This is a genomic window from Alcanivorax sp. S6407, from assembly GCF_023016115.1.
GTDB lineage: Bacteria > Pseudomonadota > Gammaproteobacteria > Pseudomonadales > Alcanivoracaceae > Alcanivorax.
Map to the genome: position 1 here is coordinate 1 of NZ_JALKBH010000003.1, position 57,671 is coordinate 57,671.

The following is a 57,671-nucleotide window of genomic DNA, read 5'->3' on the forward strand; positions in this document are numbered from 1 at the left end:
GTTCTTCTGGTTGTGAAAGCGCTCTCAGGGTAGACTGGGTCATGGCGTATCATTCTCTGTTGGTTGTGATTCTTGCCGGAATCAATCAACAGGATACGCCATCCTTCTATCTCCCCGTACACCAGAAATGACCATAACTCAAAAATTTGCCCTCTAATTTCATCCCTTCTTTTAGCCTCGTCACCTCTATTTAAAACCTTCCATTTGAGTGTGTAGGGGATGGGAACATCACATGATGTGATGCTAAATTTTAATTGCTTCGAAGGCGATAGACGTATTCCACGACGAAGCATTTCTCTTAATGCTCCGTCTCTGAAACCGTTTTGTGATACTTCACAGTCCATGTGCAGGCTATATCGGATGTCAATGGGGTGCATGTCCTCAATGAATTGCTCGGTATCCCGCCATGTGGTGGCTGCATTCTCTGTAATTGCCTGCGTTGCAGAAGGGAACGGTCTTCCGAACACCCTTTTCCATTTTTTGTTTGCTGAGTTGTTGGTGCCGGATTCTATGGCCCTGAGTGTCAGTTCATGAGCTTTCTTTGCCTTGTGTTGGAATTTCTTCTTAACTTTGACGTCCTGCCCACTTCCAAGGGCCTGGTAATGATCCTGATCCAGCTGATTCATCAGAAATTCGAAGAAATCACGGCACATCTCTCCGTAGGAGGCAGCACCTTTGTTATCGTAGGCATTCGTAGATTTCAGGAAGTTATGTGCAAGGGTGTCAATCAAAAGCCCCCCCATACAAACGCCATGTTTGTTCTTCCATGCCCTGGCCATTTTGCAAAGTTTTCGAAGGTTCTTATTCTTTTGATCTATAAAATCCTTCATGGCAGAAATTTCCTGCTTAGGCTTCGTGATTCTCCATCTTCCGCCCTTGCTAGTATCTGGAAATTTGTACTGTATATTTCCGTTTTCGTCTTCTTCCTCAAACACCGGCTGAACTTCAACGTGGAAGTTAGTATACGTGACGGTTACTACTGGGCTATCAACTTTTATTTCTGTTTTTGGGTAGCGAGCCTTGATGGCATCTTTTGTATCGGTTAGGAGTTTGCCCTGCCCACCATCTTTGTAAGTATCCCATTCCCCTTTTGGCATGATGTAAAGCATGTCTAGATCTGAAATACCCTTGATACCGGTATACCTTCCATAGGATCCTACTTGCAGGCTGTTCGCAGTCTTGGATTCCGTATCTCTGAATCGCTTATTTAGGCTGGCTGTAATTTCCCCATAGCGGTCGCTAATTTGTTCTGAGTTGTCAATTTTCAAGTTTTCCAGGAATGCGGTAAACATATCAGAGGTAGTCATTTAGCATGATCTCCCTATTGCGCTCTCGTCGGAGGGGGAAGTAGTCGTTTGATTGCTCGCTCTGCTTGATCATCCTGCTGCCTGGAAAGAAAATCTTCGGCTCGGGCTATTAGGTCGTGCGCACGGTCAATCGCATCAATCTTGTATTGGGCGTCTCTATCGCAGTATTCGAGAGATCTCATTGCGTCGAAAAAGTAGTCCTTAAGCTGGATCTGTCCACGAAATCTGATTCCAAAGTAAGATTTATCGGCAAGCATCCTTTCAAGTTCAAAAGATTGGAAAGGATACCTATTTCTGGCATTCCAATACTTAACAAGCCGTATCATTGGTTTTATGAGGTTGCCATTCGACTTGTTGGCTCCGACGAGTATTTCATTGACGTCATTGGGGTTGGTTGAAATCCAGTCGTTGTAGTCGCTTCGTCTCGCGGGTATTCGCAAGCCGTGCCACCAGTGATATGTGGCCGGGACGAGCTCAAATTTAATATGATTAAGCGATAGGGCAATAGTTGGACTTGACTGTGCTATTTCTGATCTGGAGTAATAGACTTTAACGAATCGGCGCAGCCGATCAAGGTAGGTTTGGGGGCGGCTTGAGGAATCCCTGAACACGATCATGTAATCTATGTCAGAGCGCTTGTCCATGCTGCGGGGCAGGATTGTTCCTCTCGTGTAGGAGCCGAAGATGAAGTCTTCTCTGATTTCGTCGCCAAAGGCTTGATCAAGGCGGCTTTGCAACCCTGAGATAGACCTCTGGATTCCTTCTTTTTCTCTATCACGTATAACCGCTGCCGATGACAGAGCCATGAGGTAGCCGTTGACTGTCACCGAGTGGTCTCCACGTTAACGCTGACCCTGCATTTTCCTGTTAGAAGCTGTTGCATAAAAAACTTTCTTTTCTACCTTTAAGGCTTTCGGCTTGATTTGCAAAACGACTATTTCTTGATCGGGCAACCGTGGAACATTGGGGTCAGGTCTTGCATCGTGCATATAATCCACTACCCACTAAACCTTCCCACAAACCAATTCCCCCCACTCCCCGTCAACAACAACTGCTGCCGTGCCCGTGTCATTCCCACATACAACAGCCGCACCTCACTCTCCAGATTCCCCTCGTCATCCTTCAAGCCACCCAACCCCGCCAGCACCACGGTATCGAACTCCAGTCCCTTGCTGCTTTGCCGGGTGAGTAGCGCGATACGATCTGCATTCGCGTCGTAGGCTTTCTTGCTGGCGTTATCTTTCAGCCAAGCGTGAGGAAGGTTTTCCCGCTTGAGGGCACGTTGCAGCGTTTCTGCCTGCCAGTTGTAGCCGTAGATCACCGCGATGTTGTTCAGCGGCTGGCCGTTCTGCTGCCATTTACGGATGCAGCGGGCGATGTAGTGGGCTTCGTCGTTGAAGGTGTCGAACTTACGGAATGCCGGGGCCGGGCCGCTGGCACCAGCCATTTCCGGGGCGATCAGGGGAATGTGGTCGTCGTCGGCGTCCTGGGCTTGCAGGAAGTCCTTGGCGAACTCGTAGGCATAGCTGAGGATCTCACGGGTGTTTCGGTAATTCAGTTTCAGAATGGTGGTACGGCCACGAGCCTGTATGCCAGCGCTGGACAGGGGGAATTTGAGGCTGCGCTTCTTGTAGATGGACTGGGCATCGTCATATAGCAGCAGCAGGGAGTTGGTGTCCGGGTCGACCATCTGCACGATCAGGGCCAGCCAGTCCTGCTCGAAGTCGTGGCCTTCGTCGATCATGACCGCGCTGTATTGGGCACGGGGTATCTGCCCCTTGTCCACGGCCTGGATCACCGTCTCCACTTGCCGTTCCCATGGCTGTAGCTCTGGCGTGGCCGGGATCAGATCCACATTGTAGGTTTGCAGTTGCCGGCCACACCATTCATGGAAGTGGTGCACCTGTACCTTTTCTTCGATGCCCTTTTCGGCAATAAAGCTACGCAGCCGGGCGGCCAGGGTGATGTTGAAGCACAACACCAGTATCGGTTTGGTCACGGCCTGGGCCAGGTGCAGGCAGCGGTAGCCGAGGATCAGCGTCTTGCCGGACCCGGCCACCCCATGGATGACCCGGTGGCCCTCGCCCATGCTACGGGCCAGTTGTTCCTGCTGCAGATCCATGACGCGGACGATATCCGGGATGGCGTTGTAGCCGGGTTGGCTCTCTGCCACAGCTCCGGTGTCTGTGTTATTGCCCTCCCCTTGCACGCTGCCCTGCTCGCTTTCTTTATCAGCCTCACCGTCTTCATCAAACAAGCCCTGCTGAGGCGCATTGATGCGGATTTCCGGAAACAGGTTCCAACGGATGCGATCAATCTGCGGCAGGCTGAGCTTGTCGCCGAAGGTGTAATCGAACATGGCCCACAGCTGTTCCTGGAAGACTTCCGGGTCGGCGGTGGCGGTCATTTCATCCCGGCAGATCAGCAGGTGTGGCGGCAGCACCAGTTCCTGATGCTCTTCACTGATTGCCTCGTTCCATTGCTTGCGGGTGATATTGGGGAACACCACGCCATAGCCCCACGGGAAGCAAAGCTTGCCTTTGTGCTGTATGGAGGTTTGCTGCAGGTGTTCATCGCGCTGCAGTTTCTTGATGGCGGTGAGCGCACACTGGCGGGCTTGCTGAAGGGGATTAGTGACGGTCTTCAAACCATCGGGGGTGAAGATTTCCACATCACGGGGCGTGATCTGTTTGAGTGTATCCAGCTTCCAGTCCTTCACCTCCAGGAACAGCAGACCACGGCCGGGGTGAAGAATGATGTAATCAGGATAGCGCCGGTTGCGCCCCACCGGGGTGTCGTACCAGACGGTGTAGTCATCCTCCAGCAGCGTTTCCAGCCGCTGCCCCAAGCGCCGCTCGCCCGCGGTCATACCGCGCAAGGTGCTGAGGTTAGGGATGACGGTGGCCATGACGGCTAGCTCCTTGCCCTTATCAAAAAGGCAAAGACAGTTTCGCCACTGCTATCGCCACAATCGGCAGCAATAAAATGTCGATACTGACAGACTGGCATCCGTTCCCCTTATTGGAATTTCACCCCCACCATCCTGGCAGGGCTGATTGTTATTCGTTATCAGTCCCGAATGTACACAATCTCCGAGCGCAAATAAATGAATAGGCTTCATGGTTTTGTTTAAGCGGAGAATTGCCCAGGGCTGCACAATATTTACGGCGCCCACTTCATGACCCTCGGATGCCATCAAAACAATATCAACCGCAGCCACATTCGACGGATCGTCGTCACCCTATTCATTTTCAGGCATAGTAAATGCCTTGCTTGCGATACAGAACAATGACAACCGAAAGGACTCGCCATGCATTTGTTAATTGGGATCATCCTCGTTGCGGCGGTGGTCACTCTCTTCCTGATGCAATCTCCCGGTGCTCCCCGCGCCTCCATCAATGCCCGCTTTGTGCAACGGCCACTGAATCGTTCGTTTGCGTATCTGTCCAATGGCCTGATGTTCCGTCGGGATGCCAACGGCACGGTGCAACAGCTGCACAGCCCCTTTGTGGACGAGGCGATTCGCCGCCAGGAGAAAGCGGCTTCCCGCCATGGCTGGAAGGCCGGCACCACCTTTGGGGTACGCGCTGGCGGCGGCATGCGCAATTTTGATCCGGCCACTGACAAGCCCTTCCTGAGCAGTTCCCTGGCCTATGATCGCAATGGCGACCTGCTCTATTTTCTCAAGGACGATACAGTGGGCGGCCTGTTCCGGCTGGAACAGGAAAGCGGCAAGGAACTGCGCCTGGTTCTCAAGCAGCAGTTTGATCTGACGGACATCACCCCCTCCCCGGACGGCGACAAGATCGCGGCAGCCTCCGCGCAACCCAATGGCACCCGCAATATTGCCCTGCTGGACAGCGACGGCGACAACTATCGCGAGCTGACCGGGGGCGACACCCTGGATTCCAACCCCGCCTGGGTGCCGGATGATCCGAATGCCCTGTTGTTCCAGTCCATCGGGCTGGCACGGAATCAGGAGGGCTATATCATCGCCCAGGGGAACGCGAGCATTCAGATGCTGGACATGGCTTCGCGTAATGTGACGCCAATTCTGGAGGACCGCGACACTGACTACCTCAACCCCCGAGTGGCTCCCAACGGGGATCTGCTGTTTATCCGCCGCCCGTTTGACCAGCCCAACTACGGCTATGCGGATTCCGCCGTGGATACCGTGCTGCTGCCGTTCCGGCTGCTACGGGCGCTGTTTCATTTCCTCAATTTCTTTTCGCTGATGTACAGCCGCAAACCCCTCACCAGCGCGGACAATCCCGGCCAGCAGGCAGATGTGAAAGAGATTCTGCTGCAGGGCAAACGGGTGGATGCGGAAAAGGCGCTGCGCGAAGGCGGCAAGGTGCAGGGTATCCCTTCACTGGTTCCGGCCAACTGGGAGCTGGTAGCCAAGACCCGCCACGGCGATGTGCAGGTGCTGGCCAACCACGTGTGCGATTTCGATGTGTTCGAGGACGGCACCATCATCTATTCCAATGGCCAGGGGGTGTTCTCGGTTCACCATGATGGCACCCAGGGGCTGGTGTTTTCCGGTGAGCTGGTGGCGCAGGTGGTGGCGAGCTGACCCTTACGGTGCCGCCCCTCCTGTAGGAGCCCATGCTTGCATGGCGATACCGAGCCCTGGCGAGGAATGGCTTTGCCGTTGGCAACAGCCCCCCGCTGCGCGGGGATCGTCATGCGAGCATGGACTCCTACGGGGAGGAGGGAAGCACTGCGCTGTGGGAGCCTGCCTCTATAGATGCCTGGAGGGTAGCATGCGATCGTGCAATACCCTCACCACTTCGATGCCATACCCGGCTTGGCGGTAATAAACGACATGGCGAATCACTGGATACTTACGGTATCCCGCTCGAATGGCTTCGCATTGTGCACCCGCCCCGGGGCTACCCGCTAAAAAAGCAAAGGCTTCAACCAGTTCATCCAGATACCGATCGGCTTGTTCCCTGCCCCACTCATGCAAGGATTAGAGCCATACCGCCTCCATATCCTTTCTGGCGGCGGGTGAAAGCCTGAACTCAGCGGATTTTGTCGGCATGCCGGGAAGCCAGTTCGCGCTTGAACTTTTCGACGTCAAAAGGCTCCGCTACACCGCTTTCCTCGCCCTCGATCAAGGCGGCACGAATCGCGTCGATATTCGCCTGGCTTGCCTGATCACGGCGTATCAGGTCTCGAATATACTCACTGTCGTTGGTGTAGTGCCCGGCCTCAATCTGTGACTTGATCCAGTGATCCTGCTGGTCGGTGACGGTAATGGTTTTGCGGGTGGTGCTCATAGCTGCGGCCCTGGTGAGAGAACAACACAATCATCATACTATTGGTGCGATTTTGATCAAGCTAGCGGCCTACCCGTATCCCTGAGCAGGTAATGCCGGCCGCCGGGTGGCCGCTAGCTGACCCGGGCGACGGAAGGCTTTGCCCTGGCAACGGCCCCGCTGCGCGGGGATCGTCATGCAAGCATGGACTCCTACGGGGGGATGCCGCCGCAGTGTTGGGGCGGCGGAGTTTATAGAGGAGCAAACCGCCAGCGATCAGCTGGCGGTGGGATATTGATAGGCTTCCGGATGCCGGCGGGCATCCTTGATGGCGCGCCAGGCCAGCGGGATATAGCGCTGCTTCTCGGGCACTTTGGGGTAGGCCTTGCGCACGGCCCAGCAGAACGCCTTGAAAGCCGCCTTGTCCGCCAGGTTGTAGCGCAGTCCCGCCTTGCGGCGGTAGTTGTCTGGCAGGGTGGCCACCGTCAGGCGATAGGCGAAGAGGCTGAATGGCAGGATCATCAGCTTCCACAGCCAGCCGGGCAGCTGCTCTTCAAGCTTCGGCGGCACTGGATAATTGCTGTAGTACCGCGGCGCCAGGATATCGTTCAGGGCTTCGTTGTGGGTATCCAGCCGCTCTTCAATGATGTGGTTGAAGTGCTCCCAGTACGCTTCTTCCGTCTGTGGGATGAAGCGATCAGCGATACCCAGCATCCCCGCCATCTGCTTCCACTCGGTGAAGTGGGCAGCGCGCTGTTCCGGGGTCAGCGGCTCACCGAACCACTCGTGCATTTTTACTACCGAGTAGAACCCGGTTACATGCACCCAGCTGTAGGCTTCCGGATCGAGTGCGTAGAACTTGTTGCCGTACTTGTCGGCACCCTTGATGGTGCGGTGCAGCTCACGCAGGTTGCGGCCCATTTCGATGGCCTTTTCCGGGCGCGCATAGACCACCGGCCAGAGCAGCTTGGTGGAGCCTCTGGCACGGCCCCAGGGATCATGCAGGTATTTCTTGTCCACCGTGACCGCGGCGTTGATCACCGGGTGGGCGGTTTGCAGGATGAATGCCTGGGGCAACATCAGGTGAAACAGGTAGGAACCGAAGTCCTGCCACATCAGTGACCCTGGCAACAGTGGCACCGGATCCTTCTCGACTGACTGGCTGGCACGGGGTGTTTTGGTTTTTTTCTTTTCTGTATCGACGACGTCCGTCATGGCCCACTCTCCCTGTCAGGGCTCGCTTAAAGTGCGGGTCTTGTGCCGGGGCAACCCGGGAAGACATCACTTCATTCTGTGTGGCCCTGTGGGGGGGTTCAACAAGATAGGCGTGAACTAAACGAATACTTCACCTGTGTTGCGCGACTGGAAAAACAGCAAAGGAAACCATTTAAGAAGTAATATATACCCACCTGGAAAGGGCCTGATTTTTGTCTCTCCGGGCAAACCCGAAGGGCACAGAGAGCCGCTTTCTGAAAGATTGTTTCCCGTAGGAGTTCATGCTCGCATGACGATACCGAGCCCAGGCGACAACAGATCTTTGCCGCTGGCAAAGACCCCGCTGCGCGGGGATCGTCATGCGAGCATGAACTCCTACAGGGATAGGCCGGTATAGCTATAACAGATGCGGCAAGTCGCGGCTGGCATGGAGGACACGCACTATGCGGATACGGTCTTTAAGGATTCTGTAGAAAACCACATGGAAACCACAGGGAATGCTCGACAGCCCTTTGCGAATTTCGGGCCTGGCTCTGCCGCTTTGCGGGTTTTGCAGCAGACCATTGAAACAATGATCCAGCTTCAGCAAATATCCCGTCGCCTGTTGCTTGCCAAACTCTGACGCGGTGAAGTCATAAATGTCAGCGAGATCACGATCCGCTTGCACGGATAATTCATAACGGCACGGCGTATCAGGCATTCGGTTTACTTGTTTCCGCGCTTGGCGTTGATGATGGCCTGCACATCCCGCTCACTGGCTTCCCCTTCCCAACCCAGGGTTATCTCGGCACGAAGCTCTTCTAGCACACGCTGGCGATATAGTTGATGCAGGCGCAATGCATCGCGCACCACCTCACTGGCATTCTGGTAATCGCCACCTTGCACCTGGGACGCGATATAGGCTTCCTGCTTGTCGGTAAAGCTGATGTTCACGGCAAACTCCTCAGGGTGTCTGGAAAGCCCAAACTAGGCCTACATGTCCATATTTGTCAAATATGGACATGACCAACCCAGCCCAAAGACATCGATTGCCAGATATCTGATATCTATTGCTCGCCTACTGACGACCCAAGGGTACAGGGCTTGCGCGCGACGCAATGTAGGTAAAGAACGCCCCCTGATGTAGGAAAGACGACCTTGATAGACCCCCATCCCAAAGGACACCCAGAGGCAGAGCGTAATCCCCGTAGGAGTCCATGCTTGCATGACGATACCGAGCCCAGGCGAGGCTGGATCTTTGCCATTGGCAAAGGCCCCGCTGCGCGGGGATCGTCATGCGAGCATGGACTCCTACGGGGAGAATTTTTCTTTCAAATCGGCAGGTTACAAAGGCTGCGAAATCGTTTGGCACGGTTCCCGCTTGTCTAAAATCACTGGCCTTGAGTCGTGGTTTCAAGGAGGAAGCATGTTACCGCTGATTGTGCCCATTGGTGCCGTGCTGCTGGGGGTGGCGTTGCTGCTGCTGGGCAGTGGCTTGCTCAATACCCTGCTGGCAGTGCGCGGGAGCCTGGAGGGCTACAGCGACAGTTCGCTGGGCCTGATCATGTCCGGCTATTTTCTCGGTTACTTCTCCGGCACCTTTGCCGCCCTGCCCCTGATCCGCCGTGTTGGCCATATCCGTGCCTTTGCCATGTGTGCTGCGTTGGCCTCCTGTTCTGCCCTGCTGCATGTGATGTTTGTGGAACCGTGGGTGTGGATGGCACTGCGGGTGATGAATGGCTTTGTGCTGGTGATTCTCTACACCGTGGTGGAAAGCTGGCTGAACGGGCAGACGCCGGCAGAACAGCGCGGGCGGGTGTTTGCGGTGTACATGGCAGTTAACCTGGGCGCGCTGGCGGCGGCGCAGCAGTTGTTGCGGCTGGAGTCTGCCATGTCGTTCATGCTGTTTGCCGTAGCAGCCATGCTGATCAGTGTGAGCCTGGTGCCGGTGACCTGGACGCGCTTTGCCCAGCCGCCCGTGGAAACCGTCACCCGCTTGCGCTTCAAGGCACTCTACAAAGCAGCACCTGTGTCGGTGGCCGGCGCCCTCCTTTCGGGCCTGGCCATGGGCGCCTTCTGGGGCCTGGGGCCGGTGTATGCCAGCCGCGTGGGGCTGGATAGCGCCAGCGTGGCGACCTTCATGAGTATGGCCATTCTTGGTGGCGCCTTGTTCCAGTATCCGTTGGGGCGCTATTCCGACACCCATGACCGGCGCAGTGTGCTGATGGTGATCTGCCTGGCCGCGGCGGGGGCGGCGGTACTGGTGTGGCTCTCCAGCAGTGTGCCCCTGTTGCTGTATCTGGCCATTGGTGTGTACGGCGGGCTGGCCTTCTGTGCCTACCCGGTGGCACTGGCCCATTTGATCGACCGGCTTGATTCGGACCAGATTCTTTCCGGCGGCAGCAGCGCGCTGTTCCTGCATGGCGTAGGCGCAGCCATTGGTCCGGCCCTGGCGGGCCAATTGATGGAAGTACTGGGCGCCCGGTCGTTACCGTTCTATTTCGTGATCATGCAGGTGGCCCTGGCGCTCTATACCTTGATGCGGCTGCATGTGGTGCGCGAAGACCTGTCCGATCATTCCACCCAGTTTGTGCCCATGGTGCGTACTTCACAGGTGGCTCTGGAAATGATGCCGGAGGAAGAAGTGGAGGTAGAAAGCGAGGACGTCCCTGACTCCGATACCAACCAAAGCGAACCACCACCGGACGACCCCAAATTGTAGGAGCTTGCCTGCAAGCGATCCGAGCCTCGGCGAGGTAATTAATACCGAGTTGCGAAAATCAAAAGTCTGGAAACCTTGCACATTCAGAGGGGCGGGGTTTTGCTCTTCGAAACTCGCTTCTCGAAACTTTATTACCTCGCTTTGGCTCGGATCGCCTGCGGGCAGGCTCCTACGGAAAATGCTGCAGGCATTTCGCCACAAAACCTTTCGCATTGTCTCCCCCGCCAGACTTGGCACGCTTTACGCAGTATCTGGGGTAACCAACGGCACAAATGCCGTTATCACGATTCTGAATAACCTGAGAACAATGCGAGGGATATCCCCATGGATTCTGCATCTATCAAAGATCTGATGAGCACCCGTTTTGCCAAGATCACCCCGGACATGCCGGTGGTGGAGGCCTCCAGCAACCTGATCAAACTGGACATGCTGGGCAGCCCGGTGACCGACGAAACCGGCACCCTGGTGGGCTGGTTCAGCGAGCGGGAATGCCTGCAGGCCGCATTACAGGTGGTGTACCACAACCAGCGGGTGGCCACGGTAAAGGACCTGATGCAGACCGGGGTGCTGACGGTATCCGTCGATGACGATGTGCTGTCCCTGGCCCAGCAGATGCTCAATGCCAAGCCCAAGATCTACCCGGTGGTGGATGCCGATAACAAGGTGCTCGGCGTTATCAGCCGCCGCCACATCCTCAACATGCTGGATCAGAAGCTGGCCGAGCTGAGCAAGAAAGCCAGCTGAGCGGAGAAAATGCACCATAATGGATCCGCACTGGCGCACCATTAATGACCTTATTTGGTGGACAGAGGCAAGACGGAAGAGGCCGCCACGACGGAATTGACCCGTCAGGTGCTAGCTCTCTTCCGCGTGAACCAGTGCAGCCAGCTCCTCAAAGCTGTGACGAAACTGGCTCACCAGCGCCTGGGGATCGGTCATCAGGTTGTGGTCGGCGACCACGCCGAACTGGACCGTGCCCGCGTAACTGAGAATGCTCAGCCCCATCCCCACTCCGCCGGACTGGGGTACCCAGACCATGGGCTGCAGGATGCGGGCCCCCGCCAGGTAGAGCGACTGTTGCGGGCCGGGCACATTGGTCATCACCAGGGACGCCTTGCTACTCAGAAACTCCAGTGCCGCCTGCTCCAGCGCGTCGGGCCCCTGGCCCAGCCCGGCCAGCATGCCATAGAACACCCAGGGCTGTGGTGACGCCTTGAGGTCACGCATTTGTTGCTGGACCTCCTGCAGGCGCTCTCTCGGCCCTGACAAATGTATCGGCAGCCTCGCCAGCACCAGTCCGAACTGATTGCCGAGGGTCTCGATGGGTTTATCCAGCGGGCGCAGGTTGAAGGGCACAGCCACATTGATGTCCCGGGTGACATCATCGCCCTCCTCCAGCAACCAGGCCCGCAGGGCGCCGGTGGCGCAGGTCAGCAGCACATCGTTGACGGTGCCGTCCAGCGCATGGGCCACCCGCTTGACCTCATCCAGATCCAGAGGCTCGGCCCAGCCCACCACCTTGCGTCCTGTCAGCGGCCGCTTCAGTCGGGTGGGAGGGTCACCGGGCTGCAGGCTGACCCGGGCCAGCTCGGCCCCGGCGGACCACCCGGCGCGAGCCAGCTCAACAATCTGATCCGGATGGCGAACCAGCTCTGCCGCTTCGTCGATCAACTGGTGACCTAGCTGGCGGCCCCGCTGCAGCCAGGACACATGATGGTAACGGCGCTCGCTCGCTGGAGGTTCCAGATCCCCCTCTGGCGATTCATCGGCCACCGACAGCAACACCCTCACCAGGGCCAGCCCATCGGCAATGCAGTGATGAATACGGCAGACCAGCGCACTGCGGTCGTCGTCGACACGGTCAATCACATGGATTTGCCACAGGGGATGGCGGAAGTTGAGCGGCGTGCTGACCAGGTCGGCACAGAAGGCCTGCAGCTCTGCCATGTCCGCCTTGCCGGGCAACCCCACACGATGAATATGGTTGTCGAGATCGAAACCCGGATCGTCTTCCCAGAAGGCATGTTCCTTTTCCATCACCACTCGCTGGCGAAAGCGCGAGAAGGCGAGCAGTCGCCGTTCGAGTACGGCCCGCAAGCGATCCATTTCCGGCGGTTCATCCAATAACAGCACCGCCTCTATCATCATCAGATTGCTGTCGCTCTCCATCCGCAACCAGGCGGTGTCGACGGCAGACATGGGCTCGCGATCCGGCTTCATGGCGCCCGCTCCCTGCTGTGTTCCCTGCTTTGTCGTTCCGGGGCCGTCAGGGCCCGGATAGCCACTTTCAGCCTACGCCCATGGCCCAGTGAAGAAGTTGATATGGATCAAACCCGACACCGCGCCAACGGTTACGGGAAAACGCCATAACAGGCTAAACTCCCCGTAACACTTTCACTGATCCAGGCCTTCATGGACGACGTTGCCGTACAGTTCCTCAACAACAACCAGACTACCCTGCGGCTGGCCGTGGCGCTGCTGCTGGGTGCCATCATTGGTCTGGAACGAGGCTGGGAGGCCCGCGAGCAGAAATCCGGTGAGCGCATTGCTGGCATCCGCACCTTTGCCCTGGTCGGGCTACTGGGTGGTGTCGCCGCGGTGCTGACCCAGCAAGTGACCGAGTGGGCTTTCCCGGTGCTGCTGATCAGTGTGGTGGCCATGAGCATTGCCGGTTACAGCGAGCGCCTGGACCATATCCGTAATTTCAGCATCACCGGCATGATCAGCCTGCTGCTGACCTTCTGCTTCGGGGTGCTGGCCGTGGCGGTGGATCCAGTGATGGCGGCGGCATGCGCGGTGATTACCGCGGTGATCCTGGACAACAAGGGCGAGATTCATGGCTGGGTGAACAAGCTCAAGGAACACGAGCTGGACGCCGCTCTCAAGTTGCTGCTGATTTCCGTGGTGATGCTGCCGCTACTGCCCAATGAACCGCTGGGCCCCGGTGGTGTACTCAATCCCCGCGAGATCTGGTGGATGGTGGTGATGATCGCCTCCATTTCCTTTGTGGGTTACTTCGCCATGAAGGTGGCAGGCACCCGCAAGGGGATTCTGTTCACCAGCTTGTTTGCCGGGCTGAGTTCCTCCACCGCTCTTACCCTGCACTTCTCACGCCAGTCCGCCAGCAACCCGCCACTCAGTGGCCAACTGGCGGCGGGCATCCTGATTGCCTGCGGCACCATGTTCCCGCGCATTCTGGCCTACTGTTTCGTGATAAACCGCGACTTGCTGCCCAGCCTGATCTGGCCGGTGCTGGTGATGACCGCCCTGCTCTATGGCCCTGCCCTGCTGATCTGGAAAAAGTACGGCGATCACCAGACGATCTCCGCCCCATCCCTGAATCAGAACCCCCTCGACCTGACCTCTGCCCTGGTGTTCGGGCTGCTGCTCACCCTCATTCTGGTGCTCGGCGAATTGCTGAAAACCTGGCTGGGCGATGCGGGTATCTATGTGCTGGCCGCCAGCTCCGGCATTGCCGATGTGGATGCCATCACCCTGTCACTGACCCGCATGTCCACGGAGCAACTGGCGGCAAATACCGCCGTGATCGGCATCGTCATCGCCGCCGCCACCAATAACATGGTGAAGGCGGGCATGGCCTGGGGCATTGGCACCCGTCAGACGGGGCTATTGGTGGGGATTCCCATGGTGTTGTCGCTGGTGGCAGGGATCGCAGTGGCGTGGTGGCAGTAATCCGCTGCGCTCACCCCTCAGGCCGCACTTCGTCCGTTAAGGATAAATGTGGGAGCTTGCCTGCAAGCGATGAGGTGCCAGATAAAACCACCGGCATCGCTCACAGACACACCCCAAAAACAGAAGCCTGCTGGCGCTATGAATCCCGGGACTCAGGCGTCTTGCAGGTGGAAATGCCAAAAGGCAGATAGGCCGGGCACCAGCGGGTGGTGCCGGTGAAGAGCGGAATCAGGCCGATGGCGCCCCACCAGCTCTGAAATACGATACCCAACAGGATAATCACCACGCCTGCGACAAGTCGCATGGTGCGGTCGGCGGTGCCTACATTCGTTTTCATGAGTCTCTCCTCAAAGACTTGGCCTCAAAGACATGCCCGCAAAGAGGGCTACTCCCTGAGTATGCGACCGGTCACTCATGGCGTCGACTTCCATGTGTAACCGGCTTGATTCACATCAAGCCTTGGGCCTCAGAGCTTTCTCACGCGCCGGTTCTTGCCCTTGATCCGGCCACTCATCAATCGCTGCAGCGCCAGTTCGGCACTGTCACGCTCGATGGCCACATAAGCCTGGTAATCAGTGACGGTAATCTTGCCGACCTGGTTACCGGGAATGCCAGCATCACCGGTGAGGGCACCGAGGATATCGCCGGGGCGCAACTTGTCCTTGCGACCAGCAGCGATACACAGGGTAATGGTGGGCGGCAGCATGGCATCGCCTTCGCGGGGCTTGAGGCTGGACACAGGATGCCAGTTGAGCTTTTCGCCCTGCAGTTCTTCGATCGCCATGGCCCGGCGGCTTTCCTTTGGCGCCACCAGATTGATCGCCAGGCCCTTCTCCCCTGCCCGGCCGGTGCGGCCCACCCGGTGAATATGGGTTTGCGGATCGTGGGACAATTCAGCGTTGATGACCATGTCCAGGTTATCGATATCCAGCCCGCGGGCGGCCACATCAGTAGCCACCAATACCGACAGACTGCGGTTGGCAAACAGGGTGAGCACTTCATCGCGTTCGCGCTGTTCCAGATCACTGTTCAGGGCGCGGGCCGACAACCCGCGACGGCACAACTGGCCAACCACATCATTGCACTGCTGCCTGGTCACACAGAACACCACGCAGCTGGTGGGACGGAAACAGGCAATGGCATCGGCCACGGCTTCGTAACGCTGCAGCGGCTCCACTTCATAGAAACGCTGCTCGATGCGGCTGTTGTCGTGCAGGGCTTCTACCTCCACGTGCTCGGGCTCACGCATGAAGGTCTCGGCCAGCTGCTTGATGCCATCGGGATAGGTGGCCGAAAACAGCATGGTCTGGCGGCGTTCGGGCGTCTGCCGAATCACCTGGGCGATATCCTCGTAGAAGCCCATGTCGAGCATGCGATCCGCTTCATCCAGCACCAGGGTATTGAGCCCGTCCAGGCTCAGGGTGCCCTTGCTGAGATGCTTCAGGATGCGCCCCGGTGTGCCCACCACCACTTGCGCCCCATGTTCCAGCGAACCAATTTGCGGACCGATGGGTTGGCCACCGCAGAGGGTCAACACCTTGATGTTGCCCACGCCACGGGCCAGCCGACGGATCTCCGCCGCCACCTGGTCTGCCAGCTCCCGGGTAGGACACAACACCAGCGCCTGGCAGCCGTAATAGCGAAGATTGAGCGGATGCAGCAGACCAATGCCGAACGCCGCGGTCTTGCCGCTGCCGGTGCTCGCCTGGGCAATCACATCATGACCTTTCAGCAATAACGGCAGGCTCTCCGCCTGCACCGGAGTCATGCGGACGTAACCCAGGGTGTCCAGGTTGGAGAGCATGTCATCGGCAAGCGGCAGGGAGGAAAACAGGGAGTCAGTCACGGCGAGGCTCATGTGGCAGAAAGTGTTGGCAGGATTCAGAGGTGCAGTGTAGCAACTGTTGGTCCGGTGCGACCGCACTCATTTTGCCAGTGGCCAAAAACAGGCGGGGCCGCCGGAATGACAAAAGGCACCAATGATGTACCAATCAGAGGTTCAGCCTGACGGTTATCCCTATAGCGGGAGGAGGAAGCAAAAACATGCGATGCAACCCAGAGTTTTCATTCTATCGTCAGGCATCAGGCGTCAGGCATCTAGCGACCTCGGCGCAGGATGAAGACGAAGGCATTCTTCTCATCGCTCCTTCCCGTTAACCCACGATGGACCTGTTTTTTCCTATCATGCAGCCATTTTCTGTGTCAGCCGCATCCACAGTGCCAGCCCCAGTCCCCAGGCCGCATTGACGATCAACCCTCCCATCACCTTGGTGGCGTTCACGTCGATGCCTTTCATGGGGAACACCACCAGCATGGCCACCAGAGTCGGACCCACAGCGCCAATGAGTAGCGCGCTGAGCCAATAAGGCAGCCCCTGCCAGCGGCGAATCAGCCACCATACCGGCAAGCCCCACAGTCCACCCCAGAAGGCCAGAGAGATCACCTGCGGCACGCCCAGCGGCGGCACCGGTGTCATGTTCCAGGGCATGGCGGGGATCAGACCACCCAACCAGAACAGCGCCAGCACCCCCTGATGGAAGATCAAGGTCGCCAGAAAGCCACCGGTAAAAGCCTGGAGCCATTGTTGTTTTGCGGTCATTACGGGAATCCTTTTCTGATGCGGCGAGGAATCCTCGCCGCACAATTCATTTGGCCGATACTCTAACGGTTACAGGGTAAACCCACGTGAATTCCGTTATCGGACAGGGATACAAGGTCTCGATTGTCAGACCGGTACCAGATGTTCAAACAGCAACTGCGGATTGCGCTGGCCACGGAATTCATTCACTTCCAGTCGGTACACCCCGCGCACCCGCGTGATGCGCGAGGGCAAGGCATCCACCGGCACGTTGAAATGAATCGCGTCGATCACCCCGTGCACACCGGGCAAGCCCAGCGTCAGCTTGAGGTGGTTCTTGCCAACGATACTGTGCTTGAGCACTTCGAATTCGCCATCGAAACAGGGCGGCGGAAAACCCTGCCCCCAGGGGAAGCGGTGGCTCAATAATTCTGCATTACTGAGGGTGAGATCCTGATCCGCCAGCTCGCCATCCGTCTCCACCCGACGCTCCAGCGCCTTGGGCGACAACATCTCCCCCACCACTTTTTCAAACGCCGTCTTGAACGCATCCAGCTTATCCAGCTCCAGGGACAGCCCCGCCGCCATGGCATGGCCACCGAATTTGCTCAACAAGCCCGGGTTACGGGTCGCCACGGCATCCAGTGCATCACGCAGATGCAGGCCGGGAATGGAACGGCCGGACCCCTTCAAGGTGCCAGGTTGCTGGGCCGGCGCAAACGCGATGACCGGACGATGAATCGCTTCCTTCACCCGGGAAGCCAGAATCCCCACCACCCCTTCATGCCAAAGCTCGCCATACAGACACAGACCAGCAGGCAGGTTATCCGCATCCAGCCGGTTTACCTCTTCCATGGCCGCTTCGCGCATACCCTGTTCGATGGAACGACGCTCGCGGTTGATGGTGTCCAGTTCCTGGGCCATTTCCATGGCTTCGGCATCGGTCTCGGAAAGCAGGCAAGCGATACCGTGAGTCATATCAGACAGGCGCCCTGCTGCATTCAGTCTGGGGCCGGCGGCAAACCCCATGTCCGCCGCCAACACCCGCGCCGGGTCTCGGCCGGCCACTTGCAGCAGCGCACGAATCCCCGGGCAGCCCTTGCCCGCCCGAATGCGGCGCAGGCCCTGCTCCACCAGTACCCGGTTGGCATCATCCAGCACCACCACATCCGCCACCGTGCCCAGCGCCACCAGATCGAGCAGATCCGTGATTGGCTGCACCGCTTGCACACCCTGCTCGCGCAAGGCGCGCTGCAAATCCATCAACAGATAAAAGGCCACACCAACACCGGCCAGGTTCGCCGCCGGGAAATCCTCACAACCGGGCAAGCGCGGATTCACCAGCGCATCCGCTTCCGGCAGCGTATCGCCCGGTAAATGGTGATCCGTAATCAGCACCCGAATACCCTGGGCACGGGCAGCGGCAACCCCATCGACACTGGCAATACCATTATCGACAGTAATGATCAGATCCGGCTGAAACTGCTCTCGGGCCAAATCCACAATGGCCGGCGACAGGCCATAGCCATACTCAAAGCGATCCGGCACCAGAAAGTCCGGCCGGGCAAAACCCAGCGATGCCAGCCCCTTCACCATCAGGGTGGTGGCGGTGGCCCCATCCGCGTCGTAGTCACCGACAATACAGATGCGCCAATGCTCCGCCCGGGCCTGCAGCAACAGCTCTACCGCCCCTTTCAGGCCGCTGAAGCCCTGCGGATGAGGCAGGCGTTTGAGCGCCAGCTCCAACTCTGCGGGATCTTCCACACCTCGCCCGGCCAGAATTCGCGCCAGCAACGGCGGCACATCCGGCCAATCCGGCGTGAATTGCGGACGACGGGTAATCGCAGGAAGACGCAGGGAATCGATGGGCATTAACAGGCTCGAACAAAAAATGATCACGGGGAGCTCGCCATGGAGAAACCGGCCCGAACAAAAACCAGGCCCACCATCGCGCTCAGCGAGCAGTCTGCCACGACCGACGCCATTCGGCACTAGCCAAAGGCCGGTCGGCATTGTTTTCAGGAGTCGCATTTACTCCGCTCCCGCCCCATACGCTCTTGTGAGACGCTGCAGACCTGAAGATATTTCCGCTTTCAAATCGCTCTGCAGATGGATCACCTTGTGAGCAAGGTTCCTGACAGGGAGTAGCTTTTTCTGTTCTGTGGGAGCGGTGGTTCCAGCACGATTTTCGGGTGGCGGTCATTTCGCGTTCGCACCCGGGAGCGTGGCAAACGACCGCGCCTGGCGGAGCGGTCGCTGTGCTGTTGGAGGTGATCCGAAGGCAAGACAGGCCGGGCATGAAGCGGGCGGGGCCGCCCGCATGATGCCGCTCAGTTCAGCTCTATTAGTACACGCAGGTCCGGAGTCACCTGGTTGCTGTCCATGTAGCCGATGTAAGGCCGGTCTCCGGAATGCAGCAACACCTTCATTTCCGGTACACCACTCACCGCCCGCGGCGGTGCGCCCTTGCCGGTAAAGATCATCCTTGCCCGGTAGGAGCGCATCTGTGCCGCATGCTTGTTGAGCAGCTTGACGTAGAAGCTGTCCCGCAGGGCGCTGCCTTCAGGCATATCGAGCAAGTTGAAGCGTGTGCCGCCAAGGGTATTCCTCTGTCCCTTGAACAGGCTACGCAGATCTTCTTCGGAGACCTGGGGCACCACGGTATCCTTGCCCACCACTACGGCAATACCGGCCCAGACAGGCTGGGCCAGCAACGCCGCAAGTAACAGAAATGTCAGCTTGAATCCTTTCATCGCCAACCTCCTTTAGAACACCATCTGGGCCGCTACGCGGAACACCATGGGCGTTTCATCATCATCCGGTTGCCCGCTGAACAGGGAACCAGTCTGAAAGGGAACTGTTGTCGGGCCGGGGAAGATGACCGCGCCGGCCTGGCTGGCATCCCCAAGATCGTAATAACTCGACACTTCCACCTTGAGGGCCAGGCTATCGGCCACATCGGTACGCACGCCGAAGGTCCAGCTTTTCTGGTGGGTAGCCTGGGTGTTGTAGAGGAAAGCCGCGGCGGGATCATCACGCACTTCGTCGTAGCCGCTGTCTTCCACTGTGGCCCAGGTGACATAGGGAGTGACCGCGGCAATGCGGTAGCCCAGGGTGGTGTAGTAAGCCTCGTTGGAAGCGCCCCAACTATTGGTAAAGGTCACTTCGGCACGCTCTGCCATGAACAGCAGACTGCCATTGTCGTACTGGAACCCGATGCCGTTGAAGTAGGCATACTCGCCTTCCACATCGTAGGGGGTTGGCCCACCGAACTGACTGGACAGATCCAGGTTGGCCTCGGCCCCGGCATAGCTCAGCCAGGTGGAGAGATTGCCCCAGTTGGAACCCAGATTGATGCCAACGATATCGCGCATGGAAAATTCCAGCCCGCCCAGGTTCGCCTGTACGGCACCGTGATAGGCATTGAGGAGATGGCTGATGTTGCCGGTATCGAAGCGGTAGCTCACATCCACCCCATCCATGGTGCGCACCGGCGCCAGGTTGTAGACCTCCGGCGGGAGGGACACCCAGGGATAGGCGTAGCCCACGGTGTAGTACTGGGAATGCATATACAGGGGAATCACCAGACGGCCACCCCGCACCGTCAGTGCAGGCGTCAGGTCATAAGCCAGATAGGCCCATTCTGCATCCACGTCATAATCTTCTGCCCCTTCCGCCAGCAACTGCACGGTGCCGGACAACTTGTCGGTGACGTTGGCGGTGATCTGCAGGCCTGCAGAAGAGAGGGACCGGTAATCCACTTCCTTATCGGTACCGCGGTAGCTCAGTTCGTTACCGGCGGCATCCTTGATGTTATTGGTGGCGGCGGCGGCCATGTTGATATAGCCGCTGATGCTGAGGTCGATGGGGGAAACAGACTTCTGTTCACTGAGGCGGGCAGACAGTGCCTCAATCTTGGCGTCCTGTTCCGCCAGGCGGCGCTCCAGGTCTTCATCGGCAGCCATGGCAGGCAGGCAGGCACCTCCGGCCACAATGGCAAACGCCACGTTGACTGGCTTCATAAACGCTCCTTGTTGTCTCCAACCGATTCCTTCGGTTGTTAAAAAACTCTCTCCCTATCATAACCCAAGGGCAAGCCCAATCGGTTAACAGGCAGCGTTTTCCGGACCAAAGTCACTGCCGCATTTATCGACAGACAGCATTCAGGCAGGAGACAAGTGGTACTTATGGAATTTCAATTAATGGAATATGCTTATAACCAATACATTATGGCACTAGTGTGCAGATATTCCCATCCCCTCTATTGCACCGAAAATGCGCAATCTTTATACACCATGGCATCAGAAGCCGTCCTGTAAATCATTGAGCTGCAAGTATATACACCCCTTAAATGCATCTGTTGTCATATTTTACTGAACTACAGGGTTTATATATTTTTCTTGATCCAGATCATGGCGAGCTGAGTGCAATCTGAAAAGATGACACCAGAGAAGGAACGTCTCTTCGCCAGGAACACAACCACAGAGGGTTACCATGTCCAAACGCTACCTCCTTGTTGCCGCGGCGGCCTTGCCGGCCATGGCATCGGCCTTGCCGGTACCTTATATTAGCCCCACCCATGTCTTTTCTCAAGCCGATGTGACTGCCGGCTTTGACGGCACCCTGGCGGGTGACGACAGCACTGTGATCTGCGGCGACGATGACGTCTGCCCCACCGACGCTGAGCAGCCGCTGGTGGACAAGTCAGGCACCACCCTTTACCCGGTAGATTCGGAGTTTGGCTATATCGTCAGTGACTTTGTGGGCGCGGCCCAGAAAAGCCGCGATGGTGACTATGGTGAAGGCTTTGTCGGCAACCATACCGACGGAGATGGCAGCGGCCTGATGGTGGCGAATGCACCCACGGTGGAATTCCGTGCCGGCCCGAACCGCGGTACCTGGTGCTCGGGAATGGGAGGCACCTCGGTAAAATGTTCCAGCGAACACTTTGTGGTGATGGAGCATGTGCTCACCTGCCACGAAACTGTGCCCTACGCATACGCGGACCCGGCCACCGGCGATCAGGCCGACCTGATTGATCCGGAAACCCAGACCGTTATTGGCACCTGTGGCGACGGCGATGCCCTGCTCGACACCACTCTGAATGTGGTGGAAAACAACCTGCCCGGCGACACCCTGCTGACCAGCATGGACCAGCTGGCCCCCAACGAAAGCACTGTGCGTGAAGATATTGCCCTGGGCGATGATTACTCCATCACCAAGAAGGACGACGGCAAGCCCCTGTACCGCTGGGGCGACATGGTGAAACGCCCCAACGACATTCGCCTTTATGCCAGCCTGCCTCTGCCCGCGGCCTGGAAGCAGAAAGACCTGGGCGGAAATTACACTGCCTATACGGTGCTGGATGCCAAGCTGCATGTACGGCACATGATCACCAACAACCCCAACGACCAGATTCGTCCCGAGGATATGGAGAACGAGGCCGCTACCGGTATTCTGCCGGAATATGCCGAAGTCTCCGGTAACTGGCAGTCCAGCAAGGACTGCTACGAAGGCGATGGTGACTACATCCCTGCCGGCACCATTCTGCGCAACAGCGGCTTCACCGATGTCAGCGCGTTTTCTGCCGATCTGCAGGACGGCCTGACCAATGCCTGGTACACCAGCCTGGATCGGGACCCTTTCGATGGCGTGCTGGACTCAGCGGAATCCGGCCCGCGCTGGCGCCTCAAATCCAACAAGTTCGGCCAGGATATTCCCAGCCTGGAAATCCCCACCGATGAATGCACCCAGCCCCCCTTCATTGGCGGCACCGAGCGCTATGAAGTGGGCACCGTGGTGACCACCACTATTGACCTGCTGGACTGGGAGGGTATCTCACCGCTGAAGACTTCAATTGGCTGGGTGGACCAGACCCAGAACGACATCAATCTGGAGCAGGAAGGCAATCCAGCTATTTCCGTGAATGGCACGCCGCTGACCGAAGACTTCGATCTCGCCATCTATATCAAAGGGGACTCCAAGAGCACCGTCATTTATGACGCCTGGCTCGAGATCACCTGGGACGATGGCATCACCGTCCCCCTCCCCTAACTGGCGCGGCTAAAAGGATTACGACATGACTGTACGCAAGCAAACTTCGATTTATGCGCTGTCACTGGCCGCAGCTTTTTCTGCCCAGCCGGTAATGGCCGATCTTCAGCAACACTCCCAGACTCACCGGTTCAGCATTGCCGATGTGATCGGCGGCTTTGACGGTTCCCTGGCCGCAGACGATGCCACCATCATCTGTGATGACGAGGCGCCCTGTGCCACTGACACCATCATCGACCAGAAAACCGGCGCCACCCTGTACCCGATCGACAGTGAGTTCGGTTATCAGGTAGCAGACTTCGTGGGCGCGGCCCAGAAAACCCGCGACAACGATTACGCCGAAGGCTGGGTGGCAGACTACACCGACCCGGAAGCCGGTGATGGCCTGATTGTTTCCAATGCCGCCACCGACACCTTCAAGGTGGGCAAACCGTTGGGTACCTGGTGTGCAGGGCTGGGTGGCGAAAGCGTGAAATGCTCCACGGAACATTACGTGACCATGGAACATATCTTCACCTGTAACGAGACTGTGCCCTACTTCTATGCCGATCCGCTTACCGGCGTGCAGCAGGACATCCTCGATCCGGAAACCGGGCTGGTGATCGACAACTGTGGCAATGCTGGCATGGATGACAGCCTGAACATTCTCGCCAACGGTATAGCCGGTGATCTACTCACCAGTATGGATCAGTTGCTACCCAACGAATCCACCGTGCGTAATGACATTGCCACCGGTGACAGCTATTCCATCACCAAGAAGGACGATGGCAAACCACTGTATCGCTGGGGCAACTTGGTGAAGCGTCCCAACGACATTCGCCTGTACGCGCAAATGCCACTGCCTGCCGAGTGGAAGGCCGAAGGGGCCAACTACCGACTGGTGTTGGCGACCCTGGAAATTACTCACTGGATCACCAACAACCCCAACGACCAGATCCGTCCTGAAGACATGGAAAACGAAGGGGCCACCGGTGAACTACCGGATTACTACGAGTCCGGGGAGTACTGGTACGCCATTCGCGATTGCTACGAAGGCGACGGGGATTTCATTCCGGCCGGTACCGTGCTGCGCAATGGCAACTTCACCGCACCGTCTGCGTTCTCTGCCGATCTGCAGGAAGGCCTGACCAACGCCTGGTACACCAGCACGGATCGTGATCCGTTCCTGGACAGTGACAGCTGCGACTCCGGCCCACGCTGGCGCCTCAAGTCCAACAAGTTTGGTCAGGATATTCCCGGTCTGGAAATTCCAGCCGAGAACTGTTCTGCGCCGCCGTTCAGCAGCAGCAACATCAAGTATGAAGTAGGCATGCTCACCACCACCACCATTGACCTGCTGGACTGGGAAGACGGTATCTATTCTCCCCTGATGGATACCCAGGCCTGGGTGGACAGCACGCTCAACGACATCAATCTGGAAAAAGCCGGCAATGCGGCGTTGTCCGTTAACGGCCTGCCCATGTCGGAGGATTTCGATCTGGCGGTTTATGTGAAAGGCGACCGCAAGGCTACGGCCCTGTTCGATGCCAACCTGAACATTGTCTGGGATGATACGCCAAATGCAGCCGTGATTGGCCTGACGGAAATGGACACTGTGGACGATGGCAGTACAGACGGCGACACCACCTCTCCTGCCCGGATTGTCGTGCTGGAGTCTGACGATGATGGCATCGGCAGCGGCACCCCGGCGCTGCTGGCACTGCTGAGCCTGTTGATGTTCCGGCGCCGTCGGCACTGAGGAAGGAAGCGGATGAGATTGATGATACCAGGGCTTGCCCCTGCCACCCTGGCCCGGGCAGTGATGCTGACATCACTCTGCGGGCTGGCACTGGCGGGGCAACCCGCCTTTGCCAAGGGCGCCCAGCATGGCGATCCCAGCCGGGCCCGCCTGACGCCCCTGCAATCGCAGATGTCACCGCTGTATCAGGCGGTACTGAGTAACGACACAGCCGGGGCCGTCGCTCTCATTGGACACATCAGCAGCCCGGCTCAACTGAACGAGGCGGATCATCAGGGGGTCACTCCGCTGATGATCAGCAGCGCCTCCGGTAATGTGGAACTGATTCAGGCGCTGCTGGAAGCCGGCGCCAGTGTCCACAAACGCAACAGCCTGGGGCAGACCGCCCTGTTCCCGGCCATCCGTACCGGTAGCCGCGAGGTAGTAACCCTGCTGCTGGCAAAAGGCGCCGATCCCGGCGTAGTGGACAGCAACGGGGTCTCGCCCTTGCATCTGGCAGCCAACCAGGGCGATCAGTCACTGGTAGACCAGCTGGTTGCCGCCGGTGCCGACCCTGCGGTGAAAGATCCGGACGGCCGCACCCTGCTGCACCTGTCAGCGGAGGCGGGATCGCTGTCGCTGCTCAAGCAAGGCAAGACGGCCGGTCTGGACGTCAACCAGGCGGACAACTTCGGCGTCACCCCGCTGCTTTATGCGGCTCATTATGGCTGTCTGGACTGTGTCCGCTTCCTGCTGGATGCCGGCGCCACCGCCAGCAACCGCATGAAGGATGGCAACAATGTGCTGCTGCTGGCCGTGAAGCAGGGCCATCAAGAACTGGCAGCCTGGCTGCTGGAACATGGGGAGTCGGCCAGGGTTAAAAATACTGGCGGCGTGACTGCACTGATGATGGCCGCCAGCAATGGCGACCAGGCCACCGTGCAAGCGTTGTTGAAGCACAATGCCGAGGCTGATGCGCGCAGCAGCACAGGCTGGAGCGCCCTGGCTTATGCCGCCATCAAAGGCCGTGTGGATGTAATCCAGCAACTGCTCAAAGCCGGTGCCAATGCCAATATCAGCGATCAGCATGGTGTTACTCCGCTGATGCTGGCGGCCTCCGCCAATCAGGTGGATACCATGCAGGCCCTGCTGAATGGCGGCGCCAAACGGGACAAGACCAATCAGCAGCAATTCAGCGCCCTGATGACTGCCGCCACTGCCGGCAGCACCGAGGCGGTAAACTTCCTGTTACAGGCTGGCGCCGCTGTGGATGCCGAGGACAGCCGCGGGCAAACCGCGTTGATCTGGGCGGCGGCGCGCAATCGTCCGGACACCGTGGAAGCGCTGGTTGCTGCCGGAGCCGATCTGGAACACGGTGACGAGAAACAGCGCACCGCGCTGATGGCTGCTGCCGCTGCCGGCGCACTGCCGACGGTGAAGGTTCTACTGGACGCCGGCGCCAATGTGGCCCATCAGGATGCCGACGGCAAGCTGGCCATTGATCATGCCCGCCAGGCGGACAAGAGCGCCGTGGTCAAACAGCTCCAGCAAGCCGCTAGCTGATCCTCCCGCACCCTGGCGGAGGTGGGCTCTCGCCCATTTCCGCCCTACCCCCCTTTTGCTGCCCTCCGGTGCCCTGTGCGTTCCTGTTTTTTCAGGAGCGGTGGGTCCACCGTGATTTTGGTTTCGATCTTGATGTGGGAACGTAGCGTAGCGAAGTAACGCACGGAGTGCGGCCCTAGGGTGAGCGAAGCGAATAACTTGCCAGCAAACGAAGCCCCCCCCCCCAACCGCGAGCAAAACCGCTTCCCGTGCAGATCCGCTACCACCGTTCGGTTCTCCCGGTTTTGCATGCCGCGTGTTGCGTGATGCGGCCGCGGAGCGGCCCCAAAAAAAGGGCCGGAAAATCCGGCCCGTCTCCTTGCTAGCGCAAACCTTCTCGCTATTCCTTTTCGCCGTAGGCCCGGCCTTTGAGTTCCACCCGGCGGTTGAGCGGTTGCCCGACACCGGGGTGCTCTTCGTACTTGGGCTGCCGGTCGCCCATCCCCACCACCGTAAGGCGGCTTTCTTCAATACCGAACAACTTGACCAGGATGACCTTCACCGCATCGGCCCGGTCTTCGGAAAGCTTCTGGTTGTAGTCATCACCACCAAGACAATCACAATGGCCGGTAATGAAGCCTTCGCTACCTTCATAGGTATTGAGGAATTCCGCAAACTGGCGAATTTCATCCCAGTAATCCTGATCCACCGCGTTGCTGCCTTCTTCAAAGCGCACTTCAACATCAATTTCGGCGGGCCCAGTGGGGGCCGGCTTTTCCACATATTCGGTGCGCACTTCGGTGCGAGTAATCACCACCGGATCCGGCGGCGTGAGCTTGTAGTTAAGGCCCACGGACACGCCCCAGTCACTGACATGATCGTACTCGGCAGTAAGCGACAAATTACGGGTGATCGGCTTGATCATGCCCACAAACAATCCCAGATGTTCCTCTTCCTTGGGCTGCAGATCCACACGTTCACCCAGGAAGCTGCCTTCCACATTGACGCGCTGATCGGTGTGGTAAAGACCGTAATACACCGACAGGGGTTTCATGTTGTGCTGGGCGATGATGCCAGCACTCAGCTCTTCCCAATCACTGACGTCGATGGCTGCAGTGTTATTGCTACCACTGACTTCATATCCGGAATAACGGGTGTATTGCAGGAAGGGGCCCAACAGCGTGCTGTCCTTACGCAGGAATTCACCACGCACACTCAGGGAGCCGAAAGCATCCCCGGAAGAGGACAGGCTTCGGGCATCACTCCCCGGGTTGGTTTCATATTCACTGAAGCCCAGCCGGGTAACCACTTCCCAGCGATCGTGAAAGGCCAGTGCCATGATGCCAAAGGGGCCCTGATGACGCAGGTCGCCGATCAGGTCGTCGCCCTGATCGGTACCGGTATGCCACTGACTCTGATCGGCATAGTAGTGCGCTCCCAGCGACCAGTCCCAGGCTTTATCCGTCGTTCTCAGCGGCCCGATTTCCATTGCGTGGGTCGCTGACACCAACCCCATCATCCCCAGCAAAACGCATTTTTTCATCCCGTAACCCCATCCCTTACCTTGTTCAGTCATCTTCTGTATTTTCCCTCTGGCGCCAACCAGAGATTAATCAGGCTTCTGCTTCAAGGCAGAACAAATTCAAGTTCACTGAGCACTTCCGCGGTGGGCGGCTGACTGGCCGCCATGGTCTGGAAGTGATCAATCCATTCGTGATCGCCCCGGGTGCTGTCCACAAAGGTGGGCCGCACAGTTTGATAGAACAGTGTGGCCTGCACCGACAAGCCGGACAGGCCGCTGCCCAGTGGCAGCTGGTAGTGCACCGTGTCGCTACCGGCGACAAAGTCACCATCACCGGCCACGCCATGGGGCTGGATTGCATCCTCTGCCGTGGCGATATTGAAACCGGCAGGGAGGATGCGGTTGTCTTTCAGATGCTCATCCGCATAGAGCAGCACCTGGGTTATGGCACCGTCAGAAGCCCCCATGACCGCCTCATAAATCGGCACGTCGGTAACGGTCGTTACCTGATCCACATGGGGCTGGTAGCAGGGTGCGCTGTCAAACCCGGCCGGTTTTTTCACGGCGAGACAGGCCTCGCTGGTAAAAACGGTATCCACAGCCAACCGCCCTGCCTCATCCGGGTAACCGCTTTCAAAGACGATATTGTCGGCTGCATCGGTAACCCGCACCGCCAACCAGGCCCGTCGGGACGGGAAGCTGGTGGGAAACTTGTGGCCACCGTGATTACTCACCGTGAGATCAAACGACAGAGTATCGCCGCTGTAATCCTGCCCACTGACCGTCAGCTGGGCCGAGGCCTTGAGGAAAGCCCGGGTACCTTCCGCCTTGGCGGCCATCTCCCCCGGCGCCGACACCTCAGCCAGTCCCAGCTCCTCCCGCCAGGTTTCCATCAGATCCAGCAGCCAGGCGTTACCGCCCACCATTTCATGGCGGTAGAACGGGGTCCGTTCCGGCCAGCCTGTATTCACCTCGCCATTCTGTTTCACCGCAATGCGGGTCATAAAGGCATCCGCCATGCGCCCCATGTGGCAATCCTGACAGCTTTGCTCCGCTGGCCCGCCCACCGCATAGTCACTGTTCAGCCATTCGCGATACGGGGTTTGTTCCGGAAAGTCTTCGCCGGTGGGCAGATCCGTCGCCACATCCACCGTGGGGGTGAACAAGTCATGGCAGCTGGCACACAGCTCTGATGACTGCGTCTGCAAGCCATATTCCGGGGAATAGATCGTCTGGTTCTCCATGGCGTTGGTGACCGGGCTCTGATAGGGCCCGTAGATGACCGGGTCTGTGTCATCAGCAATGTGAAAGCTGCCGGAATCCACCTCACCCGCCAGCACCTGATCATCAATCTGGTGACACAGCGTACAGCTGATGCCTTCGCGGGCATGGGGATCGACCACTGCGCTGTCGGCACGGTAACAGCCATCCGCCAGCACACAATCGTCCATGCTCAGACTGGTGCCGGTCTGATGGGCATGGGTGCGAGCCATGGGCGCATGGCAGGTGAGGCATTTATCTTCGATAAAGCCAGCCAACGCCGGAAACTGCTCGGCTTCGGCCTTCATACGGGCACGGAAGAACGGGTCGGTGAAGGCATTGGCCATTACCGAACTGCGCCAGCCAGTGTAGGGGCTGATGTCTTCCCCACTGGGGCTGGGCTGGGTATTACTGAGGGGATGCGGCGCACGCATTACCGCCGGCGTATCGCCAGGGGCACTGGCGCGATGACAGTCACCACAGCTGGAGGCGGAGCTGAATACGCCGGTAACGGGCCAGTCCAATACCTGGGACTCAAGAAAGCGCGCATCAGAAACCGGATTGCTATCAGGAACCGCCACTGGCGAGGTGCTACTGCTGTCTGTGCAGGCTGATGCCAGGAACCCGAGCACTATTACCAGCCACCACCCTGTTTTCACCATGCACTCTCCTCCTACGCTTTATTAAAGCGATTCAGGGAAAAATGGCATTGATCCATATCAACTCGATGACGCCCGAGATACAGCTCGTCGGGAAATCTGGACAGGTGTACACAGGCGGTCTTACTCTGGAGAAAAGTGCGCAGGCCTAACAAGGACTTACGTACTATTTCCGGCCCCGGCAGTGATCAGGCCGGCTTCCTTGATCAGGACAAGTATTACGTTCAGATGGGTTTGCGTACTGATTGCGTACACCCGTTGGTATCCAGTAGCAGAGGGGGTGGATACTCGAATAACCGCTGTCAGCGATATCCTTACCGGAAGGGGCCGACAGCCAACAACATAACGACGCTACAAACACCTCAAATAACGACAATGAAAGAGGAAATGCTATGCGCCAACCCGTAGCAACGGAGCAGGGAAACTCTCCGTCCATCTGGTCTCGACTGAGCACCATCACCGACTATTTTGCCTGGCCCTTGCGCACTTCCCATTACCTGGAGCTGGTGAATCCGCTATGGACCACCCACAAGATGCAGGCCCGGGTGGTGAAGGTCTGGGATGAAACCAAGGATGCCCGCACCATTACCCTGCGCCCGGGAATGAACTGGCGAGGCCATCGGGCCGGCCAGCATGTTCGCGTCGGCATTCCCGCCAACGGCAAGCATTACACCCGCACCTATACCATTTCCTCACCGCCGGAACGCAGTGACGACTGCTTCACCATCACCGTAAAGGCCATCGACAAGGGCACCATTTCCCACCACATTGTGCGCAACATCAAGGTCGGCGATTACCTGCCGATTGGTTTGCCGCAGGGGGATTTCTATCTGCCCGACGCCAACCCGATCCAGCCCCTGTTTATCACCGCCGGCAGCGGCATTACTCCCGCCTTCAGCATGATCAGCAGCCTGATTGCCCAGGGGCGTTTGCCGGACACCCACCACCTGCACTACTCGCCCCACGAGTTTGATGTGGTGCTGGGCAAGCAGTTGAAAGAGATGGATGCCAAACATGAGCGCTATAACCTGCACCTGCTCTATACCCAGGAAGGCAAGGATCAGCATTTTTCTGAAGCCCAGTTGAGCGCCCTGTGCCCGGACTGGAAAGAACGTGACGTCTACGCCTGTGGTCCCCCTTCCCTGCTGGAGGCTCTGGAGAGCTGTTTTGAACAGGCTGGTTGCAGCCGTAATCTTCACATTGAACGCTTCCGCGCCCCGTTCACTGAAATCCCCAAGGATGCTGTTGGCGGCAAGGTGCGCTTTGCCCAGAGCGGCGTGGATACCGAAGGCGACAGCGACACTCCGCTGCTGAAAGTGGCCGAGGATGCCGGCATGAATCCACCCCACGGTTGCCGTATGGGGATCTGCCACACCTGCAACACCACGCTGGTGTCCGGGTGTGTGCGCGACCTGCGCACCGGGGAAGTGTTGAACGAAGCCGGCAGCATTGTGCAGACCTGTATCTGCGCCGCCGCCGGTGATTGTGAACTGGATCTTTAAGGGGACCGCGATGAAGACCCATAAGTTGCCGGTCGACCTGACCGACGAACAGATTGAAGACTTTGGCCGTGAGCTGGATGCCATTCGCGATGAAATTTTTGATTCCCGCGGAGAAAGCGACCGCGCCTATATACTGAAAGTGATCAAGACCCAGCGTAGCCTGGCGCTGGGCGGACGTGTGGTGATCTATGCCTCCCTGTTCTTCATTCCCGCCTGGGGCCATGCGCTGGCCGCCTGGCCGGTGATGCTCACCTTGCTGGCACTGGGCACCTTCATGCTCGGCATCGCCAAGATTCTGGAAAACATGGAAATCGCCCACAATGTGCTGCACGCCCAGTGGGACTGGATGAAGGATCCTGAAATCCAGTCCAACACCTGGGAGTGGGACACCATGAGCCCGTCGGACCGCTGGATGCATTCCCATAACGTGGTGCATCACACCTGGACCAATGTGCTGGAGAAGGATCTGGATGTGGGCTACGGCATCATGCGCGTGACCCCCATGCAGAAATGGAAACCCGCCTACCTGCTACAGCCGGTGTATTTCATTCTGCTGATGTTGTTGTTCGAGGAAGGCGTGGCGCTGCATGAACAGGCCATTGATGATCACCTCAAGGGCAAGAACAAGCTGGCCGACTTCAAACCCTTGCTGAAACGAATCGGCTACAAGATCTGGCGTCAGGTGGCCAAGGACTACATCGCCTGGCCGCTGGCGGCAGCACTGGTGGCCATGCCCATTTCGCTGTTTGTGGATTTCTCGCCGCTGGCGGTGTTCGGCATCGTGGCCGGCGCCAATGCCATCGCCAACATCATGCGCAATATCTGGGCGTTCACGATCATCTTCTGTGGTCACTTCCCGGCAGGCGCGCATAACTTCACCCTGGAACAGGTGGAAGGAGAAACCCGCGCACGCTGGTATCTGCGTCAGTTGTTGGGGTCGTGCAACATCGAAGGTGGCAAGCTGTTCCATGTGTTGTCCGGCAACCTGTCTCACCAGATCGAGCATCACCTGTTCCCGGATATGTGCAGCAACCGCTACAAGGAAGCTTCACCCCGCGTGAGAGCATTGGCCGACCGCTACGGTCTGCCCTATAACAGCGCTTCCCTGTTCCGCCAGTTCGGCACCACCTGGCTGAAGAATATCCGGCTCGCCTTCCCCGGCGGCGGCGAGCCCTACCAGGGCAACCCAAGTCAGGCCCCCTCCACCTGACGCTCCAACCACGCGGCCTTCGGGCCGCGTTTTTTTGGGCCGCTCAGCGGCCGCAACAGGCAACACGCTTCACGCAGCAGGCGAACAACAAAATCTGCAGAACCGGAAATCTTTCTGTGGGAGTTCATGCTTGCATGACGATCCCAAGCCCTGGCGAGGAAAGCGCTTTGCCTGTGGCAAAGATTCCCGCTACGCGGGGATCGTCATGCAAGCATGGACTCCTACAAAGAAACTGCGGAGAACCCCTTCCCCTTTGCTATCTACCCAGCACTTTGAAGCGCTGGCGCAGGCGAAAGCCCTGGTTGTCGACCAAGGTAAGGGTGTGCCAGCCGGGATCGGCGGTGATGGCTTTTTCGTGGAAGTGACGAGTCTCGCCAAGGAAGGTGTCATCCAGGTGCCAGTACAGGGTGGCCGACGGGTTCTGGTGGACGGCACGGAACACTGCCCGGCCGAGGGTGCCACTGAGTTCGGTGGGGATGTAGATGGCGCTGCCGGCATGGGGATAGACCAGCGCCATGGGCGGTTCGCTTTGTAGCGCCAGGGCGCCGGCTACACAGTCCTTTCGCCAGCCGGGTAACGGCCGGTAATCGGGATGATGACGGCGGTAGAACCAGGCCTGGGCCGGTGGCAACACGAACCAGTCCCGGTGCTGCATGTTGGCCACCGGCTCACAGCCGCTGTGCACCCGCTGGCCATTGCTGTCCAGGTGGATGCGCTGATGATGGGGGGTGACGGTCTGGAAGTGGCTTTGTCTTGGCGCCAGCTGATCCCGGGTTGCGCACTGACCTCCTGCCAGATAGCCATCGTCGGCACAGACCTGCACGCTTTTCAATTCTGACAGGGGTGGCTCGGGCCAGGGGGCCGGGCCCAGCAAGCTGAATACATCCAGCATCAGGGGTGCTGCGGTCGCTGCGCCGCCCAGGCTCGGGGCCGGCTCACCATTGCCGTTGCCGGCCCACACCCCCACGGTATAGCGGCCATTGCTGCCTACCGCCCAGGCATCGCGCAGGCCATAGCTGGTGCCGGTTTTCCAGGCGATGGGCTGGCTGGAGCTGAACTGTCGCCATTGCCGGGCGGTGCCGGGGCGAGCCACCTCACGCAGGGCCTGCTGGGTAAGCCAGGCCGCACCGGGGCTGAGCATGAATAGTGGCGCCTCGCTGGAGGGGACCGAGCGGATAAGCGATGCCAGGGGTTGCGGTGTCCCGCCGCTGGCGGCGGCCATCAGCCGTGCGTAGATGGCAGTGATTTCATCCAGCCGCCCTTCCGCCCCGCCGAGGATCAGGGTCAGCCCGTAATCCTCTGCAGGGCGAAACAGGGTGGTCATGCCCATGCGCTGCAAGGCACTGTGAAAGCGCCCCCCCCCATAGGCACGCAGCATGCGCACCGCCGGAATGTTCAGGGACTGACTGAGTGCTTCATGGGCAGGTACCGCACCACGGTAGCCATGATCGTGGTTCTCGGGGCTGAACCCGCCGTAGTTGGTGGGCAGGTCCGGGATCAGGGTTTGCGGCAGAATCTGGCCATCATCCAGCATCAGCCCATAAAGCAGTGGCTTTAGAATACTGCCGGTGGAACGCGGTGAGGCGGCGATGTCCACGGCGGCACCATACTCCACCGGGTTGCCATGGGTAACATTACCCACGTAGGCGCGGGTCTGTTGTTGCTGGTGATCGATCACCACCACCGCCAGATTATGCACTCCTTCCCGTGCCAGCCTTTCCCCATGTTGCCGGGCCAGATCCTGCACGCGTTGCTGCAGGCTGGCATCCAGAGTGGTTTCGAGCAGTTTCCCGTTGCCGGCTTTCTCCAGGGTATTCATCAAATGCGGTGCCAAGGCCGGTAAGGGCCGCGGCGGTGCCGGCAAGGGTTCCAGCAGTGCCAGTTGCAGATCGCGATCATCCAGCTGGCCATTGTCGTGCAGGCGGACCAGCAAACGATCACGCTTGTCCCTGAGCCGCTCGCGATTGCGGCCGGGATGAATCCACGACGGGGCATTCGGCAGCACCGCCAGCAACGCCGCTTCCGCCCAGCTGAGGGCGTCCGGTTCACGCTGGAAATAACGCCATGACGCTGCGCGAAGGCCAACGGTGTTGCCACCAAACGGGGCGCGGCTGGCGTATTCAGTCAGAATCTCTGCCTTGCTGAAATGCCATTCCAGCTGCAGCGCCAGTGCCGCCTCTCTTGCCTTCTCGCTCAGGGTACGGGGAGGGTCATCCCGCAACAGGCGGGCCAGCTGCATGGTCAGAGTGGAGCCACCGCTGACCACCCTGCCCGCGTTCAGGTTGAGCCAGGCAGCCCGGCCGATGGCCAGCGGATCGATGCCCGGATGCCAGGCAAAGCGCTTATCCTCGAATTCCAGCAGCGCCAACCGGTACTTGTCCGGCACCCGGGCCACGGGCACGAAACGCCATTGTTGATCCGCCGCAATGCGGGCATCCAGCATGCGGCCATGCCGGTCCAGCATCAGGGTGGCGTAGGGAGTCGTTTGCAGCCGTTCGGGCAGCGGCAGAACCTGGACAAGGGCGAGCAACACCAGCACCGGTATCAGCAACAAAACAAGGGCAGAACGCCGGCGAAAAGACATGTTACCGTGGTGCTCCGTCGACTGGGCGAGTTCCGGTGAGGGTTGCTCTGGCGAATATAGCAAAAAGGTCACAATTCGCCTAAATCCGGTTAACCCTCCCCGCCTGAGTCTGGCGCAGAATGCTGTTTACGCCTTGCGGCGTTTGGCTCTATTTCCCCAACCCGTATAACGACAAGGGACTGCTACATGGACACGTTGCAACACTTCTACATCAACGGCCAGTGGGCCACGCCTTCTGCCGGCTGCACCCAACACGACATCATCAACCCGGCCACAGAAGAGTCGGTGGGTTCGCTGCCCATGGCAGACGCGGCCGATATTGATGCCGCCATCGCGGCTGCCCACGCGGCCTTCCCGGCCTGGAGCGAAACGCCGCTGGAAACCCGTCTTGGCTACCTGGAAAAGATCCTCGGCCTGTATCAGGAAAAACTCCCCGAGATGGCCCAGGCCATCAGCCAGGAAATGGGCGCGCCGATTGGTCTGGCCACCAACCTGCAGGCACCGGTGGGCATGATGCATATCGCCAACAACCTGGAAGTGGCGCGTAACTTCACCTTCGAGGAACCCCACGGTTCGTCCATTATTCGCCACGAACCGGCTGGCGTATGCGCCCTGATCACGCCGTGGAACTGGCCCATGAACCAGGTCATGTGCAAGCTGGCGCCGGCGCTGGCGGTGGGTTGTACCGTGGTGCTCAAGCCCAGTGAATTTGCCGCCCTGTCTGCCAATGTGCTGGCGCAGATCATCGACGCAGCCGGCCTGCCTGCCGGGGTGGTCAACATCGTTTATGGCGACGGTGCCAAGGTGGGCCCGCAGCTGTCCTCCGATCCGCGCATTGATGTGGTTTCCCTGACCGGTTCCACCCGGGCCGGGATTTCCGTGAGCCAGGAAGCGGCCACCACCATCAAGCGTGTGTCACTGGAGTTGGGTGGCAAGTCGGCCAATATCCTGCTGCCGGATTGTGATCTGGAAGCGGCTGTCACCCATGGCGTGCGCGCCATGATGAACAACACCGGGCAGAGCTGTAATGCGCCGTCGCGCATGCTGGTGCCGGCGGACAAGCTGGCCGAAGCGGAAGCCATTGCCGCCAATGTCTGCCAGACCATCAAGGTGGGCGACACCACCGACGAAGCCACCGAGATAGGCCCCATTGCCAACGGCCGCCAGTACCAGCGTGTGCTGTCGCTGATTGAGCAAGGCGTGAAGGAAGGTGCCAAACTGGTGTGTGGCGGCACTGAACGGCCTGCTGGCCTGGACAAGGGCTACTATGTGCAGCCCACCGTGTTCAGTGAAGCCAACAACGACATGACCATCGCCCGTGAAGAGATCTTCGGCCCGGTGCTGACCATGATCCCCTATCAGGAACTGGACGAGGCCGTGGCCATTGCCAATGACACCGTGTATGGCCTTTCCGGTTATGTGTTTGGTGAACCGGAACTGGCCCGCTCCGTGGCTAACCGCCTGCGCACCGGCAACGTCCACCTGAATGGCGCGGCACCGGATTTCACCGCGGCGTTCGGCGGCTACAAACAATCCGGCGTTGGCCGGGAATGGGGCAAATACGGCTTCGACGAATTCCTGGAGGTGAAAGCCCTGTTCCAGCCTGCCTGACCATCCACCGCTGACCGGCCACTACTTAGCGGTCACCATTGACCGGCCACCCTTTACCGGTCATTAGCGGACACAAAATAGACCATTTTGTGTACTGGCATTGGCGCCCCGCCCGGGGTGCCAATGCGCCAATTACCCCTCCCTCCTGAATTGACACCATCTTTACATTGATTAATGTCACATTAAGGCATTGAACGGTCGCCTTGACCGTGGACCAGGAGGATTTATGACAACAACAGCCACTACCACCATCAAGCAGAACGAGAAGAAGGCCGAGAAGGTACCACTGGGTGCCACGGTCAACATCCCGCCCCGTCGTCTGGACTTTGAGTTCGACGAGCAGACTGCCAAGCGTTACTTCTATGCGGACGACCCGTTCCTGAGTGCCTTCTGGATCACCCTCTCTACTCTTTTCCCGGAAGGGGAAGACTTCTTTGTGCAGGCGGTGCGCCACTATCGCAAGGACATCACCGACCCGACCCTGAAGGCGCAGGTGGCCGGCTTCATCGGTCAGGAAGCCATGCACAGCAAGGAACACGAAGCCTGGAACGAGCTGGGCCAGAAGTTCGGCTACCCCACCGAGAAACTGGACAAGACCCTGGGCAAGCTGCTGGGTGCGGTGAAGAAGTACACCCCGAAGATCTTCCAGCTGTCCGCCACGGTGAGCCTGGAGCATTACACCGCCATCATCGCCGAGCAGCTGCTGCGTGATGAATCCCACCGTGAACTGGCGGACCCGGAGACCCTGAAGCTGTGGCTGTGGCACGCGCTGGAAGAGAACGAGCACAAGACCGTGGCCTACGACGTTTACGAGAAGGTGAGCGGCAACTACCTGTTGCGTGCCGGCACCATGATCCCCACCACGGTCATTTTCTTTGCGGTGATCGGTGTGTTCCAGGCCCGGATGCTGGCCTCCGACGGCAAGCTGCTGGACCTGCGCAACAACTGGAAAGGGGTGAAATTCCTGTTTGGTCGCCAGGGCCTGTTCACCAAGCTGTGGCCGCAGTATCTGGATTTCTTCAAGCCGGGCTTCCATCCGTCCCAGCACGACACCGACGCCCTGCTGGACGAATGGCGCGAGCGTCTGTTCGGTGCCGAAGGCATGCTCACCGAGCAACATGAGCAGGCCAACCAGAAGAAGAAAAAGAAGCTGCATTAAAACAGCTTCGAGCTGTCAGCTTTCAGCTGCGAGGAAAAGCAAAACGGAAAGCCGCCTTTGGGCGGCTTTTTGTGTTTTGGGGATAAGGGCGAGTTTCGAGTTTCGAGTTTCGAGTTTCGAGTTTCGAGTTTCGAGTTTCGAGTTTCGAAAATCACAAGACAAAACCACCACGAACACCAATGGTTTTGCTCTTCGAAACTCGTGACTCGTCACTCGCCACTGAACCCGTTTGCTTCCTGTGCCAGCTCATGTACAACATCAGTAGCCACGGATGTCATACATGAAGCTTCTGCGTTTTTCTGTTCTTCCCCTGTTGTTACCGCTGGCGGCGTTTTCTGATGCGGTGTCGCTGGATCCGGTCATGGTGACCAGCACCCGCATGGAGCGTCCACTGGCCGATACGCCAGCAGCCCTCACGGTGCTGGACGGCGAAGCCGCCCAACAGGGACAGCCGCGCTTGCAACTGGATGAGAGCCTCAACCAGGTACCGGGGCTATTTGTGCAGAATCGCTATAACTTTGCCCAGGGGCTGCGGCTTTCCTCGCGGGGGTTTGGCTCACGGGCGCCGTTTGGGGTGCGCGGGCTGCGCCTGAACGTGGACGGTTTTCCGGAAACCCTGCCTGACGGCCAGTCCCAGCTGGACAGTATTGATCTGTTGACGGTGGGCAGTCTTGCCGTGCTGCGCGGCCCCAGTTCACTGTTCTACGGTAATGCCACCGGCGGGGTCGTCGACATCACCACCTTTGGCGCGCCCTGGACAGACTCGGCCAGTGCGACGATGATTGGTGGTGGCGACGGGTACCGGCAAGCCAATGTGCAGGCCCGCGGGCAGCGCCAGAAAGGTCACCATGGCTTTAGCCTCACTGCCCTGGAGTACGACGGGTATCGTGACCAGAGCGAGGTGCGTAAATACCAGCTCACGGCCCAGAGTGGCTGGCAACTGCCTGAAGCACGCTCCATGACTCTGCTACTCACCGCCATGGACACCCCCATGGCCAATGACCCCGGCGGGCTGACCCGGCAACAGGTGCGCGAGGATCCCGAGCAGGCAAGCCGGTTCGCGACACCACTGGATGCCGGCCAGAATGTGGACCAGCAGCGGCTCGGGCTGCATTACCGGGACGCGTCGCTGGGCAGCGGCATGCTCAATGCCCGCGCCTTTGTCAGCCAGCGGGACTTCCGCCAGCAGCTCCCCTTCCCCGGCAGCAGTCTGATCGATTATGACCGGCTGTTTTACGGTGCCCGGCTGGATTACACCCTGCCCTTCAACGCCTTTGCTCACCCTCATCGTTTGCTGTTGGGGCTGGATGCCGATCGGCAAGAGGATGCGCGGGGGCGCCGGGCAGTCAACACCGACGGGGACGTGACGGCATTGACTGCAGACGAAGATCAGCACGCCACCGCCACCGGCGTGTTCCTGCAACTGGACAGCCACCTGACGCCGCAGCTGATGCTGACCCTGGGCGCCCGTGGCGACCGGCTGAGAATGACCATTGAGGATCACCTGCTCGCTGATGGCGACGACAGCGGTCGCCGCGAGTTCGACGAGATGAGCTACAGTGCCGGCGTTGCCTGGCGGGTCAGCGAGCCCCATACGCTCTACAGCACGGTCAGCTCGGCATTTGAAAGCCCCACCTTTACCGAACTGGCCAACCCATCCGGCGCGGGCGGTTTCAACCCGGCGCTGGAACCGCAGACTGCACTGAACATGGAACTGGGCGCGCGGGGCGCACTGACAGAGCGGCTGTTCTACGAAGCCGCCCTGTTCCGCGTCGACGTGGAAGATGAAATCACCCCTTACGAACTGGGCGGGCGCACCTTTTACCAGAATGCCGGCGAAACCCGCCGCGACGGTATCGAACTGGGACTGGAGCATGCCACCACGGATCAGCTTACCCTGTCCCTGTCATGGACCTGGTCGGATTTTCGCTTCCAGGAGTTTGTTGATACCCAGCAGAACGAGGATGTCAGCGGCAATCGCTTGCCCGGCCTTCCCGAGCATCACCTTTACGGGCAGGCAGAATGGCAGGCCGATTCCGGTTTTTTCGCCGCCGTTGAAGGGCTATTCAGTTCCCATCGCTATGCGGAGAACAGCAATGTCACCCGGGTGGGCAGCGAGATGATCGTGAATCTTCGGCTGGGCCGGGAATGGCAGCGTCCGCAGCAGACCCTGACGCTGTTTACCGGCATCACCAACCTGCTGGATCGGGAGTACATCAGCAACCTGCGCATCAATGCCAACAGTGATCGGCCAGTGGCGGCGCGAGGGTATTTTGAGCCTGGGCCGGGTGCCGGGTTTTATGCCGGGTTGACCGTCGGCTGGTGACGGCAACCCTTATGCTGCGAAGCCAGGTTTGTGTTGCGTGAAGCGCGATGCAGCCGCAGAGCGGCCCCAAAAAAGCCGCCCCGAAAGGGGCGGCAAGGGTGCAGGACAGATAACTGGAGAGATCAGTTTGAATCAGAAGAAGCCCAGCGGGTTGATGTCGTAGCTCACCAGCAGGTTCTTGGTTTGCTGGTAGTGCTCCAATGCCACCTTGTGGGTTTCACGGCCGACCCCGGATTTCTTGTAGCCACCGAAGGCCGCATGGGCGGGATAGGCGTGGTAGCAGTTGGTCCAGACACGGCCCGCCTGAATGCCGCGGCCCATGCGGAAGGCCACATTCATGTCGCGGCTCCACACGCCGGCGCCAAGACCGAACTCGGTGTCGTTGGCGATGGCCAGCGCTTCTTCCTCATCCTTGAAGGTGGTGACACTCACTACCGGACCAAAGATTTCTTCCTGGAACACGCGCATCTTGTTGTGGCCCTGCAGCAGGGTCGGCTGGATATAGAAACCCTTGCTGTAATCACCACCCAGTGACTCGCTGTCGCCACCTGCCAGCACCGTGGCACCCTCCTCGCGGGCGATCTCCATGTAGGACATGATCTTGTCGAACTGTTCCTGGGATGCCTGGGCGCCCACCTGCACATCGGTGTCCAGCGGGTTTCCACGCTTGATGGTGCTCATGCGCTTGAGTACCCGACCGATGAAGTCGTCGTACATGCTTTCCTGGATCAGTGCACGGGACGGACAGGTACAGACTTCGCCCTGGTTGAAGAACGCCAGCACCAGACCTTCCACCGCCTTGTCGATGAACTGCTCTTCCGCATTCATGATGTCGGCGAAGTAGATGTTGGGGGACTTGCCACCCAGCTCCACAGTGGACGGAATGATGTTTTCCGCGGCGCACTTGAGAATGTGGGAACCGACCGGGGTGGAGCCGGTGAAGGCGATCTTGGCAATACGCTTGCTGGTGGCCAGCGCCTGGCCGGCTTCGATGCCGTAACCATTGACGATGTTCAATACGCCCGGTGGCAGCAAGTCACCAATCACCTCAATCACTTTGAGAATGGAGGCCGGCGTCTGCTCGGCAGGCTTGAGCACCACGCAGTTACCCGCCGCCAGCGCCGGACCCAGTTTCCAGGCGGCCATCAGGATCGGGAAATTCCAGGGGATGATCTGCCCCACCACGCCCAGCGGTTCGTGGAAATGGTAGGCCACGGTGTTGGCATCCAGGTCAGCCGCGGTGCCTTCCTGGGCCCGCAGGCAGCCAGCAAAATAACGGAAGTGATCCACCGCCAGCGGGATATCGGCATTGAGGGTTTCCCGCACCGCCTTGCCGTTATCCCAGGTTTCTGCCACCGCCAGCATTTCCAGATTCTGTTCCAGCCGATCGGCGATCTTGAGCAGGATGTTGCTGCGTTCGGTGACCGAGGTCTTGCCCCAGGCCGGCGCTGCGCGGTGCGCCGCATCCAGAGCCAGGTCGATATCTTCGGCGGTGGAGCGAGCCACCTGGCAGAATACGTTGCCATTAACGGGACTAACGTTGTCGAAATAAGCCCCTTTGACCGGCGCCACCCACTCGCCGCCGATGTAGTTGTCGTAACGTTCGCTGAACGCTACCACTGAACCTTCACTGCCCGGGTTTGCGTAAATCATGGCCTGATCCTCATTCCAATGTTGGTCACGCTCGTCTCTTTGTGGACGGGCTCTGGAATCAGGTTAGGCCTGTGGGGCTCACGCCCGCATGCGACTAAAGATGTAATTTTCTCCGCTTTTGGTATTGGGTACCGGGCATCCGGTCATGCCACCGGCGACTCATCCGTTGCGGTTGTGAGCAAACTGTTGCAGCGCCATTTTCAGCTTCAGGGGTTTGAGCGGTTTATAGACTTGCAGATAGCCGTTGCGGGCGCAGCGTTTTTTCAGGTCGGCACTGCGGTCGGCGGTCACCAGAATGACCGGCAGGGGCTCAGCGCGACCATCGTTGATAAACCGCGCCACGGTGATGCCGTCATCGGTGTCCGGGTCCAGGTGGTAGTCCATCAGCAGCACATCGGCGTCATCCCGGGAGGTATCCACCCTGGCTCGCAGAGCCGCCAGGGAGTTCGCCACCACCACGTCACAGCCCCACCCTTCCAGCAAGGTCTGCATGCCCAGGCAGATGGCTTCGTCGTTATCCACCACCCAGGTGCGCAGCCCCGCCAGCGACTGGCCGGCCAGTTCATCGGCCGATAGCCTGCGGGTGACATAGTCCGATGGTTGCGCCACGGGCATGGCCAGACTGAAGCGTGAACCTTTCCCCGGGGTAGAGGTGACCGATAGCGGATGAGCGAGGATCTGACTGATCTTGTCAACGATGGCCAGGCCCAGCCCCAGGCCACGTTCGTGGAAACGCGACGCCTGTTTGCCGCGTTTGAATTCCTCGAAAATTTCCGTGATCTGATCTTCCCGGATACCGATACCGGTATCTGCCACCACCACTTCCAGTTGGCCGTCACGGCGTCGGCAGCCCAGCAGGATACTGCCGCTATGGGTATAACGAATGGCATTGGAAAGCAGGTTGCGCATGATGCGACTGAGTAACTGGGGGTCACTGCGCACCAACATTTCGGTGGGCACATAACGCAGCCGCAAGCCCTTCTGCTCGGCCTGCTGGCGAAACTCTTCCGCCAGCACATCGAGCAGATTACGAACCGGGAACACTCCCACTTCGGCGCTCACCACGCCGGCATCCAGCCGGGAGGCATCCGACAGGGTGGTGATCAGGGATTCCAGATCGCGCAACGCGGTGCTGATGTGAGAAAGCTGAAAGGCACTGCGCTCATCGGCGTTATCCTGCAGAGCACTGGTAAACAGGCGGGCGGCGTTCAGGGGCTGCATCAGATCATGGCTGACGGCGGCCACAAAACGGGTCTTGGACAGGTTTGCCTGCTCGGCTTTTTCGCGAGCCTCGCGCAGCTGTTGCTCAACCTTGCGGCGCTCTTCGATTTCCGCCAGTAGCTGCTGGTTCACTTCCCGTAATGCCTGGGTGCGCTCGCGCACCTGTTCCGCCAGCACCACCGAATGCTGAAACGCCCCGTAAGGGGCCGTAGGCGTCATGTTGCTGGACTCCACCCGTTCGATCAGGGCATCGCAGATGCGCCTGAGACGGGTGTTTTCTGCCATCAGCCGTGCCTCATGCAACTCCCAGGGGGAATCCGCCGGTTTGTCAGAGCCGTTGTTTTCGTCCAATGACCACTCCGGTAAAGGTGTGATTGAGGTGCATGCCATCCACATGCTCGCCATAGGTGCTGAAGCCGATCACGCCGTGACGGCGCAACAGGGCTGATGCCTCGTGCACCCTTCCCTCTGCTTCCAGCTGGGTATAGCGCAGGCAGCAATCACAGCCCAGAGTCAGCCAGGGGGGGCCGAGACGGGATTCGATAGCGCCCAGCTTTTTGTCCAGATCGTCAAGAATGGAGCCAGTGTCCATCGCCGTGAGCACAATGCCGTTTTCCACGGCGCAATAGAAAGACAGACTCATGTCCGGATTCACTCGCTGGATGGCGCGGGCGTAATAACGGCCGTTGATGCGCACTGCCAGCGGCGAACAGGCAAACGTCACATCATCCAGCTGCTCCACCGGCACGCCGACCAGTCGGGCATAGGCTTCGGCTGCCGGTTCAGCATTGAGCGTCAGCACCCGGCGCTGGTCCGGGTCGCAATCTGTCACCACCAGCTTCTCGGTTTGTGGCAGCAGGTGATGGGTACTGAGCACCTCAAAATCCAGTCGGGTGGAGACCATCAACACAATCGCTGCGTCACGACAGAAACGGCCATTGCTGTACACATAGGTACCGCTGAGCCGATATTCATCGCCAGCAGAACCGCCAAAACAGCTAATGCTGCCAAGCACCGCATTGAGGGTGGTCAGCACCATTTCCTCACTGACCGACAGGCCATCCATCAGGGTCAGCACAAAGGTGTTGTTGGTGTTGGGCACCCCGGCCACACCATCGCTGCACTCCATAAACAGGCTGTCGGTGAGCTGCTGGGCATCGCTCAGCTCAAAGCGATCCAGTTGTTCAATCAGACGCTGGCCCACGGTGAAAAAGCGGGTATCGAAACCGATGGCGACAATGGAACCGTGATCGTAGCCCTGGGCGGTGATTTCACCACAGGAGGTACAGCCGGACATGGGGATATCGCCGAAGCGGCTTTTCAGGGCATCGGCCAGACGATCCAGATCGTATTCCACGGAGCAGAAGAACAGCACGAACCCCAGATTGGTGTGCAGCAGGTTGCTCGCCAACTCAGTGGCGGCGGTCTGTTCATCGCTGGCGGTGCTAAACGTGGTCAGCACCGCATTGGCAGGAGCTGCATTCATGTCGCTCGCTTCTCTGTTTTTTATTCTGGCGCTGATTCATTCAGCGCATGACTAACCGAAGTGTGCGTATCCCGACGGACCACATAAAGCGGTTTGCCGTTGCGGTTTGGTTATCGTCAGCGCTGCCCGGCCCGTTTCTGATACGCACTGAAATCCACTTCACTGGCGATCAGAATCGCCTGCACCCGGTTGGTGGCACCCAGCTTGCGCAGGATGGCAGAGACATGGGCCTTCACGGTGCTCTCGGCAATATTCATTTCCCAGGCAATGACCTTGTTGGACTCGCCATGTGTCATGCGCTCGAATACTTGTAGCTGCTTGCGGGTCAGGCTCTCGAGGACTTCCGGTAACAAGGGGTTGTCAGCGCGGGATGACTCGCTGCTGTTATTGGCGCGAATGATATCCGAGGGCAAATAGACTGAACCTGCAAGGATCTGCTCCAGGGCACTGATCATCTGTTTTCGCGGGGAAGACTTGGTGATGAAGCCCACCGCGCCACAGGTCACCGCTTGCAGGATGGTGTTCTTGTCTTCCTCTGCTGAAACGATCACCGCAGGTACCGTGGGAAACTGGTTACGCAGCTGCACCAGTCCCTGAAGGCCATGCATACCGGGCATGTTCAGATCCAGCACCACCAGATCAATATCCTCGTTGTCGGACACCATCTGCAGGGTCGACGCCAGATCCGCCGCTTCCAGCAAGGTGCTGCCGGGAAAACCATCGTCTATCACCCTTGCCATGGCCTCGCGAAACAGGGGGTGATCATCTGCAATCAGGATCTGGTACATGGACGCTCCTGATGTTCCTTTGTTATTGGTCTTGTGGCCTTGTCAGCAAGGCTGCGGCATCCATTGCCGCCTGATCCTGGGCGCCAAAACAGGGCTACCCTCAGTTAACTTTATGGGTAAATCGGGGTGGCGGCTATTGTTCTAAAGTACTAGGGGGAAGAGACGCTGCATGCTGCACGCAACAGGCAACATGCGGGCGGCGTATTTGGGCGTAGGAGCCAGCCTGCTGGCGATCCGAGCCCAGGCGAGGAAAAAATCGTTACGAGTCACGAGAAGCGAGTCTCGAAAACTAAAACCCGATACCCCACCCTGTTTGGCCTTTCGCCACTCGAAACTCGTGACTCGCGCCTCCCCTACCCTCGCTATCGCTCGGATCGCCTTGCGAGCAAGGCTCCTACAAAACCCGCGACCGGTGGTGACCAAACCGTAGGGCGGAAATCGGCGAATGCCGATCTCCGCCATGAACGCCCACGGCCCCGTCGGAGATGGGCTCACGCCCATTTCCGACCTACGTTTTGCCGAAGCGCTTGTGGGAGTCGTGGACAAGGAGCCTGCCTGCTGGCGAAAAGATCGCGTGCAGGCACGCTCCTACTGAGGGACTGGCAGGGACCTGGCTTGCGTCAGGCGTCACGCCTAAAACGCCGACACCCCGCCATCCACCGCCAGGGTCTGGCCGGTCATGTAGCTGTTGGCCGGGGACAGCAGCATGAGCATGACGGTGACGATTTCTTCCGGCTGACCGAGGCGCTTCATGGGGCTGCCGGAGGCCAGCATGGCGTGGACAGTTTCCTTGTTTTCCGACAGTTCGCCCTCGTCCACCATGGGGGTGTGGGAGTAGAACGGGCACACCGCGTTGACGCGAATATTACGACGGGCGTATTCCACGGCGGCGGTCTTGGTCATGCCGATCACCGCGTGCTTGGCTGCGGAGTAGGCACCGATCTTGGGGGCGCCGCCCAGGCCTGCCATGGAGCTGACGTTGACGATGGCGCCGCCGTTTTCCTTCATGGCGGCAATCTGGTGCTTCATCCCATACATCACGCCTTTTACGTTGATGTTGATCTGCTGGTCGAGGATCTCGTCGGTGAGCTGATCAAAGGGAATGAAGGCGTGGGCGATCCCTGCGTTGTTTACCGCCATATCAAGATGGCCAAACTGGGCCAGGGCGGTATCCACCATGGCCTTGCAGTCGGCTTCGCTGGCCACGTCACATTTCACCGCGGCCACTTTCACGCCCTGCCCGGCCAGCGCATCGGCTACCGCATTGAGGGCATCGGTATTAATATCACCCAGCACCAGGCAGGCACCGCGCTTGCCCAACTCTTCGGCCAGCAGTTTGCCAAAGCCACTGGCAGCACCGGTAATGATGACGCTCTTGCCGGTGAAATCGAGAATGGGATCCATGGGGGGGTCTCCTTCGTTGAACAGCTTCAAGCTACAAGCTGCAAGCTACAACACGGGGATGGGTTTGGGGTAATAGAACCCACAGGGTTCCGCGCTGCAAGGGTTTGGTAAAACATTGCTACGGAGCCGCTGTAGGAGCCTGCCTGCAGGCTCCTACAGCGGCTCCGTATTGGGGCCAGTGCTAGATCGTGAAACCGCCGTCGACCACCACGCATTCGCCGGTGACGTAGCTGGACGCATCGGAGACCAGGTAGAGCACGGTGCCGGCCATTTCCTTCGGCTCGGCGTGGCGGCGCATGGGGATCTGGGCGATGGCGTGCTTGTAGATGTCATCATTGGTGAACAGGGCGCCGGCGAACTTGGTCTTGGTCAGACCGGGCAGCAAGGCATTCACGCGGATGTTGAACTGGGCGCATTCCTGGGCGAAGGATTTGGTCATGCTGATGACCGCCGCCTTGGAGATGGAATAGATGCCCTGCATGTCACCCGGGTGCAGGCCGTTGATGGAGGCGGTATTCACAATGGCACCGCCACCGTGCTCGCGCATCAGTTTGGCGCCGTTCACGGACATGTAGAAATAACCACGCAGGTTCACGTCCACGGTCTTGTCGAAGGCGTCCACCGGGGTATCGAGGATATGCCCGAAGTACGGGTTGGCCGCGGCGTTGTTGACCAGGATATCCAGCTTGCCGTGGGTCTCGCGGATGTGGGCAAAGATCGCATCAACCTGCGCCATCTCGCCGATATGGCAGGCAAAACCTTCAGCACTACCGCCCTCGGCCTTGATGGCATCCGCCACCGCCTGGCAGTCATCCTGCTTGCGGCTGGACACGATCACGTGGGCGCCCTGCTCTGCTAACAAGCGCGCGATTTCTTCACCAATACCACGGCTGGCACCGGTGACCAGGGCAATCTTGCCCGTCAGATCAAACAGCTTGGTACTCATCACTTACTCTCCCTATCAAAAACGCGGCACGCTTCACGCAACAGGCAACAACGCGTCAGACGGGGTTGCCCATCGGCAACGCCCTGCCCGCGCGTCTTATTAGTGTTTTGGTTTCCGGCGTGTTGCCTGGTGCGTGTGGCGTGTTGCGGGGCTTTACGCCCCGTTATGAATGATATCCACCGCCATGCTGGACAGCGGTTCTACCAGGGCGCCGACGGTGGCGGCTTCCTTGCTGGAGGCGTTGCCGTCTTCGGCACGCTTGGCAACGCCCTGACAGATGGCGGCCAGACGGAAGAAGCTGAAGCACAGGTAGAATTCCCAGTGCTCGATCTTGTCGATGCCACGGCGCTTGCAGTACATCTCCACGTATTCCTGCTCGGTGGGGATGCCCAGTGCCTTGCGGTCGACACCCTGCAGGCCGGCCATCTTGGCATCGCCCTGGGGCATGCGCATGCCCATGCACTGGTAGGCCAGATCGGCCAGCGGGTGACCCAGGGTGGACAGTTCCCAGTCCAGTACCGCAATCACTTTCGGTTCCGTGGGGTGCCACATCATGTTGTCGAGGCGGAAATCACCGTGGGCCAGGGCGACCTGACCATCATCTTCCGGCAGGTGCTTTTCCAGCCAGGCCATCAGCTCGTCCATGGCCGGAATCTCTTTCAGCTTGGAGGCCGCATATTGCTTGGTCCAGCGCCCCAGCTGACGTTCGAAGTAGTTGCCCGGCTTGCCGTAGTCGCTCAGGCCGACGGCTTCCAGATCCAGGCTGTGCATGGCCGCCAGCACCCGGTTCATCTCGTCGTACATGGCCGCGCGCAGGGCATTGCCCTCTTCGCCTTCGCCACATTCCGGCAGGGCTGCGCCCCAGAAGATACGGCCTTCGCAGAATTCCATCACGTAGAACATGGAGCCGATCACGTCACGGTCTTCGCACAGGTGCAGCACGTTGGGCACCGGCACGTCAGTGTTCTTCAGGGCTGCCATGACGCGGTATTCGCGGTCTACGGCGTGAGCAGACTTGAGCAGCTCACCCGGCGGCTGACGACGCAGTACATAGGCACCGGAGGGCGACGTGATCTTGAAGGTGGGGTTGGACTGGCCACCCTCAAACTTGTTGGCTTCGATGGGACCCTTGAAGCCGGGGATCTGCTGTTCGAGGTACTCGGCCAGTTTTACGGTATCCAGTGAATCCACCTGGGACATGGAGCTCTCCTGTTGTTCTGTCTGCTGCGCGAATGGCTCATCGCGGCGCGCCCTCTCTTGTGAAGAGAGAGGGGCGCGCCGGACACGATCGGTTCAGGCGAATTGTTTGGCCAGGGTGCGGCCCAGCTGCATCATGTGCACCTGGTCCGGCCCATCAGCCAGCCGCAGGCTGCGGGCATAGCTGAAGAAGTGGGCCAGCGGGGTATCCTGACTGACACCCACCGCACCGTGGACCTGTATCGCCCGGTCGATGACATTTAACGCCATATTGGGCGCAACCACCTTGATCATAGCGATCAAATCCTTGGCGACTTTGTTACCTTCGCGATCCATCAGGTCTGCCGCTTTCAGCGTGAGCAGGCGTGCCTGCTCGATTTCGCACCAGGATTTGGCCAGATCTTCGCGCACCGAACCCTGCTTGCTCATGGGCTGGCCGAACACTTCGCGCTCGTTGACCCGCTTGGCCATCAGCTCGAAAGCCTCCTGTGCAGCACCGATCAGACGCATGCAGTGGTGGATCCGGCCCGGACCGAGGCGGCCCTGGGCAATCTCGAAGCCACGGCCCTCACCCAGGATGATGTTTTCCTTCGGTACCCGAACGTTCTCGAAAATCACTTCCGCATGGCCTTCCGGGGCGTCGTCGTAGCCGAACACCTTCATGGGCCGCAGGATCTTCACCCCCGGAGTATTGGTGGGTACCAGCACCTGGGACTGCTGCACGTGGCGATTGGGATTGTCCGGGTCGGTCTTGCCCATGACGATCAGAATCTCGCAGCTCTTGCGCATGGCGCCGCTGATATAGAACTTACGGCCGTTGATGACATAGTCATCGCCATCGCGCTCAATGCGGGTTTCGATATTGGTGGCATCAGAGGACGCCACCTCCGGCTCGGTCATGGCGAAGGCGCTGCGGATGGTGCCGTCCAGCAACGGTTCCAGCCACTGCTTCTTCTGCTGTTCGTTACCGTATTTGGCCAGCACTTCCATATTGCCGGTATCCGGTGCGGCGCAGTTGAACACCTCCGAGGCAATCAGGCTGCGGCCCATTTCCTCGGCCAGCGGGGCATATTCCAGGTTGCTGAGCCCGGCACTGTAGTCACCGTATTCTTTCGGCAGGAACAGATTCCAGAGGCCCTTTTCTTTCGCTTTGGCCTTCAGCTCATCCATTACCGGCGGGGTTTCCCACGGGTTGGCCGCCAGTTCTTCACGGTAACGGCCTTCCGCCGGGCGGATTTCAGTGTTGATGAATTCACGGACCTGTAGCACCAGATCCTTCATCTTGTCGGTGTATTGAAAGTCCATGTAGCTCTCCCTGGTCTCTCGTTGTCTGTTGCGATGTCAGCCGTGGCGGTCTAGTTGCCGCTTTTCTTGCTGCGTATTGATCTTGCGATTTCTACGTCAGGCGTCGGGCGTCGGGCGTCCGGCATCAATTCAGAAATAGGTAATCGCGTCGAACCGGTCCGCCCGGTCCAGATGCGGTACATTGTTGAAACTGGCTACACGCACCGCCTTGCGGTTGAAGAAACCGTGGATCACGCTGGTGTTGCGGATCTGCAGGTTCAGCTCCACTACGGTGTCATCAGCAGTGTTCAGCGCATGCTTCATGAACATGCCCATGGCGCCGCCGGAACTGACGATCACCACCTTGTCCTTGTCGCTGTAGGTCTGCTGGATATGGTCACGGGCCGCGGCGACGCGGTCGGAAAAGTTTTCCCAGCTTTCCGGCAGATCGCCCTCCAGCTCATCATTTCGCCAGGCTTTCATGGCCGCTTTCAACGCCTTGTAGAAGGCCGAGGCATGGGCGCTGTCTTCCTTCGCCTTGTCTTCGGGGTGCTGAGCCTGCCAGGCATGCACGATGGCGTGGAAATCGAACTCGTTGAGGCCGGTATGGATTTCTGCGTCGAGCTGAACACCGAGCCCGTCGCAAATGCCGGCGCCAGTTTCCTGGTGCCGCACCAGATCGCCGGTAATCAGGCCATCAAACTGCATGTCCCGTTCGGCAAAGTACTCGCCCAGCCAGCGTGCCTGCTGGTGCCCCAACGGGGACAGCTGGTCATAGTTATCACTGCCGAAAGACGCTTGTCCGTGGCGGACAAGGTAGAACTGGGCCATGCGTTACTCCTCAGGCGATATCGTTGATGGCCCAGACTAGAACAGGCCAGACTGTTAGTGAAATTGATATTTTGAATCCTGACCGATAAGTCTCGTGCATGGAGGAAGCTACAAGCTGCAAGCCTCAAGCTACAAGGCGCGAGAGGGGGTATCAGGTCCGGATGCGCCGTGCCCGCGGGGTTGAGTTGAAAGTTCAAAGTTGAAAGTGGAAAAGGAAATCCCGTGGACGGTGGCGGAACGAATATCGTAGGGCGGAAATGCCTCAGGGCATCTCCGCCTTTTTCCATCGGTAAGACCCTGCGCCGTGCGGCCTGACAGGTCATGTCGGAGATCGGCTTTCGCCGATTTCCGACCTACATGGCCAAGAAGCGTTCTAATGCCTGCCCCCCGTGATCAGCGTCAGGTGCGCGGGCACCGCCGCCCAGCCCAAACCAGCCCGTCCCGCGCCTTGTAGCTTGAGGGTTGTTGCTTGCAGCTCCCCTCCAATAGCCGCCCCCTATCCCGGCAAGGGGGATTTTCGCTTGCAGTGATGGCGGGGGCTGGTTAGGCTTTGATCATTGTTTAAAGGAATCTATGCAATGAAAGCGATAGCCCGTTCCCAACAGCTCGTAACTGCCCTGCCGGCGGTACGTGTTGTTGTGTCTGGCGCTTTCTATTTCGGGTATTGGTTTAGCCGCTCGCGCGCCTGACCTTGCCCAGGCGCGCCCGCTACGGGACGCCTGCCGAAACCTCTGAAAACCCCGGTCGGTATCCCGCCCGGGGTTTTTTATTGCCTGAATGAACGACAACAGACACGGAAAACATCGAGCCGACACACTGGAGGCACAACATGTATCGATATCAACCGACAGCACTGCAACTGCGATTTTGGCAACAGCCTCCTTCGAGATTACGACGATGAATTCGCGTGCCTGAGCACGCATCGCTGATAAGGAACGAACATGCAACAGCTTCACAATACCGCCAGCCAGCTGCAGACCGAGACCACCCGGCGCAGCCTGTCTCTGCCCTCCCCCGCCACCCTGCGCGAGCGCCTGCCAGTGGATCCGGCGCTGGCCCGACAGATTGCCGGCCACCGCCAGACCATCCGCAATATTCTCAACGGTGAAGATTCTCGCCTGCTGATCATCACCGGCCCCTGCTCACTCCATGACCCCAAGTCCGCGCTGGAATACGGCCATAAACTGGCCGAGCTTGCGGAAAGCCTGGCAGATCGCGCCTTCATCGTGATGCGCGCCTACGTGGAGAAACCCCGCACCACCGTAGGCTGGAAAGGCATGCTCTACGACCCGCATCTGGATGGCAGCCACGACATGGCCACCGGCCTGAACGTATCCCGGCATCTGCTGCTGGATCTGGCCAAACTGGGCCTGCCGCTGGCCACGGAACTGTTGCATCCCATGGCCGCGGATTACCTGGGGGATCTGCTCAGCTGGGCAGCCATTGGCGCGCGGACGACCGAATCGCAGATTCACCGGGAAATGGTCAGCGGCCTGCCCCTGCCGGTGGGCTTCAAGAATGGTACCGATGGCAGCATCGATGTGGCCTGTGATGCCATGGGCTCAGCCTCACATCCGCACAGCCATATGGGCATGGACGACCAGGGACGCGCCGCCTTGCTGCAGACCGCCGGTAATCCGGATACCCATCTGGTACTTCGCGGTGGCCATGATGGCCCCAACTACGATGCCGACAGCGTGGCCCGCGCTGTGGCAGAGCTGCAGAAGCGTGGCCAGAACCCGCGGTTGATCGTGGATTGCAGCCACGCCAACAGTGGCAAGGATCCGCTGCAGCAACCTGCAGTGATGCGTGATTTGCTGGCCCAGCGAGCCGACGGCCAGCAACACGTTGCCGGGGTCATGCTGGAGAGCCATCTGCAAGATGGGCGTCAGGGGCAGGATGGTGAACTGGCCTACGGGGTATCCATTACTGATGGCTGTCTCGGGTGGGAGAAGACCTGTGCGTTGCTGGAGGGGGTATAGCTACAAGCTTCAAGCCTCAAGCTACAAGGCGCGGGATGGGTGGGGTGTTGTTTGAACCGCCCTGCCCGCGCTATTTCGTGGACGATATGCTTTTTGCGGTAGCTTTCCTGAAAGCGATTTAGCGTAGGTCGGAAATGGGCGTCAGCCCATCTCCGACGGTGGAATCGGCTTGGGGAGGGGCATGGCGGAGATCGGCATACGCCGATTTCCGCCCTACGTTTTGTCGGGATCGCCGCAGGAGATCTCTGTGCCCTTCAGGGTATGCCTGCAAGCGATCCGAGCGACAGCCCGAGCAGTACGGCAGAGCAGCGAGTAACGAGTTTCGAGTTTCGAGTTTCGAGTTGCGAAAGGCTACACAGAATGGATTTTTCAGGTTTCTGGTTTTCGAAACTCGCTTTTCGTGACTCGTAACTATTCACCCTCGCCTGGGCTCGGATCGCTTGCAGGCATACCCTGACGAGCACCGAGAGCTCCCACAGAAAACGCTCTGCAGCAATGGTGGCGGAGATGCCCTCGGGCATTTCCGCCCTACTATAACCGCCCCGCCATTGCCCACCGGGTTTCCTTTTCAACTTTACACTTTGAACTTTCAACTGAGTCCCGCGGGCACGGCCTTTCCGTCCACACCCCCCTACCCCGCGCCTTGCAGCTTGAGGCTTGTAGCTTGCAGCTGCTCACTTCCCGCGCTGGTTTTTCAGATAGACGACGAAGGCCACACTGGCGATGAACACCAGAAAAATCACGAAGGCGGTGATCAGCTGATACAGCGTCAGGTCATTCAGCACAGCATGGCTCCGGTTATCGATTCAGACTCAGGAATACAGCAGCGAACCCACGCCCATCTTCACCACCTTGCCGCCGATACGACAACGCAGAGCCTTGCCGGCGTGCTTGTCGAATTCGGCACGCAGCAGGCTCTTGCGGGTGTCCGGGCTGCCGCGATCGATGGAGAAAGTGTGGGTGCCGTCGGCGGTGTCTTTCTGTTCGGCCAGGTAGGCAATGAACTCGGGCATCACCGCGCCGATGGGAGGATAAATATCCCGCGGCAGATCCGGGTTGAGGATACGGCCGTGGAAATCAGACTCGCCAGTAATGGATCCCGGTGCAAACAGGAACAGTTCGGTGGTGTAAATATGGCCGCCCAGCGATGACCAGTAACTGGTATTGAGACTGGCCGCCAGCACATGCTCCGGCTTGGTGAACGGCACGATGAGGGTGGGTTTGTCCACGCTCACCACCATGGGCTTGTACTTGCTGAAGGCGATGTGCTTTTCGTCGGTGTTCAGCGCCGCGGCCAGTTTGGCAATCTCCGGCGTGTAATGGTCAATGGTGGGATCCAGCTCGCGGGCAAACTGGATAGCCCCCGGGCCGTTGCCTTCCTTGTCCACAAAGCTCTGGATCAGCTGGTCATTCTGCTTGAGCAGGAAGGAAGCAAACTTGCCCTCATCTTTGGTGAGTCCCATTTCATGGGCGACATAGGACGCAGCGAGAATGGTGTGGGCGCCAAACAGTTGCTGGCCCCGGCCGTTGAAGACCGACACCGGGGAACTGCTGTTGCGCGGATCGATAAATACCGTTTCCGTCTGCTGGAATTCACTGGCGATGGCGGTCTTGGCACGCGCATCGATGGGATCACTGCCCAGGGTCACTACGGGAATCTGGGTACCCTGAAACGGCGCCCCGGCAAACACGTCCAGCAAGGCATAATCGAGAGCCATAACATCCATCCTCATTATTGTTGTCCGTCCTTCGACTATGCCCGACGGGAGGATTATTGCAATGGATGGGAGAACGCCTGATGCCGGATGCATGACGCCTGACGAAAAGAACACAAAATCTGTGTACCAGTTCGCCTGCGGGGCATCACTTGCAGAGATTTTTAGCGTCTGGCGTCAAGCGTCCGGCGTATCACGGCATCGGTGCGGTGATGCCGCCGATGAGGAACGGCAGCAGGCGACGGGTGATGTCGGCTTCGGTGACTTCGGTGTTGAAATCCTTGCGGCTGATTTCCTTGAGGGATTCCATCCCGGACAAGGTAAAGATGGCCGCCCCCAGACCAAACTGGACCCGCCAGAACAGTTCCCGCGGCGGCATATTGGGCAGGGCTCGCTGCATGTGGTCCTGCAGGCGACTGAACACACCACCATACTGCTGATGAAGGTATTCGCGCAGATGGCCCACTGGTTGGCTATAGGCCTGACCAGAAAGACGAAAGAACACCGCCGCACGCTGGGGATCTTCAGGGTGGGTTCCCAGGGCTAGCCTGGAAATCAATGAAAGCAGGTTCTCCGGAGTATCCGGAACACCGGTCTCTTCCATTTCCGTCAGCTTGGCATCCAGCGCCTGGGAGAAGGGAGACAGAAAGCGCTCGAACACCGCCTGAATCAGGGCCTCCTTGGAACCGAAGTGATAGTTCACCGCGGCCAGGTTCACCCCGGCCTTACTGGTAATGGCCCGCAGGCTGGTTTCCGCAAACCCCTTCTGGGCAAACAGCACCTCTGCTGTATCCAGAATCCGGTCCACTGTTCCTGGCTGTGCCATTTCCCCTGCCCCTAGCGTTCAAAACATACGTTTCAAACATACGTTTGGCGAACGGCGCGGTCAAGGTTTCAGCTTCGCCCGAGGCGATCAATTTGGTGAAGAAAGCCAGGCAGACAGGAGCGGTCGTTTGCTATGGCATCCTGGTGCGGCAGCGATGCGCAAGTGTTCTCGCACCGGAACTGGCGCTCCGACAAAAACAGGAAGTCCATTCCTTTGTGGGAGCTTGCTTGCAAGCGAATCTACCCTCACCCAGGTTTGTCCCCCCCTCTTCGCGTGCAAGCACGCTCCCACAGATGCCCTGCGGTGAAGGGATCGGTTTCCTTTTCAACTTTCAACTTTCAACTTTCAACTTTGAACTTTCAACTCACGACTCAGAAGTAGTACACCACCTCTGCCTGCACGAAGTCCGAGCGGCTGATCGGGCCCAGGCCGGGGTTGGTATTCACGTTTCTGAGGATATCGCGGTAAAGCGCAGAGGGGCTTCGCGGATCTGCTGCATCCGTGTAGAAGCGGGCTTCCAGCGAGGCCTTGAGGTTGTTACCAAAGCGACGGCTGGATTCCAGGCTGATGGCTTTCTCTTCTTCTTCGGTATCGTAGATGATGCCGGCGAGGATCTCGGTGGAGGCCACGTCGTTGAAGGTAAAGCGGGTGCCGAGCAAGACATCGCTGGCCAGTGGTGAGGCCAGGCTGTCGTCGCGGTCTTCCCAGATGTATTCCACAATCCAGCCCAGATCGGCGGCACTGCCGAACAGGCCCACCTGGGTATATTCAAAGCCCCCATCTAGGGCATTGAAGCGCTCCCCCTGCCCGGAGCGGCTGATGCCCTCCAGTTTCCACAGCCAGCCATTCTGCAGGTATTGCAGCTCCAGCCCGGTCTGGTCGATGACGTTATACAGTGGGGTGAATTCAGGATCCGAGCCTGCCGGCAAGGCGCCGGTGGTTGCCAGTGCAATCAGCTCCGCCTGAGACAGGCCCTGCGGAATCAGCAGAGGGTCCCGGCTGGTGCCGGAGAAATGCGACAGCGCCAGTTCGATGCCATTGTCAAAGTACTGCTGGAAGCGGATGGCAAAATCCACCCGGCTATCTTCCCGGGAAGACTCGTAAAGAGCGTCGTCAGACACTGGCAACGGGGTACGTGGACGGCCTTCCTCACCGGCGAAGGTGCGTTCACGGAAACCCGGCAACACGAACAGATCCACAATCCCCCAGTCACGTACCAGAGACAGGTTGATCATGGGCTGGCCGAGCTTTTCCTCTCCGTCTACCTGATCCACCTGGTCGGTCTGGTTGATGATATCCACCAGATGACGACCTTCGGTGACACCCCAGAACACCTTGCGGATCCCGACCCGGGATTCCCAGCCATTGCCCACATGAATCCATGACAGTTCACGGATATCCCAGTGGGTCCGTTCGCTGTCATGTTCATCCACCCGGGCATAGGGAATGAACGTGAACAGGTCATCGCGGTCATTCCACTCGTGGAGAATCTCGGGCTTCAGGTAAGCCGACCCGTTAGTGGAATAATCCGCTTCCGGGTAGGGAGAATCCTGGGTGAAGTAGCGCCCTTCCAGCCCCACTTCGCCACGGAATTCCCAGCCCATGGAGATCAGCGGCATCGCCAGCAGCGATGCCGTTATCAGATTCTTCTTCATGGCTTAGCGGGCGCGCTTGAGGCTGTTCTGGTTGAAATCGGCTTCGCTGAGACCGGTATCGTACTGGTAGTTGCTCCAGAACAGATCCGTGGCCTTGCCGGTCTGGTGATTGACCATGGACATCTTGGCCGGCTGCCAGAACTTGTCCTTGTACTGGCTGTAGTCACTGGATTCCAGCGTCTTGAGCAGGCTGCCACGACGGTCGTAGTAGTCCACTTTCCAGGTACGGTATTCGTCCTTGTCCAGCCACACCACCATCTTGGTGTAACCGGAGTGCTTGTCGGTGGGATAACGCTCCATCACGTAGCAGGTCAGCTCGCCACAGGCTTCGTCGCGCAGGTATTTGTAGGTGTACTTTTCCACTTCCTGGCCACGCATGTCCTCGAAGCTGAATTCACTGCCCATGAAGGGGCCGGACTTGTTACGCGAGGCAATGGTCTTCACCCGGCGCAGGGCCGGCAGGTAGAGCCACTGGTCATCGTCTTTGGTCTTGTAGCTGAAGGTCAGCATGGCGGTGCCACGCACATCCCTCGGGGTATCGAAGATGGTCAGGCTCTTGTCACCTTCTTCTTCGCCCTTCGCTTCCAGGGTTTTCACACGCAGCTCTCGCTCGGCCTGATCACCACGCTGGGTAATCAGCACCATCTTCATGTCTGCCTGAAAATCGCCGAAACCATTACCACGGGCGTCCGCTTCGCGGGCAATTTCCAGCCCCTTCTCTTCCGGGGTTTGGGCAATGGTCGTTACAGGGAAGGCGATGGCAAGAGCCAGTCCGGCAG

The 57,671-nt window shown here is 58.9% G+C and carries 43 protein-coding genes (1 of these 43 running past the window's edge); 13 read left to right on the forward strand and 30 right to left on the reverse strand.

Features of this window, described 5'->3' with window-relative positions; genetic code table 11:
* From MWU49_RS08770 to MWU49_RS08780, 3 genes are all read right to left on the reverse strand, one after another.
* On the reverse strand, window positions 1-1,307 hold a 1,307-nt coding region (locus MWU49_RS08770), incomplete at its 3' end, for a hypothetical protein (RefSeq protein WP_246970800.1).
* Window positions 1,308-1,321: 14 nt separating this feature from the next.
* Entirely contained in the window at window positions 1,322-2,134 is an 813-nt protein-coding gene (locus MWU49_RS08775) for a hypothetical protein (RefSeq protein ID WP_246970803.1), read from the reverse strand.
* Between the two features lie 170 nt (window positions 2,135-2,304).
* The gene (locus tag MWU49_RS08780) at window positions 2,305-4,215 is read right to left on the reverse strand and encodes a 3'-5' exonuclease (RefSeq protein WP_246970806.1); all 1,911 of its coding nucleotides are present in this window, start codon (window positions 4,213-4,215) and stop codon (window positions 2,305-2,307) included.
* A gap of 402 nt (window positions 4,216-4,617) precedes the next feature.
* Here MWU49_RS08780 and MWU49_RS08785 point away from each other — a divergent pair, with 402 nt between their 5' ends.
* On the forward strand, window positions 4,618-5,883 hold the full coding sequence (locus tag MWU49_RS08785; RefSeq protein WP_246970809.1) for a hypothetical protein: 1,266 nt from the start codon (window positions 4,618-4,620) through the stop codon (window positions 5,881-5,883).
* Window positions 5,884-6,334: 451 nt separating this feature from the next.
* Here the strand turns inward: MWU49_RS08785 and MWU49_RS08790 are convergent, their stop codons facing one another.
* The 4 genes from MWU49_RS08790 to MWU49_RS08805 form a co-directional block, all read right to left on the reverse strand.
* A complete protein-coding gene (locus tag MWU49_RS08790; protein ID WP_246970812.1) occupies window positions 6,335-6,592 on the reverse strand; it encodes a type II toxin-antitoxin system ParD family antitoxin in 258 nt (85 codons plus the stop codon).
* Between the two features lie 255 nt (window positions 6,593-6,847).
* Window positions 6,848-7,786 carry an oxygenase MpaB family protein gene (locus MWU49_RS08795; protein WP_246970814.1) on the reverse strand — a complete coding sequence of 313 codons (939 nt, stop codon included), beginning with the start codon at window positions 7,784-7,786 and terminating at the stop codon, window positions 6,848-6,850.
* 397 nt (window positions 7,787-8,183) lie between these two features.
* Window positions 8,184-8,486 (reverse strand): type II toxin-antitoxin system RelE/ParE family toxin, encoded by a 303-nt coding sequence (locus MWU49_RS08800; RefSeq protein WP_246970816.1) that lies wholly within the window; start codon window positions 8,484-8,486, stop codon window positions 8,184-8,186.
* 5 nt (window positions 8,487-8,491) lie between these two features.
* Window positions 8,492-8,719 (reverse strand): type II toxin-antitoxin system ParD family antitoxin, encoded by a 228-nt coding sequence (locus MWU49_RS08805; protein ID WP_246970818.1) that lies wholly within the window; start codon window positions 8,717-8,719, stop codon window positions 8,492-8,494.
* A gap of 472 nt (window positions 8,720-9,191) precedes the next feature.
* Here MWU49_RS08805 and MWU49_RS08810 point away from each other — a divergent pair, with 472 nt between their 5' ends.
* Both MWU49_RS08810 and MWU49_RS08815 read left to right on the forward strand, forming a co-directional pair.
* The gene (locus MWU49_RS08810; protein ID WP_246970820.1) at window positions 9,192-10,487 is read left to right on the forward strand and encodes an MFS transporter; all 1,296 of its coding nucleotides are present in this window, start codon (window positions 9,192-9,194) and stop codon (window positions 10,485-10,487) included.
* 324 nt (window positions 10,488-10,811) lie between these two features.
* Window positions 10,812-11,231 carry a CBS domain-containing protein gene (locus MWU49_RS08815; RefSeq protein ID WP_246970822.1) on the forward strand — a complete coding sequence of 140 codons (420 nt, stop codon included), beginning with the start codon at window positions 10,812-10,814 and terminating at the stop codon, window positions 11,229-11,231.
* Window positions 11,232-11,342: 111 nt separating this feature from the next.
* On the opposite strand, the gene MWU49_RS08820 is transcribed toward MWU49_RS08815, so the two are convergent.
* Window positions 11,343-12,707 (reverse strand): wax ester/triacylglycerol synthase family O-acyltransferase, encoded by a 1,365-nt coding sequence (locus MWU49_RS08820; RefSeq protein ID WP_246970824.1) that lies wholly within the window; start codon window positions 12,705-12,707, stop codon window positions 11,343-11,345.
* A 192-nt stretch (window positions 12,708-12,899) separates the two neighbouring features.
* Here MWU49_RS08820 and MWU49_RS08825 point away from each other — a divergent pair, with 192 nt between their 5' ends.
* Window positions 12,900-14,180, forward strand: coding sequence for an MgtC/SapB family protein (locus MWU49_RS08825; protein ID WP_246970826.1), 1,281 nt, complete (start codon window positions 12,900-12,902; stop codon window positions 14,178-14,180).
* A 136-nt stretch (window positions 14,181-14,316) separates the two neighbouring features.
* Here the strand turns inward: MWU49_RS08825 and MWU49_RS08830 are convergent, their stop codons facing one another.
* The 6 genes from MWU49_RS08830 to MWU49_RS08855 form a co-directional block, all read right to left on the reverse strand.
* Entirely contained in the window at window positions 14,317-14,517 is a 201-nt protein-coding gene (locus tag MWU49_RS08830) for a DUF2892 domain-containing protein (protein WP_246970828.1), read from the reverse strand.
* 129 nt (window positions 14,518-14,646) lie between these two features.
* The gene (dbpA, locus tag MWU49_RS08835) at window positions 14,647-16,026 is read right to left on the reverse strand and encodes an ATP-dependent RNA helicase DbpA (protein ID WP_246970830.1); all 1,380 of its coding nucleotides are present in this window, start codon (window positions 16,024-16,026) and stop codon (window positions 14,647-14,649) included.
* Window positions 16,027-16,362: 336 nt separating this feature from the next.
* Window positions 16,363-16,779 (reverse strand): hypothetical protein, encoded by a 417-nt coding sequence (locus MWU49_RS08840; protein WP_246970833.1) that lies wholly within the window; start codon window positions 16,777-16,779, stop codon window positions 16,363-16,365.
* A 126-nt stretch (window positions 16,780-16,905) separates the two neighbouring features.
* Window positions 16,906-18,630 (reverse strand): single-stranded-DNA-specific exonuclease RecJ, encoded by a 1,725-nt coding sequence (recJ, locus tag MWU49_RS08845; RefSeq protein ID WP_246970836.1) that lies wholly within the window; start codon window positions 18,628-18,630, stop codon window positions 16,906-16,908.
* 458 nt (window positions 18,631-19,088) lie between these two features.
* Window positions 19,089-19,511, reverse strand: a complete 423-nt coding sequence (locus MWU49_RS08850; RefSeq protein WP_246970838.1) for a hypothetical protein — start codon at window positions 19,509-19,511, stop codon at window positions 19,089-19,091.
* Between the two features lie 12 nt (window positions 19,512-19,523).
* Entirely contained in the window at window positions 19,524-20,780 is a 1,257-nt protein-coding gene (locus MWU49_RS08855) for a hypothetical protein (RefSeq protein WP_246970840.1), read from the reverse strand.
* 472 nt (window positions 20,781-21,252) lie between these two features.
* On the opposite strand from MWU49_RS08855, the gene MWU49_RS08860 reads away from it, so the two are divergent.
* Genes MWU49_RS08860 through MWU49_RS08870 form a run of 3 tightly spaced genes read left to right on the forward strand, consistent with a single transcriptional unit; the run spans window position 21,253 to window position 26,092 of the window.
* The gene (locus MWU49_RS08860) at window positions 21,253-22,812 is read left to right on the forward strand and encodes a hypothetical protein (protein ID WP_246970842.1); all 1,560 of its coding nucleotides are present in this window, start codon (window positions 21,253-21,255) and stop codon (window positions 22,810-22,812) included.
* 25 nt (window positions 22,813-22,837) lie between these two features.
* Window positions 22,838-24,550, forward strand: coding sequence for a hypothetical protein (locus MWU49_RS08865; RefSeq protein ID WP_246970844.1), 1,713 nt, complete (start codon window positions 22,838-22,840; stop codon window positions 24,548-24,550).
* A gap of 12 nt (window positions 24,551-24,562) precedes the next feature.
* Window positions 24,563-26,092, forward strand: coding sequence for an ankyrin repeat domain-containing protein (locus tag MWU49_RS08870; protein ID WP_246970846.1), 1,530 nt, complete (start codon window positions 24,563-24,565; stop codon window positions 26,090-26,092).
* Window positions 26,093-26,471: 379 nt separating this feature from the next.
* On the opposite strand, the gene MWU49_RS08875 is transcribed toward MWU49_RS08870, so the two are convergent.
* Together MWU49_RS08875 and MWU49_RS08880 are read right to left on the reverse strand one after the other, a co-directional pair.
* Entirely contained in the window at window positions 26,472-27,614 is a 1,143-nt protein-coding gene (locus MWU49_RS08875; protein ID WP_246970848.1) for an OmpA family protein, read from the reverse strand.
* Window positions 27,615-27,697: 83 nt separating this feature from the next.
* On the reverse strand, window positions 27,698-29,515 hold the full coding sequence (locus MWU49_RS08880; protein ID WP_246970851.1) for a hypothetical protein: 1,818 nt from the start codon (window positions 29,513-29,515) through the stop codon (window positions 27,698-27,700).
* 389 nt (window positions 29,516-29,904) lie between these two features.
* On the opposite strand from MWU49_RS08880, the gene MWU49_RS08885 reads away from it, so the two are divergent.
* Both MWU49_RS08885 and MWU49_RS08890 read left to right on the forward strand, forming a co-directional pair.
* Window positions 29,905-31,014 carry a ferredoxin reductase gene (locus tag MWU49_RS08885; protein WP_246970854.1) on the forward strand — a complete coding sequence of 370 codons (1,110 nt, stop codon included), beginning with the start codon at window positions 29,905-29,907 and terminating at the stop codon, window positions 31,012-31,014.
* A 10-nt stretch (window positions 31,015-31,024) separates the two neighbouring features.
* The gene (locus tag MWU49_RS08890; RefSeq protein WP_246970857.1) at window positions 31,025-32,224 is read left to right on the forward strand and encodes an acyl-CoA desaturase; all 1,200 of its coding nucleotides are present in this window, start codon (window positions 31,025-31,027) and stop codon (window positions 32,222-32,224) included.
* Between the two features lie 256 nt (window positions 32,225-32,480).
* Here the strand turns inward: MWU49_RS08890 and pbpC are convergent, their stop codons facing one another.
* Complete coding sequence (pbpC, locus tag MWU49_RS08895) at window positions 32,481-34,808, reverse strand: penicillin-binding protein 1C (RefSeq protein WP_246970860.1); 2,328 nt, start codon at window positions 34,806-34,808, stop codon at window positions 32,481-32,483.
* A gap of 186 nt (window positions 34,809-34,994) precedes the next feature.
* On the opposite strand from pbpC, the gene MWU49_RS08900 reads away from it, so the two are divergent.
* From MWU49_RS08900 to MWU49_RS08910, 3 genes are all read left to right on the forward strand, one after another.
* The gene (locus MWU49_RS08900; protein WP_246970863.1) at window positions 34,995-36,419 is read left to right on the forward strand and encodes an aldehyde dehydrogenase family protein; all 1,425 of its coding nucleotides are present in this window, start codon (window positions 34,995-34,997) and stop codon (window positions 36,417-36,419) included.
* A 226-nt stretch (window positions 36,420-36,645) separates the two neighbouring features.
* Window positions 36,646-37,578 carry a metal-dependent hydrolase gene (locus MWU49_RS08905; RefSeq protein ID WP_246970866.1) on the forward strand — a complete coding sequence of 311 codons (933 nt, stop codon included), beginning with the start codon at window positions 36,646-36,648 and terminating at the stop codon, window positions 37,576-37,578.
* A 280-nt stretch (window positions 37,579-37,858) separates the two neighbouring features.
* The gene (locus MWU49_RS08910; RefSeq protein ID WP_246970869.1) at window positions 37,859-39,904 is read left to right on the forward strand and encodes a TonB-dependent receptor; all 2,046 of its coding nucleotides are present in this window, start codon (window positions 37,859-37,861) and stop codon (window positions 39,902-39,904) included.
* A 132-nt stretch (window positions 39,905-40,036) separates the two neighbouring features.
* Here MWU49_RS08910 and MWU49_RS08915 read toward each other — a convergent pair whose 3' ends face one another.
* The 9 genes from MWU49_RS08915 to MWU49_RS08955 form a co-directional block, all read right to left on the reverse strand.
* The gene (locus MWU49_RS08915; RefSeq protein WP_246970872.1) at window positions 40,037-41,557 is read right to left on the reverse strand and encodes an aldehyde dehydrogenase family protein; all 1,521 of its coding nucleotides are present in this window, start codon (window positions 41,555-41,557) and stop codon (window positions 40,037-40,039) included.
* 159 nt (window positions 41,558-41,716) lie between these two features.
* Window positions 41,717-43,129: a NahK/ErcS family hybrid sensor histidine kinase/response regulator gene (locus MWU49_RS08920; protein WP_246970875.1), complete on the reverse strand. Its 1,413-nt coding sequence runs from the start codon at window positions 43,127-43,129 to the stop codon at window positions 41,717-41,719.
* The gene (nosP, locus tag MWU49_RS08925; protein ID WP_246970877.1) at window positions 43,107-44,264 is read right to left on the reverse strand and encodes a nitric oxide-sensing protein NosP; all 1,158 of its coding nucleotides are present in this window, start codon (window positions 44,262-44,264) and stop codon (window positions 43,107-43,109) included. The genes MWU49_RS08920 and nosP overlap by 23 nt, the downstream gene beginning before the upstream one ends.
* A gap of 116 nt (window positions 44,265-44,380) precedes the next feature.
* The gene (locus MWU49_RS08930; RefSeq protein ID WP_246970879.1) at window positions 44,381-45,052 is read right to left on the reverse strand and encodes a response regulator transcription factor; all 672 of its coding nucleotides are present in this window, start codon (window positions 45,050-45,052) and stop codon (window positions 44,381-44,383) included.
* Between the two features lie 633 nt (window positions 45,053-45,685).
* Window positions 45,686-46,456 (reverse strand): SDR family NAD(P)-dependent oxidoreductase, encoded by a 771-nt coding sequence (locus tag MWU49_RS08935; protein ID WP_246970881.1) that lies wholly within the window; start codon window positions 46,454-46,456, stop codon window positions 45,686-45,688.
* Window positions 46,457-46,637: 181 nt separating this feature from the next.
* A complete protein-coding gene (locus tag MWU49_RS08940) occupies window positions 46,638-47,402 on the reverse strand; it encodes an SDR family oxidoreductase (protein ID WP_246971416.1) in 765 nt (254 codons plus the stop codon).
* A gap of 153 nt (window positions 47,403-47,555) precedes the next feature.
* Complete coding sequence (locus MWU49_RS08945) at window positions 47,556-48,602, reverse strand: phosphotransferase family protein (RefSeq protein WP_246970883.1); 1,047 nt, start codon at window positions 48,600-48,602, stop codon at window positions 47,556-47,558.
* Between the two features lie 93 nt (window positions 48,603-48,695).
* The gene (locus MWU49_RS08950) at window positions 48,696-49,904 is read right to left on the reverse strand and encodes an acyl-CoA dehydrogenase family protein (protein ID WP_246970885.1); all 1,209 of its coding nucleotides are present in this window, start codon (window positions 49,902-49,904) and stop codon (window positions 48,696-48,698) included.
* Between the two features lie 129 nt (window positions 49,905-50,033).
* The gene (locus MWU49_RS08955; RefSeq protein WP_246970888.1) at window positions 50,034-50,714 is read right to left on the reverse strand and encodes a histidine phosphatase family protein; all 681 of its coding nucleotides are present in this window, start codon (window positions 50,712-50,714) and stop codon (window positions 50,034-50,036) included.
* Between the two features lie 941 nt (window positions 50,715-51,655).
* Here MWU49_RS08955 and MWU49_RS08960 point away from each other — a divergent pair.
* Window positions 51,656-52,696: a 3-deoxy-7-phosphoheptulonate synthase gene (locus MWU49_RS08960; protein WP_246970890.1), complete on the forward strand. Its 1,041-nt coding sequence runs from the start codon at window positions 51,656-51,658 to the stop codon at window positions 52,694-52,696.
* Between the two features lie 812 nt (window positions 52,697-53,508).
* Here MWU49_RS08960 and MWU49_RS08965 read toward each other — a convergent pair.
* From MWU49_RS08965 to MWU49_RS08980, 4 genes are all read right to left on the reverse strand, one after another.
* The gene (locus MWU49_RS08965; RefSeq protein ID WP_246970893.1) at window positions 53,509-54,414 is read right to left on the reverse strand and encodes a PhzF family phenazine biosynthesis protein; all 906 of its coding nucleotides are present in this window, start codon (window positions 54,412-54,414) and stop codon (window positions 53,509-53,511) included.
* A 190-nt stretch (window positions 54,415-54,604) separates the two neighbouring features.
* On the reverse strand, window positions 54,605-55,237 hold the full coding sequence (locus MWU49_RS08970) for a TetR/AcrR family transcriptional regulator (RefSeq protein ID WP_246970895.1): 633 nt from the start codon (window positions 55,235-55,237) through the stop codon (window positions 54,605-54,607).
* A 371-nt stretch (window positions 55,238-55,608) separates the two neighbouring features.
* On the reverse strand, window positions 55,609-56,892 hold the full coding sequence (locus MWU49_RS08975) for a hypothetical protein (protein ID WP_246970897.1): 1,284 nt from the start codon (window positions 56,890-56,892) through the stop codon (window positions 55,609-55,611).
* 3 nt (window positions 56,893-56,895) lie between these two features.
* A protein-coding gene (locus tag MWU49_RS08980) for an outer membrane lipoprotein-sorting protein (RefSeq protein WP_246970899.1) crosses the window boundary here: on the reverse strand, window positions 56,896-57,671 show its 3' portion. 19 nt of this gene lie beyond the right edge of the window; only the last 776 of its 795 coding nucleotides appear in the window; the start codon falls outside the window, past its right edge; it ends in the stop codon at window positions 56,896-56,898.

Excerpts from the sequence above, each read along its gene's own strand:
- MWU49_RS08780 (WP_246970806.1), bottom strand. The coding sequence starts at position 4,215 with ATGGCCACCGTCATCCCTAACCTCAGCACCTTGCGCGGTATGACCGCG.
- MWU49_RS08785 (WP_246970809.1), top strand. The coding sequence starts at position 4,618 with ATGCATTTGTTAATTGGGATCATCCTCGTTGCGGCGGTGGTCACTCTC.
- MWU49_RS08790 (WP_246970812.1), bottom strand. The coding sequence starts at position 6,592 with ATGAGCACCACCCGCAAAACCATTACCGTCACCGACCAGCAGGATCAC.
- MWU49_RS08795 (WP_246970814.1), bottom strand. The coding sequence starts at position 7,786 with ATGACGGACGTCGTCGATACAGAAAAGAAAAAAACCAAAACACCCCGT.
- MWU49_RS08800 (WP_246970816.1), bottom strand. The coding sequence starts at position 8,486 with ATGCCTGATACGCCGTGCCGTTATGAATTATCCGTGCAAGCGGATCGT.
- MWU49_RS08810 (WP_246970820.1), top strand. The coding sequence starts at position 9,192 with ATGTTACCGCTGATTGTGCCCATTGGTGCCGTGCTGCTGGGGGTGGCG.
- MWU49_RS08815 (WP_246970822.1), top strand. The coding sequence starts at position 10,812 with ATGGATTCTGCATCTATCAAAGATCTGATGAGCACCCGTTTTGCCAAG.
- MWU49_RS08820 (WP_246970824.1), bottom strand. The coding sequence starts at position 12,707 with ATGAAGCCGGATCGCGAGCCCATGTCTGCCGTCGACACCGCCTGGTTG.
- MWU49_RS08825 (WP_246970826.1), top strand. The coding sequence starts at position 12,900 with ATGGACGACGTTGCCGTACAGTTCCTCAACAACAACCAGACTACCCTG.
- MWU49_RS08830 (WP_246970828.1), bottom strand. The coding sequence starts at position 14,517 with ATGAAAACGAATGTAGGCACCGCCGACCGCACCATGCGACTTGTCGCA.
- MWU49_RS08840 (WP_246970833.1), bottom strand. The coding sequence starts at position 16,779 with ATGACCGCAAAACAACAATGGCTCCAGGCTTTTACCGGTGGCTTTCTG.
- recJ (WP_246970836.1), bottom strand. The coding sequence starts at position 18,630 with ATGCCCATCGATTCCCTGCGTCTTCCTGCGATTACCCGTCGTCCGCAA.
- MWU49_RS08850 (WP_246970838.1), bottom strand. The coding sequence starts at position 19,511 with ATGAAAGGATTCAAGCTGACATTTCTGTTACTTGCGGCGTTGCTGGCC.
- MWU49_RS08855 (WP_246970840.1), bottom strand. The coding sequence starts at position 20,780 with ATGAAGCCAGTCAACGTGGCGTTTGCCATTGTGGCCGGAGGTGCCTGC.
- MWU49_RS08860 (WP_246970842.1), top strand. The coding sequence starts at position 21,253 with ATGTCCAAACGCTACCTCCTTGTTGCCGCGGCGGCCTTGCCGGCCATG.
- MWU49_RS08865 (WP_246970844.1), top strand. The coding sequence starts at position 22,838 with ATGACTGTACGCAAGCAAACTTCGATTTATGCGCTGTCACTGGCCGCA.
- MWU49_RS08870 (WP_246970846.1), top strand. The coding sequence starts at position 24,563 with ATGAGATTGATGATACCAGGGCTTGCCCCTGCCACCCTGGCCCGGGCA.
- MWU49_RS08875 (WP_246970848.1), bottom strand. The coding sequence starts at position 27,614 with ATGAAAAAATGCGTTTTGCTGGGGATGATGGGGTTGGTGTCAGCGACC.
- MWU49_RS08880 (WP_246970851.1), bottom strand. The coding sequence starts at position 29,515 with ATGGTGAAAACAGGGTGGTGGCTGGTAATAGTGCTCGGGTTCCTGGCA.
- MWU49_RS08885 (WP_246970854.1), top strand. The coding sequence starts at position 29,905 with ATGCGCCAACCCGTAGCAACGGAGCAGGGAAACTCTCCGTCCATCTGG.
- MWU49_RS08890 (WP_246970857.1), top strand. The coding sequence starts at position 31,025 with ATGAAGACCCATAAGTTGCCGGTCGACCTGACCGACGAACAGATTGAA.
- pbpC (WP_246970860.1), bottom strand. The coding sequence starts at position 34,808 with ATGTCTTTTCGCCGGCGTTCTGCCCTTGTTTTGTTGCTGATACCGGTG.
- MWU49_RS08900 (WP_246970863.1), top strand. The coding sequence starts at position 34,995 with ATGGACACGTTGCAACACTTCTACATCAACGGCCAGTGGGCCACGCCT.
- MWU49_RS08905 (WP_246970866.1), top strand. The coding sequence starts at position 36,646 with ATGACAACAACAGCCACTACCACCATCAAGCAGAACGAGAAGAAGGCC.
- MWU49_RS08910 (WP_246970869.1), top strand. The coding sequence starts at position 37,859 with ATGAAGCTTCTGCGTTTTTCTGTTCTTCCCCTGTTGTTACCGCTGGCG.
- MWU49_RS08915 (WP_246970872.1), bottom strand. The coding sequence starts at position 41,557 with ATGATTTACGCAAACCCGGGCAGTGAAGGTTCAGTGGTAGCGTTCAGC.
- nosP (WP_246970877.1), bottom strand. The coding sequence starts at position 44,264 with ATGAATGCAGCTCCTGCCAATGCGGTGCTGACCACGTTTAGCACCGCC.
- MWU49_RS08930 (WP_246970879.1), bottom strand. The coding sequence starts at position 45,052 with ATGTACCAGATCCTGATTGCAGATGATCACCCCCTGTTTCGCGAGGCC.
- MWU49_RS08935 (WP_246970881.1), bottom strand. The coding sequence starts at position 46,456 with ATGGATCCCATTCTCGATTTCACCGGCAAGAGCGTCATCATTACCGGT.
- MWU49_RS08940 (WP_246971416.1), bottom strand. The coding sequence starts at position 47,402 with ATGAGTACCAAGCTGTTTGATCTGACGGGCAAGATTGCCCTGGTCACC.
- MWU49_RS08945 (WP_246970883.1), bottom strand. The coding sequence starts at position 48,602 with ATGTCCCAGGTGGATTCACTGGATACCGTAAAACTGGCCGAGTACCTC.
- MWU49_RS08950 (WP_246970885.1), bottom strand. The coding sequence starts at position 49,904 with ATGGACTTTCAATACACCGACAAGATGAAGGATCTGGTGCTACAGGTC.
- MWU49_RS08955 (WP_246970888.1), bottom strand. The coding sequence starts at position 50,714 with ATGGCCCAGTTCTACCTTGTCCGCCACGGACAAGCGTCTTTCGGCAGT.
- MWU49_RS08960 (WP_246970890.1), top strand. The coding sequence starts at position 51,656 with ATGCAACAGCTTCACAATACCGCCAGCCAGCTGCAGACCGAGACCACC.
- MWU49_RS08965 (WP_246970893.1), bottom strand. The coding sequence starts at position 54,414 with ATGGCTCTCGATTATGCCTTGCTGGACGTGTTTGCCGGGGCGCCGTTT.
- MWU49_RS08970 (WP_246970895.1), bottom strand. The coding sequence starts at position 55,237 with ATGGCACAGCCAGGAACAGTGGACCGGATTCTGGATACAGCAGAGGTG.
- MWU49_RS08975 (WP_246970897.1), bottom strand. The coding sequence starts at position 56,892 with ATGAAGAAGAATCTGATAACGGCATCGCTGCTGGCGATGCCGCTGATC.